The 51,885-nt window shown below is 59.9% G+C and carries 43 protein-coding genes and 6 tRNA genes; 12 read left to right on the forward strand and 37 right to left on the reverse strand.

Going from position 1 to position 51,885, the window contains the following annotated elements:
• Positions 1–53: 53 nt before the first annotated feature.
• The 17 genes from M9827_RS23025 to leuC all read right to left on the reverse strand — a co-directional run bounded on the left by M9827_RS23025 (position 54) and on the right by leuC (position 18,893).
• A tRNA-Val gene (locus tag M9827_RS23025) sits at positions 54–129 on the reverse strand.
• A gap of 183 nt (positions 130–312) precedes the next feature.
• Positions 313–1,089 (reverse strand): SDR family oxidoreductase, encoded by a 777-nt coding sequence (locus M9827_RS23030; RefSeq protein WP_250607269.1) that lies wholly within the window; start codon positions 1,087–1,089, stop codon positions 313–315.
• A complete protein-coding gene (locus M9827_RS23035; RefSeq protein ID WP_250607272.1) occupies positions 1,086–2,297 on the reverse strand; it encodes an O-succinylhomoserine sulfhydrylase in 1,212 nt (403 codons plus the stop codon). Before M9827_RS23035 ends, M9827_RS23030 begins: the two co-directional genes overlap by 4 nt.
• A gap of 73 nt (positions 2,298–2,370) precedes the next feature.
• Entirely contained in the window at positions 2,371–3,876 is a 1,506-nt protein-coding gene (gene purF, locus M9827_RS23040; protein WP_123448659.1) for an amidophosphoribosyltransferase, read from the reverse strand.
• 41 nt (positions 3,877–3,917) lie between these two features.
• Positions 3,918–4,478 carry a CvpA family protein gene (locus M9827_RS23045; RefSeq protein ID WP_007913461.1) on the reverse strand — a complete coding sequence of 187 codons (561 nt, stop codon included), beginning with the start codon at positions 4,476–4,478 and terminating at the stop codon, positions 3,918–3,920.
• Between the two features lie 98 nt (positions 4,479–4,576).
• Positions 4,577–5,233, reverse strand: coding sequence for an SPOR domain-containing protein (locus M9827_RS23050; RefSeq protein WP_250607275.1), 657 nt, complete (start codon positions 5,231–5,233; stop codon positions 4,577–4,579).
• On the reverse strand, positions 5,217–6,524 hold the full coding sequence (folC, locus tag M9827_RS23055; RefSeq protein ID WP_250607277.1) for a bifunctional tetrahydrofolate synthase/dihydrofolate synthase: 1,308 nt from the start codon (positions 6,522–6,524) through the stop codon (positions 5,217–5,219). The genes M9827_RS23050 and folC overlap by 17 nt, the downstream gene beginning before the upstream one ends.
• The gene (accD, locus tag M9827_RS23060) at positions 6,521–7,441 is read right to left on the reverse strand and encodes an acetyl-CoA carboxylase, carboxyltransferase subunit beta (RefSeq protein ID WP_123448656.1); all 921 of its coding nucleotides are present in this window, start codon (positions 7,439–7,441) and stop codon (positions 6,521–6,523) included. Before accD ends, folC begins: the two co-directional genes overlap by 4 nt.
• A 204-nt stretch (positions 7,442–7,645) precedes the next feature.
• A complete protein-coding gene (locus tag M9827_RS23065; RefSeq protein WP_250607279.1) occupies positions 7,646–8,272 on the reverse strand; it encodes a phosphoribosylanthranilate isomerase in 627 nt (208 codons plus the stop codon).
• A gap of 65 nt (positions 8,273–8,337) precedes the next feature.
• Entirely contained in the window at positions 8,338–9,162 is an 825-nt protein-coding gene (gene truA, locus M9827_RS23070; protein WP_166220008.1) for a tRNA pseudouridine(38-40) synthase TruA, read from the reverse strand.
• 270 nt (positions 9,163–9,432) lie between these two features.
• Positions 9,433–12,078, reverse strand: a complete 2,646-nt coding sequence (locus M9827_RS23075; protein ID WP_250607281.1) for a motility hub landmark protein FimV — start codon at positions 12,076–12,078, stop codon at positions 9,433–9,435.
• A 208-nt stretch (positions 12,079–12,286) separates the two neighbouring features.
• Complete coding sequence (locus M9827_RS23080) at positions 12,287–13,297, reverse strand: aspartate-semialdehyde dehydrogenase (protein ID WP_250607284.1); 1,011 nt, start codon at positions 13,295–13,297, stop codon at positions 12,287–12,289.
• Positions 13,298–13,573: 276 nt separating this feature from the next.
• Positions 13,574–14,686, reverse strand: a complete 1,113-nt coding sequence (gene asd / locus M9827_RS23085) for an aspartate-semialdehyde dehydrogenase (protein ID WP_064116811.1) — start codon at positions 14,684–14,686, stop codon at positions 13,574–13,576.
• 66 nt (positions 14,687–14,752) lie between these two features.
• Entirely contained in the window at positions 14,753–15,835 is a 1,083-nt protein-coding gene (gene leuB / locus M9827_RS23090) for a 3-isopropylmalate dehydrogenase (RefSeq protein ID WP_250607287.1), read from the reverse strand.
• Between the two features lie 54 nt (positions 15,836–15,889).
• Positions 15,890–16,657 (reverse strand): class I SAM-dependent methyltransferase, encoded by a 768-nt coding sequence (locus M9827_RS23095; protein ID WP_250607289.1) that lies wholly within the window; start codon positions 16,655–16,657, stop codon positions 15,890–15,892.
• Between the two features lie 161 nt (positions 16,658–16,818).
• Positions 16,819–17,463: a 3-isopropylmalate dehydratase small subunit gene (gene leuD, locus M9827_RS23100; RefSeq protein ID WP_250607291.1), complete on the reverse strand. Its 645-nt coding sequence runs from the start codon at positions 17,461–17,463 to the stop codon at positions 16,819–16,821.
• An 11-nt stretch (positions 17,464–17,474) separates the two neighbouring features.
• Complete coding sequence (gene leuC, locus M9827_RS23105; protein WP_250607294.1) at positions 17,475–18,893, reverse strand: 3-isopropylmalate dehydratase large subunit; 1,419 nt, start codon at positions 18,891–18,893, stop codon at positions 17,475–17,477.
• A 140-nt stretch (positions 18,894–19,033) separates the two neighbouring features.
• Here leuC and M9827_RS23110 point away from each other — a divergent pair, with 140 nt between their 5' ends.
• The 3 genes from M9827_RS23110 to M9827_RS23120 all read left to right on the forward strand — a co-directional run bounded on the left by M9827_RS23110 (position 19,034) and on the right by M9827_RS23120 (position 25,049).
• Positions 19,034–19,918, forward strand: a complete 885-nt coding sequence (locus tag M9827_RS23110; protein WP_250607296.1) for a LysR family transcriptional regulator — start codon at positions 19,034–19,036, stop codon at positions 19,916–19,918.
• Between the two features lie 74 nt (positions 19,919–19,992).
• Positions 19,993–23,271 (forward strand): sensor domain-containing protein, encoded by a 3,279-nt coding sequence (locus M9827_RS23115; protein WP_250607298.1) that lies wholly within the window; start codon positions 19,993–19,995, stop codon positions 23,269–23,271.
• An 86-nt stretch (positions 23,272–23,357) separates the two neighbouring features.
• A complete protein-coding gene (locus tag M9827_RS23120; protein ID WP_250607300.1) occupies positions 23,358–25,049 on the forward strand; it encodes a molecular chaperone HscC in 1,692 nt (563 codons plus the stop codon).
• On the opposite strand, the gene M9827_RS23125 is transcribed toward M9827_RS23120, so the two are convergent.
• The 12 genes from M9827_RS23125 to gltX form a co-directional block, all read right to left on the reverse strand.
• Positions 25,046–27,742 carry a DUF805 domain-containing protein gene (locus M9827_RS23125; RefSeq protein ID WP_250607303.1) on the reverse strand — a complete coding sequence of 899 codons (2,697 nt, stop codon included), beginning with the start codon at positions 27,740–27,742 and terminating at the stop codon, positions 25,046–25,048. The two genes, M9827_RS23120 and M9827_RS23125, sit on opposite strands and share 4 nt — an antisense overlap.
• Positions 27,739–28,434 (reverse strand): DUF1266 domain-containing protein, encoded by a 696-nt coding sequence (locus tag M9827_RS23130; RefSeq protein ID WP_250607304.1) that lies wholly within the window; start codon positions 28,432–28,434, stop codon positions 27,739–27,741. Before M9827_RS23130 ends, M9827_RS23125 begins: the two co-directional genes overlap by 4 nt.
• Before the next feature lie 188 nt (positions 28,435–28,622).
• On the reverse strand, positions 28,623–29,069 hold the full coding sequence (locus M9827_RS23135; protein WP_007913433.1) for an Hsp20 family protein: 447 nt from the start codon (positions 29,067–29,069) through the stop codon (positions 28,623–28,625).
• 121 nt (positions 29,070–29,190) lie between these two features.
• On the reverse strand, positions 29,191–30,150 hold the full coding sequence (locus M9827_RS23140) for a tRNA dihydrouridine synthase (RefSeq protein ID WP_116031011.1): 960 nt from the start codon (positions 30,148–30,150) through the stop codon (positions 29,191–29,193).
• Positions 30,151–30,330: 180 nt separating this feature from the next.
• Positions 30,331–30,768 carry an acyl-CoA thioesterase gene (locus M9827_RS23145; protein ID WP_250607305.1) on the reverse strand — a complete coding sequence of 146 codons (438 nt, stop codon included), beginning with the start codon at positions 30,766–30,768 and terminating at the stop codon, positions 30,331–30,333.
• Between the two features lie 46 nt (positions 30,769–30,814).
• Positions 30,815–31,648 (reverse strand): alpha/beta fold hydrolase, encoded by an 834-nt coding sequence (locus tag M9827_RS23150; protein WP_250607306.1) that lies wholly within the window; start codon positions 31,646–31,648, stop codon positions 30,815–30,817.
• A 30-nt stretch (positions 31,649–31,678) separates the two neighbouring features.
• Positions 31,679–32,218, reverse strand: coding sequence for a TetR/AcrR family transcriptional regulator (locus tag M9827_RS23155; RefSeq protein WP_123463439.1), 540 nt, complete (start codon positions 32,216–32,218; stop codon positions 31,679–31,681).
• A gap of 182 nt (positions 32,219–32,400) precedes the next feature.
• Positions 32,401–32,476, reverse strand: a tRNA-Glu gene (locus M9827_RS23160).
• A gap of 78 nt (positions 32,477–32,554) precedes the next feature.
• A tRNA-Ala gene (locus M9827_RS23165) sits at positions 32,555–32,630 on the reverse strand.
• Between the two features lie 53 nt (positions 32,631–32,683).
• Positions 32,684–32,759: transfer RNA gene (locus M9827_RS23170), tRNA-Glu, on the reverse strand.
• A gap of 79 nt (positions 32,760–32,838) precedes the next feature.
• A tRNA-Ala gene (locus tag M9827_RS23175) sits at positions 32,839–32,914 on the reverse strand.
• Positions 32,915–33,116: 202 nt separating this feature from the next.
• Positions 33,117–34,598: a glutamate--tRNA ligase gene (gltX, locus tag M9827_RS23180; RefSeq protein WP_007913414.1), complete on the reverse strand. Its 1,482-nt coding sequence runs from the start codon at positions 34,596–34,598 to the stop codon at positions 33,117–33,119.
• A 228-nt stretch (positions 34,599–34,826) separates the two neighbouring features.
• On the opposite strand from gltX, the gene M9827_RS23185 reads away from it, so the two are divergent.
• Positions 34,827–35,876 carry an HlyD family secretion protein gene (locus tag M9827_RS23185; RefSeq protein ID WP_250607308.1) on the forward strand — a complete coding sequence of 350 codons (1,050 nt, stop codon included), beginning with the start codon at positions 34,827–34,829 and terminating at the stop codon, positions 35,874–35,876.
• On the forward strand, positions 35,866–37,416 hold the full coding sequence (locus tag M9827_RS23190) for an MDR family MFS transporter (protein WP_284676973.1): 1,551 nt from the start codon (positions 35,866–35,868) through the stop codon (positions 37,414–37,416). Before M9827_RS23185 ends, M9827_RS23190 begins: the two co-directional genes overlap by 11 nt.
• 139 nt (positions 37,417–37,555) lie before the next feature.
• On the opposite strand, the gene uvrB is transcribed toward M9827_RS23190, so the two are convergent.
• The gene (uvrB, locus tag M9827_RS23195; protein WP_250607309.1) at positions 37,556–39,571 is read right to left on the reverse strand and encodes an excinuclease ABC subunit UvrB; all 2,016 of its coding nucleotides are present in this window, start codon (positions 39,569–39,571) and stop codon (positions 37,556–37,558) included.
• A 336-nt stretch (positions 39,572–39,907) separates the two neighbouring features.
• On the opposite strand from uvrB, the gene M9827_RS23200 reads away from it, so the two are divergent.
• Together M9827_RS23200 and M9827_RS23205 are read left to right on the forward strand one after the other, a co-directional pair.
• The gene (locus M9827_RS23200; protein WP_250607312.1) at positions 39,908–41,104 is read left to right on the forward strand and encodes an amino acid aminotransferase; all 1,197 of its coding nucleotides are present in this window, start codon (positions 39,908–39,910) and stop codon (positions 41,102–41,104) included.
• Positions 41,105–41,330: 226 nt separating this feature from the next.
• Positions 41,331–41,531: a hypothetical protein gene (locus M9827_RS23205; protein ID WP_250607314.1), complete on the forward strand. Its 201-nt coding sequence runs from the start codon at positions 41,331–41,333 to the stop codon at positions 41,529–41,531.
• On the opposite strand, the gene M9827_RS23210 is transcribed toward M9827_RS23205, so the two are convergent.
• Positions 41,528–41,758, reverse strand: coding sequence for a hypothetical protein (locus M9827_RS23210; RefSeq protein WP_123463450.1), 231 nt, complete (start codon positions 41,756–41,758; stop codon positions 41,528–41,530). The two genes, M9827_RS23205 and M9827_RS23210, sit on opposite strands and share 4 nt — an antisense overlap.
• A 220-nt stretch (positions 41,759–41,978) precedes the next feature.
• On the opposite strand from M9827_RS23210, the gene M9827_RS23215 reads away from it, so the two are divergent.
• A tRNA-Asn gene (locus M9827_RS23215) sits at positions 41,979–42,054 on the forward strand.
• Between the two features lie 225 nt (positions 42,055–42,279).
• On the opposite strand, the gene M9827_RS23220 is transcribed toward M9827_RS23215, so the two are convergent.
• Positions 42,280–43,803 carry a nucleobase:cation symporter-2 family protein gene (locus M9827_RS23220; protein WP_250607317.1) on the reverse strand — a complete coding sequence of 508 codons (1,524 nt, stop codon included), beginning with the start codon at positions 43,801–43,803 and terminating at the stop codon, positions 42,280–42,282.
• Positions 43,804–44,012: 209 nt separating this feature from the next.
• Between M9827_RS23220 and M9827_RS23225 the strand changes: the two genes are divergently transcribed.
• Genes M9827_RS23225 through M9827_RS23235 form a run of 3 tightly spaced genes read left to right on the forward strand, consistent with a single transcriptional unit; the run spans position 44,013 to position 45,731 of the window.
• A complete protein-coding gene (locus tag M9827_RS23225) occupies positions 44,013–44,507 on the forward strand; it encodes a PAAR domain-containing protein (RefSeq protein ID WP_095047666.1) in 495 nt (164 codons plus the stop codon).
• A gap of 48 nt (positions 44,508–44,555) precedes the next feature.
• Entirely contained in the window at positions 44,556–45,305 is a 750-nt protein-coding gene (locus M9827_RS23230) for a hypothetical protein (protein WP_250607319.1), read from the forward strand.
• On the forward strand, positions 45,306–45,731 hold the full coding sequence (locus M9827_RS23235) for a DUF4952 domain-containing protein (protein ID WP_250607320.1): 426 nt from the start codon (positions 45,306–45,308) through the stop codon (positions 45,729–45,731).
• On the opposite strand, the gene M9827_RS23240 is transcribed toward M9827_RS23235, so the two are convergent.
• The 5 genes from M9827_RS23240 to M9827_RS23260 form a co-directional block, all read right to left on the reverse strand.
• Positions 45,713–46,555: an arylamine N-acetyltransferase family protein gene (locus M9827_RS23240; RefSeq protein WP_250607321.1), complete on the reverse strand. Its 843-nt coding sequence runs from the start codon at positions 46,553–46,555 to the stop codon at positions 45,713–45,715. The genes M9827_RS23235 and M9827_RS23240 overlap by 19 nt on opposite strands.
• A 101-nt stretch (positions 46,556–46,656) precedes the next feature.
• Positions 46,657–47,451: an exodeoxyribonuclease III gene (gene xth / locus M9827_RS23245; protein WP_095047670.1), complete on the reverse strand. Its 795-nt coding sequence runs from the start codon at positions 47,449–47,451 to the stop codon at positions 46,657–46,659.
• Positions 47,452–47,557: 106 nt separating this feature from the next.
• Positions 47,558–49,000 carry a mechanosensitive ion channel family protein gene (locus M9827_RS23250; RefSeq protein ID WP_250607322.1) on the reverse strand — a complete coding sequence of 481 codons (1,443 nt, stop codon included), beginning with the start codon at positions 48,998–49,000 and terminating at the stop codon, positions 47,558–47,560.
• A 209-nt stretch (positions 49,001–49,209) separates the two neighbouring features.
• On the reverse strand, positions 49,210–49,836 hold the full coding sequence (ycaC, locus tag M9827_RS23255; RefSeq protein ID WP_250607323.1) for an isochorismate family cysteine hydrolase YcaC: 627 nt from the start codon (positions 49,834–49,836) through the stop codon (positions 49,210–49,212).
• Positions 49,837–49,922: 86 nt separating this feature from the next.
• Positions 49,923–50,789: a pirin family protein gene (locus M9827_RS23260; RefSeq protein WP_250607324.1), complete on the reverse strand. Its 867-nt coding sequence runs from the start codon at positions 50,787–50,789 to the stop codon at positions 49,923–49,925.
• A 106-nt stretch (positions 50,790–50,895) separates the two neighbouring features.
• Between M9827_RS23260 and M9827_RS23265 the strand changes: the two genes are divergently transcribed.
• Positions 50,896–51,804 carry a LysR substrate-binding domain-containing protein gene (locus M9827_RS23265; protein WP_250607326.1) on the forward strand — a complete coding sequence of 303 codons (909 nt, stop codon included), beginning with the start codon at positions 50,896–50,898 and terminating at the stop codon, positions 51,802–51,804.
• Positions 51,805–51,885: the final 81 nt, after the last annotated feature.

Genomic DNA, 51,885 nt, shown 5'->3' on the forward strand with positions numbered 1-51,885 from the left:
TCGGTGCAGGCACTTTCAGCCTACGCTCTTGCTTACGCAAGTCTCTCGGGGAGTGGTGGGTGATGACGGGATCGAACCGCCGACATTCTGCTTGTAAGGCAGACGCTCTCCCAGCTGAGCTAATCACCCGTTTGCATCTCCGAGGCCGCGAAATTTACGCAGGTAGCGAACCTAAGTCAATAGCAGGATTGAAGTTTTTTTCAAAAACAGTTTTTAGCGGCAAGTCTCAAGCTGTAAGCAAAAGCATAAACATCTAAAGCAGATACACCGTGATCTCGCCTCAACTTGCAGCTCGACGCTTGCAGCTGCCTCTCACTGCTCGTAAATCATCTTTTTCGTCATGCCACCGTCGACGACAAATTCCTGCCCGGTAACAAACCCGGCATTCCTCGACAGCAGCCAGGCAACCATCGCCGCGACGTCCTCGACCGTCCCTACCCTGCCTGCTGGATGCTGAGCATGATCGGCTTCGGCCAATGGCTCGGCGCGACGTGCAGAAGGATCGCGGGCATCGATCCAGCCCGGGCTGACCGCGTTGACGCGAATCTCCGGCCCCAGACTGATCGCCAATGCATGCGTAAGCGCCAGCAAGCCGCCCTTGCTCGCCGCATAAGCCTCGGTATCAGGTTCTGATTGTCCGGCACGGGTCGACGCCAGATTGACGATCGAACCGTTGTGCGCACGCAGATACGGCGCACAATGCTTGGCCAGCAGCATTGGACCACTGAGGTTCACCGCCAACACACGATTCCAGTAAGCCAGGTCGAGGCTTTCCAGGGTGATGTTGTGCGGATCCGCGACCGCCGCGTTGCACACCAGCGCATCAAGACGCCCAAACTGACCCAGCACTTCAGCCACGCCGAGCGCCACCTGGCTTTCCTCGGCAACGTCCATGGCAATGAACCAGGCGTTTTCACCCAGCACCTTCGCCACTTTCGAACCGCGCGCCCGATCCAGATCGGTCAGCACGACTTGCCAGCCCTCGCTGATCAGCCAGGCAGCAATGCCCAGACCGATACCGCGCGCGGCACCCGTGACCAACGCAACGCGGCCATGGGTACCTCCTGTCGGCGTAGACAACTCGATCACAACGCAGCCAGACCGCGCGCCAGGTCGGCTTGCAGGTCAGCGACGTCTTCCAGACCCACCGCAATGCGGATCAGGCTGTCACGAATGCCCGCCGCTTCACGCTCTTGCGGCGCCAGACGGCCGTGAGAGGTGGTGCTTGGGTGTGTAATCGTGGTCTTGCTGTCGCCGAGGTTGGCGGTAATCGAAATCAGTCGGGTCGCATCGATGAAGCGCCACGCGCCCTCTTTGCCACCTCTGACCTCAAAACTCACCACCGCACCGAAGCCCTTCTGCTGACGCTGGGCCAACTCGTGCTGCGGATGGCTCTTCAAACCGGCGTAATGGACTTTTTCGATACCGTCCTGCTGCTCCAGCCACTCGGCCAGCGCCTGAGCATTCGCGCAGTGCGCTTTCATCCGCAGGTTCAGGGTTTCCAGACCTTTGAGGAAGATCCAAGCGTTGAACGGGCTCAGGGTCGGCCCGGCGGTGCGCAGGAAGCCGACGACTTCTTTCATCTGCTCGCTGCGGCCAGCCACCACGCCGCCCATGCATCGGCCCTGGCCATCGATGAACTTGGTCGCCGAGTGCACGACGATGTCCGCGCCCATTTTCAGTGGCTGCTGCAATGCCGGGGTGCAGAAGCAGTTGTCGACCACCAGCATCGCGCCTTTGGCGTGTGCGATTTCAGCCAGTGCGGTGATGTCGACCAGCTCGGCCAACGGATTGGACGGCGACTCGACAAAGAGCAGTTTGGTGTTGGATTTGATTGCCGCATCCCAACCCGACAGGTCAGCCAAAGGCACGTAATCGACTTCCACACCGAAACGCTTGAAGTACTTCTCGAACAGACTGATGGTCGACCCGAAGACACTGCGCGAAACCAGCACATGATCGCCAGCGCTGCACAAGCTCATCACCACCGCCATGATGGCGGCCATGCCGGTTGCGGTCGCAACGGCTTGCTCGGCGCCCTCCAGCGCAGCGATGCGCTCTTCAAACGCGCGCACGGTCGGGTTGGTGTAACGCGAGTAAACGTTGCCCGGCACTTCCCCGGCAAACCGCGCGGCTGCGTCGGCAGCGGTGCGGAACACGTAGCTGGAGGTGAAGAACATTGGATCACCGTGCTCGCCTTCCGGCGTCCGATGCTGACCGGCACGTACGGCCAGGGTATCGAACGCTACGCCTTCGAGGTCGCTGTCCAGCCGACCGGCATCCCATTCCTGACTCATGCTGTCACTCCTTGCCCTGTTCCCGAAAATTGAAAGTCAGATACAAAACCGGCCCCTCAGGGCCGGTGATAACTCAGTTGTTGTACAGATCGATGATCGCACTGACCGCCTGGGTCTTGACCTTCGAGGCATCGTTGCGTGCCTGCTCGATCTTGTCCAGGTAAGCCTCGTCGACGTCACCGGTAACATACTTGCCGTCGAACACCGCGCAATCGAAATGCTCGATCTTGATCTTGCCGCCGCCGACCGCTTCGATCAAGTCAGGCAAGTCCTGATAGATCAGCCAGTCAGCGCCGATCAGATCCGCCACGTCCTGAGTCGAACGGTTGTGTGCGATCAGTTCGTGCGCGCTCGGCATGTCGATACCATAAACGTTCGGGAAGCGTACCGCTGGCGCCGCCGAGCAGAAGTAGACGTTTTTCGCGCCGGCTTCGCGGGCCATCTGGATGATCTGCTTGCAAGTGGTGCCGCGCACGATCGAGTCGTCGACCAGCATCACGTTCTTGCCGCGGAATTCCAGCTCGATGGCGTTAAGCTTCTGGCGAACCGACTTCTTGCGCGCCGCCTGGCCCGGCATGATGAAGGTACGACCGATGTAACGGTTCTTGACGAACCCTTCGCGGAATTTCACGCCCAGGTGGTTCGCCAGTTCCAGTGCCGCGGTACGGCTGGTGTCCGGAATCGGGATGACCACGTCGATGTCGTGCTCTGGACGCTCGCGCAGAATCTTCTCGGCAAGCTTCTCACCCATGCGCAGACGGGCCTTGTAGACCGACACACCGTCGATGATCGAGTCCGGACGCGCCAGGTAGACGTGTTCGAAGATGCACGGGGTCAGGGACGGGTTGGTCGCGCACTGACGGGTGTGCAGCTTGCCGTCTTCAGTGATATAGACCGCTTCGCCCGGGGCCAGGTCGCGAATCAGGGTGAAACCGAGCACGTCCAGCGAGACGCTTTCCGAGGCGATCATGTACTCGACGCCTTCGTCGGTGTGACGCTGGCCGAACACGATCGGACGAATGCCGTGCGGGTCGCGGAAACCGACGATGCCGTAACCGGTGATCATGGCCACTACCGCGTAACCACCGACGCAACGGTTGTGCACGTCGGTCACGGCGGCAAACACGTCTTCTTCGGTCGGTTGCAGCTTGCCGCGCTGGGCCAGCTCGTGGGCGAACACGTTCAGCAGCACTTCCGAGTCGGAACTGGTGTTGACGTGACGCAAATCGGATTCGTAGATCTCTTTGGCCAACTGCTCAACGTTGGTCAGGTTACCGTTGTGCGCCAGAGTGATGCCGTAAGGCGAGTTGACGTAAAACGGCTGGGCTTCGGCCGAAGTCGAGCTGCCCGCGGTCGGGTAACGGACGTGGCCGATACCCATATGGCCGACCAGGCGCTGCATGTGACGCTGCTGAAACACGTCACGCACCAGGCCATTGTCCTTGCGCAGGAACAACCGGCCATCATGGCTGGTCACGATACCGGCAGCGTCCTGGCCGCGGTGCTGGAGCACGGTTAGCGCGTCATACAGCGCCTGATTGACGTTCGACTTACCGACGATACCGACGATGCCACACATGCGACGCAACCCCTACTTAATGGATCTGAACTGAACAACACTCACTGAGGCGTTTTCGCCGACGGCAAGAGTTGCTCCTTGAACGGAATATCAGCGGGTACGCTGATTCCGCTGGCAAGCCACTGACTGCTCCACCCGAGAATCAGGTTTTTGGACCAATCAGCGACCAATAGAAACTTTGGCACGAGCTGTGATTCTTTCCACCACCCGTCCTGCTGTACCGGCCCCAGGCTCAACAGCCCGACCGCCACGACCACCAGCAACACGCCACGCGCAGCGCCGAAGGCCATGCCGAGGAATCGATCGGTCCCGGACAACCCGGTGACGCGAACCAACTCGCCGATAAGATAATTGATCATTGCGCCCACGATCAGTGTGGCGACAAACATGATGGCACAGCCCGCGATCACGCGAGCCGATGGGGTTTCGATGTATCCGGCGAGGTACTCGGACAATGAGCCACCGAACATCCAGGCGACGACTCCTGCGATGATCCAGGTCACCAGCGATAATGCTTCCTTGACGAAGCCGCGGCTCAAACTGATCAAAGCGGAGATGGCGATGATTGCAACGATCGCCCAGTCAACCCAGGTAAATGGCACAGTGCAGCCTACAGACGGATAAGGCGGCGCATTTTAGCAGAGCGCATGCCTCTCGGTAAGCTGCGATTGTCAGTGCATTTCAATCGAGGCGATAGTTTTTAACCGCGCTCTGGCTGGAAGCGCACCACAAAGCCCTTGAGGTTCTGCTGACGACTCAACAGATCACGCAGACGATCGGCTTCGGCGCGCTCGATCAGCGGCCCGACGAACACCCGGTTCTTGCCATCAGCCGAGCGGATGTAGGCGTTATAGCCTTGGCTGCGCAGGGTTTTCTGCAGGCTTTCGGCGCTGGCACGACTCGACAGACTGGCCAGCTGCACCGACCAGCTCACCGACAGACCGTTGGCATCGACGCGGCTTTGCGTGGTGTCAGGCTTGGTCGATGCCGAGGTAATAGGCTGCGCAGGTGCAGGAATCGGCTTGGCCACCGCTGGCGGCGCGGCGGGCTTGGCAATCAAGATCGGAGCTGCCGGTGCCGGCGCTGGCGCAACCGGTGCAGCAGGCGCCGTGTCTTCTGCGACCTCTTCATCGGTTGGCACCGGCTCTTGCGGCAAAGCTTGCGGCTCGGGAACGGCCACGGTTTCCATCTGCACCTGCGGCACGACAGGCGCTTGCGGCGCGGCGGGCGCTTCGACCGTCACCTGACGCTGCTCGTCCTGACGGGAAAACAGCATCGGTAGAAAAATCACCGCCAGCGCGACCAGCACCAAAGCGCCAACCATGCGCTGCTTGTACGCTTTATCCAGCAAAGCCATTTGCCGCTTCCTCCGTGGAGCGCCGGGCCAACCATTCAAGGGCCTCGGCGACACAATAAAATGATCCGAACAACAGAATCTCGTCGTCGCTTGTAGCCACTGCGCACTGCCCTTCCAAGGCCGCGGCGACACTGTCGTAAGACGCGACCGCAGCACCAAGGTTCTGCAATGCAGCGTTTAATTCAGCCACCGGACGGGCACGCGGCGAATCCAGTGGGGCAACAGCCCAATGCTCGACACTAGCATTCAATTCGCTGACAACACCATCCAGATCTTTGTCGGCCAACAGGCCGAACACCGCCAGACGCTTGCCGACCGGTGGCCGCGCAGCCAAGCGACGGGCCAGATACTCGGCGGCATGCGGATTGTGGCCAACATCCAGCAACAGATTCAGGCGCTTGCCGTTCCACTCGAACGAACGGCGATCCAGTCGACCGACCACGCGAGTCGACTGCAAGGCGGCGACAATCTGCGATGCATTCCACGGCAAACCGAGCAACAGATAAGCCTGCAACGCCAGAGCGGCGTTCTCCATCGGCAGATCGAGCAACGGCAAGTCGTGCAATTCGACAGCCTGACCCTGCGCATCGGTGCCGCGCCATTGCCAGTGCTGATCGGTAATGCCGAGGTCAAAATCACGTCCGCGCAGGAAAAACGGACAGGCCAGTTCACGCGCCTTGTCGAGCAACGGTTGCGGCGGATTCAGGTCGCCGCACAGGGCAGGCTTGCCCTGGCGGAAGATCCCGGCCTTCTCGAAGGCCACGGATTCGCGGGTATCCCCCAGATAATCAGCGTGATCGACGCCGATGCTGGTAACCAGGGCGATATCGGCATCAACCACATTGACCGTGTCCAGACGCCCGCCCAGACCGACCTCCAGCACCACCGCATCAAGCCCGGCCTGCTGAAACAGCCAGAACGCCGCGAGGGTGCCCATTTCGAAGTAAGTCAGGGAAGTGTCGCCGCGCCCGGCCTCGACTGCAGCAAAGGCTTCGCACAGCTGCGCGTCAGTGGCTTCGACGCCATTGAGCTGCACCCGCTCGTTGTAACGCAGCAGGTGCGGAGAATTGTAGACACCGACGCTCAGGCCCTGCGCCCGCAGCAATGAAGCCACGAATGCGCAGGTCGAACCCTTGCCGTTGGTGCCGGTGACCGTGATCACCCGAGGCGCCGGCTGGCCCAGCCCCATGCGGGACGCTACCTGTTGTGAACGCTCCAGCCCCATGTCGATGGCCGAAGGATGCAACTGCTCAAGGTAGGCGAGCCATTCGCCAAGGGTGCGCTCGGTCATAGGCCAGCAGGGACCGGTGGTACCACGATCGGCTCGATTGGCGCGGCGACGAATTTCGGCGTCGGTTTGCCAGTCATTTGTGCCAGCAGGTTACCCAGACGCGGGCGCAGTTCCTGACGGTGGATGATCATGTCGATTGCACCGTGTTCCAGCAGGAATTCGCTGCGCTGGAAGCCTTCCGGCAGTTTTTCACGCACGGTTTGTTCGATAACACGCGGACCGGCGAAGCCGATCAGGGCTTTCGGCTCACCGACGATGACGTCGCCGAGCATTGCCAGACTTGCGGAAACACCGCCGTAAACCGGGTCGGTCAGTACGGAGATGAACGGAATACCTTCTTCACGCAGACGCGCCAGCACGGCCGAGGTCTTGGCCATCTGCATCAGCGAGATCAGCGCTTCCTGCATGCGTGCACCACCGGAGGCAGCGAAGCAGATCATCGGGCAGCGGTTTTCCAGCGCATAGTTGGCGGCGCGGACGAAGCGCTCACCGACGATGGCGCCCATGGAACCGCCCATGAAGTTGAATTCGAACGCGGAAACCACCACCGGCATGCCCAGCAAGGTGCCACTGACGGAGATCAGCGCGTCTTTTTCGCCGGTCTGCTTCTGTGCAGCGGTCAGGCGATCCTTGTATTTCTTGCCGTCGCGGAATTTCAGACGGTCAACCGGCTCCAGATCGGCGCCCAGTTCGTTGCGACCTTCGGCATCGAGGAAGATGTCGATGCGCGCACGTGCGCCGATGCGCATGTGGTGGTTGCATTTAGGGCAAACGTCCAGGGTCTTTTCCAGCTCCGGACGATACAGCACCGCCTCGCAAGACGGGCATTTGTGCCACAGACCTTCAGGGACCGAGCTCTTCTTGACCTCGGAACGCATGATCGAAGGGATCAGTTTGTCTACTAACCAGTTGCTCATGCTTTCTTTCTCCAGTACCGGCGGCCCGAACGCTCTGGTTCGCAGCCCCGCGTATGCCCTTCAGCTAAATTCATGTGTGTGGCGATGATTGGTGGACAGCCACGGTCAGCGCGAAACATGACCTGCGTGCGATCCAGAAACCCTCAGCCGCGCCTGCTTTGTGCAAGTGCATTGATGGACGGCGGCAGACTGCCAGCCGTCACATCAATATGGCGCTTTGCGTACCGCGTTGATGAACGCTCGAATCTTTGCGTGATCCTTGATGCCCTTGCTTGCCTCTACCCCGCCGCTGACATCAACCGCGTACGGTTTCACCCGAGCCACGGCCTCTGCGACGTTTTCGGGCGTCAAGCCACCGGCCAGGATCAACGGCTTGCGCAAACCCTGAGGAATCAAAGACCAGTCGAACGCCTCGCCGGTTCCGCCAGGCACGCCCTCAACATACGTGTCGAGCAGCACGCCACTGGCACTCGGATAGGCATCCACCGCTGCTGCGATGTCATCACCCGCCTTGACCCGCAGTGCCTTGATATACGGGCGATGCCAGCTTTCACAGTCTTCAGCGACTTCATCGCCGTGGAACTGCAGCAGATCCAGCGGCACCGCGTCGAGGATTTCCCCCAACTCGCAGCGGCTGGCGTTAACGAACAAACCCACAGTGGTGACAAATGGCGGCAACGCTTTAATGATTGCCCGCGCCTGCTGCACGGTGACCGCACGCGGACTCTTGGCATAGAACACGAACCCGATCGCATCCGCCCCGGCCTCAACGGCGGCCAGCGCATCTTCTATGCGGGTAATCCCGCAGATCTTGCTGCGAACGGCTGACATATCGAGAAAAACTCCGAGGTAAAAACCGGGAAAGTCCCGGATGGTAACAAAAGCGTTCGAGGGCGTCAGCCGTCAAGTTCGGAGAAACCCGTAAGGAAATGTGGCCCGATAAAACGTTCGGGCAACGGGAATTCGTCGTGGTACTCGACCTGCACCAGATACAGTCCGTACGGATGCGCCGTCACGCCACCGGAACGGCGCTCGCGACTCTCCAGCACTTCCTTCATCCACTCCACGGGCCGCTCGCCCGCGCCGATGGTCATCAGCACGCCAGCGATATTGCGCACCATGTGATGCAGAAACGCGTTGGCGCGAATATCGAGCACGATCATCTTGCCGTGACGGGTCACGCGCAGGTGATGCATCTTCTTGATCGGCGACTTGGCCTGGCACTGGCCGGCGCGAAACGCACTGAAATCGTGAGTACCGATCAGATACTGCGCGGCCTCGGCCATGCGCTCGACATCCAGCGGGCGGTGGTTCCAGGTGATTTCTTCATTGAGGTGCGCGGGGCGGATCTGATCGTTGTAGATCACATAGCGATAGCGTCGGGCGATGGCTTTGAAGCGCGCATGGAAATGCGCTGGCATCACCCGCGCCCAACTGACGCTGATGTCATGGGGCAGATTGATGTTGGCACCCATGACCCAGGCTTTCAGCGAACGATCGACGGTCGTATCGAAATGCACCACTTGCCCGCAAGCATGTACGCCTGCGTCGGTGCGCCCGGCGCACTGCAAGGAGACCGGCGAGTTGGCGACTTTCGACAGGGCTTTTTCGAGCTCTTCCTGCACCGTCGCCACACCCGTCAACTGACGCTGCCAGCCGCTGTAGCGCGAGCCTTTGTACTCAACGCCCAGCGCGACGCGGTAAAAGCCCTCTGGGGCCATTTCGGCGGCCGGGTTATCTATGTTTGCCAAGGTGGGACAGCCTGCTGTTTGTGCAAAGGCGGGCATTATAAGGCTGTGGTTCAGGGATGCCAGAGTTCTCTATTGGCAGTTCTGGCCCTATCGCGAGCAGGCTCACTCCTACAGGGGAACGCATTCCAACATGCAGGAGTGAGCCTGCTCGCGATAGCAATCCTTCAAACACCACTGGATCCGGCCCAAACAAAAACGGCAGCCTCACTGGGCTGCCGTTTTCGTGTGCCGCTGGATTTACTAAAGGCTCGACAGCATTTCCTTGGCTTCGCCGCGCTGCTTCTCGTCACCCTCGGTCAACACTTCGTTGAGGATGTCACGCGCACCGTCGTTGTCACCCATATCGATGTAGGCCTGAGCCAGATCGAGTTTGGTAGCGGCTTCGTCAGTGCCAGCGAGGAAGTCGAAATCATCTTCGCCCAGATCATCACCCAGTGCCGCGTCGGCTTCGGTGAAGGTCGGCTCGGCGATGCTTTGCGACAGGCGATCCAGCTCGGCGTTGACGTCATCCAGCTCAGCAGCGAACGCATCCGGTTCGGCCGCTGGATTGCTGTCCATTTCGTCGGCCAGCGACAGATCGAAATCGGCCGGCAGCTCCAGATCATCTTGTGGCACGTCAGCCACCACTGGCGCCTCGACCGGCGGCAGATCCTTCACGCCTTCGTCCAGGTCCAGCAGGAAGTCATCGTCCGCCAGATCAGCCGCTGGAGCCACCGGCTCGGCACCAAGGTCCAGATCCAGGTCGAAGTCCGACAGGTCATCCAGATTTTCTTTGATTTCAGTCTGCTGTTGCAGCACCGATTCAAAGCTCAGGTCGTCGTCCGCCGGGAATTCGTCCAGCTCGACCGGCGCTTCAGGCTCGACCACAGGCGCAGACTCTACTGGCGTGATGTTGTCGAGATCATCCAGGCTCAAATCAAACGCGCTGTCGAGATCATCTTCCACTGGCGCCGGCGCCGGTGCTTCAGGCTCATCGAGCAGCAGATCCTTGACGTATTGCGCATCCAGTTCGGCAGCGACGGCGGCCGCAGCCAGACCACTGGCCGCGACAACCGCCATGGCCGGGAAGCGGCTTTTCAGTTCTTCGACCTTGGCGAAGTTCTCACCGTTGGCCACCAGCTGACGCTCTTGAGCGACGAACGCATCACGGTCGCCCTGCTGACCGTAGACTTCCATCAACTTCAGACGCAGATCACTGCGTTGCGGCTCCAGGCTGACGCCCTCTTCCAGCAACGCGGCAGCCTGATTCAGGCGACCAGCGTTGATGTGCGACTGCGCCTTGTCGAGTACGTCGTCGGAACGCTCGGCGGCCGGCGCCACCAGCGGTGCGGCAATCGGCTCAGCCATCACGATCGGCGCCACTACCGCTGCCGCAGCAGGTGCTGGCGCAGGTGCCGGGGTGTTGAGCTTGACGCTCGCCGCCGGGGTTTCCAGACCTTCGAAGCTGCTTTCCGGCAGATCCTGCTCGGCGGAGAACTCTTGCTCTTCCGATAGTGCACGGGCCATGCGCATGTGTTTCTCGGCCTCTTGCTGCGCTTTGCGGCGACGCGCCAGCAGCAACAACAGGAGCAGCAGAACCACAGCACCGCCGCCCACCAGACCCAGCAGAATCGGGTTGGTCAGCAGTTCGTTGAAGGTTTTCTCGTCTTCGACAACCGGCTTCGGCGCGACCACTGGCTCGACGACTGGCGTCTCAGCCGGTGGCGCAATGGCGGACTCTGGCGTCGGCGCTGCGTCTGCCGGGGTAGCTGGCGGTGTCGCGGCCAGCTCAGCCGTGATCGCAGGCACCGCCGGTGCGGCAGGATTGGCGGCTGGCGCAGCACCCGCGCCTTCGGCCTGCAGTTTTGCCAGTTGGTTGTTCTTCAGCTCGATCAGCTTTTGCAGTTTGTCCAGCTGACTCTGCAGATCGGACATGCGGCTTTTCAGTTCCTCATTGTCACGACGGGTCGTGTCGAGGCTTTCCTGAGTGACCGCGAGCTTGTTGCTCAGTGCCTTGGCATCACCGGCCGGGCCTTTGCCACGCGCCTTGGTGTTTTCGGCGGAGACCAGGCTCAGATTGTCCTGGGCGTTCTGCGCAGCACCGGTATTGCCGCGACCACGGTTGGTCGCATCGAGCTGCTGCTGACCGGTGCCCGGCTTTCCTACATAACGACGGCCCTGACGCCAGGCTTCATTCTGCGCCGCCACTTCGGCAATCGCTTTCGATTGCGGCAGCGCAGTGCTTTGCACCGAATCCGGCAGACGCAGCACCTGGCCGGTTTTCAGGCGGTTGATGTTGCCGCCGATGAAGGCATCCGGGTTCAGCGCTTGAATGGCCAGCATGGTCTGCTGCACCGAGCCACCGGTCCGCGCCTTCGCGGCGATCTCCCAAAGGGTATCGCGCGGCGTGGTGGTGTATTGCGTCGGGTGCGTAGCGCCCGTGGTCGGCGCAGCGATGGTCTGCGACGGCGCCGGTTGTGCGGCGGCGTCAGCGGTCTGTGGCGAGAATTTCGATGGATCCAGCAGCACGCTGTAATCGCGCAGCAGACGGCCATTCGGCCACATCACCTGCACGAGGAATTTGACCATCGGTTCCGACAGCGGCTTGCTCGAGGTTACGCGCAGCACGCTTTTGCCACTGGCGTTGAGCACCGGGGTGAAGGTCAGATCATTGAGGAAGGCCTGGCGATCGACGCCGGCCTTGGCAAAGTCTTCAGGTGAAGCCAGGCTCGGCACCACTTCGGCAGCGGTGAGATCCTTGACGTCGAGCAACTCGATTTCAGCCACCAGCGGCTGGTTCAGGGTCGACTTCAGGGTCAGCTCCCCGAGCCCGAGGGCATGCGCCATACCGGAGGACAGCGCCGAGGCGGCCGCTATTGCTAACACCAGTTTGCGAACTTGAACCATAGCCTCATCCTTTGTTTGAACGTTCCTCGGCCAGCGAGAAGATGTTGAATACCGCTGCCGTAAGGCATTGCGCGCGACGACGACAGATGTCGCGCGCGATCATTTCTTTGATGCCCCGGAAAGTCCCGGAGGGTGACACGTTATCAAGCGATCTGGGCAAGCATAGCGCTCACCTAGAATCAGTCGACAAATTGTTGCCAAGTATCTTTTACAGCAGGTCTTTTATCAACAATTCAGCCACCTGCACAGCGTTAAGGGCCGCGCCTTTGCGTACGTTATCTGACGTCAGCCACAGATTAAGTTCCGCCGGGTCGTCGACACCGCTGCGCACACGACCGACATAGACCACATCCTGCCCCACCGCGTCACCGACCGCAGTCGGGTAGTCACCGGCCTCGACCAGTTCGATACCCGGCGCATCTTCGAGTGCGGCGTTGACCTTTATCAGGTCGACAGGCTTAGTTGACTGCAAGGTCACGCTAAAGCTATCGCCAAAAAACACCGGGGCTTGAACGCAAGTTGCGGAAATCTTCAATAAAGGCAAAGCCAGCACCTGGCGCAACTCGCGCACCAGACGTTTTTCCAGCAGTGTGTGGCCCTGCGCGTCAGGCGTGCCGACCTGAGCCAACAGGTTGAAGGCCATCTGCCGATCAAAGAACGTCGGTTCCAACGGGCGCATGTTCAGCAGCTCGGCGGTCTGCCGTGCGAGCTCGGTGACGGCTTCACGACCTTGGGCGGAAACCGCCAGATTGGCGGTGACGTTGACATATTGCAGGTCGATCAGATCAAGCAGCGGCGCCAGCACCACCGCCAGCGAAGTGGCCGACGGGCTTGGGCTGCTGACCTGAAACGGCGCTTTCAATCCGTCGAGCACTTTGGCGTTGGCTTCCGGTACCACTTGCGGCGCTTGATCGGCCGGCAAGGCACCGGACAGGTCGATCAGCGAGCAACCGGCGGCCTGGGCACGGGCGGCATAGCTCAGGGTGATCGCCGGGCCGGCGGCGAAGAACACCAGTTTGACCTTGCTGAAATCGAACTCGTCGACTTCGCGTACGCGCACGTTCTTGTTGCGGAACAGCACCGAGCTGCCGGCGGATTCGCTGCTCGCCAGCAGGTGCAGGTTGCCGACCGGGAAATCACGCTCTTCGAGAATCTGTACGAGGGTTTCGCCGACAGTACCGGTGGCGCCGATTACGGCAATATCTAGGGTCTGGGTCATGGTGCGAGCCTCTGGCGAAACGGGGGGAGCGGCACTTTACCGGGTGACTGCCATGCAGGCAATTTCTGCCGAGGATTTGCGGCGCCTGCACCGACCTCATCGCTGGCAAGCCAGCTCCCACAATGGGCGTTGCGATTCACAGATTTTATGTACTCCACAAATCCCTGTGGGAGCTGGCTTGCCAGCGATGGGGCCAGTCCAAACACCCGAGAAACCACAGGCATAAAAAAACCCGCACCCCTTTCAAGGCACGGGTTCTTTCATTGCTTCAAACGATCAACGCTCAAGCAAAATCCGCAGCATGCGACGCAGCGGTTCGGCCGCTCCCCACAGCAGTTGGTCGCCGACGGTGAACGCACCAACGAACTGCGAACCCATGTTCAGCTTGCGCAGACGGCCAACAGGCACGTTCAGGGTGCCGGTGACCTTGGTCGGGCTCAGCTCCTGCATGCTGATTTCACGCTGGTTCGGCACCAGTTTGACCCAAGGGTTGTGCTGGCTGATCAGCCCTTCGATATCGGCGATCGGCACGTCTTTGTTCAGCTTGATGGTCAGCGCCTGGCTGTGGCAACGCATGGCGCCGATGCGTACGCAGATGCCGTCGACCGGGATCGGGCTCTTGAAGCGACCGAGGATCTTGTTGGTCTCGGCCTGGGCCTTCCACTCTTCGCGGCTCTGGCCGTTCGGCAGTTCCTTGTCGATCCACGGGATCAGGCTGCCGGCCAGCGGTACGCCGAAGTTTTCGGTCGGGTACGCGTCGCTGCGCATGGCGTCGGCCACGCGACGGTCGATGTCGAGGATCGCGCTGGCCGGATCGGCCAGTTGATCGGCGACAGCGGCGTGGGTCGCGCCCATTTGCTTGATCAGTTCACGCATGTTCTGCGCGCCGGCACCGGAGGCCGCCTGATAGGTCATGGCGCTCATCCACTCGACCAGACCTGCTTCGAACAGACCGCCCAGGCCCATCAGCATCAGGCTGACAGTGCAGTTGCCGCCGATGTAGTTCTTGGTGCCCGCGTCGAGCTGCTGGTCGATGACCTTGCGATTGACCGGATCGAGAATGATGACCGCGTCATCGTTCATGCGCAGGCTGGACGCCGCGTCGATCCAGTAACCCTGCCAGCCGGCTTCGCGCAGCTTCGGGAACACTTCGCTGGTGTAGTCGCCACCCTGGCAGGTCAGAATCACGTCGAGGGTCTTCAGCTCGTCAATGCTGTAAGCATCCTTGAGCGGAGCAATGTCCTTGCCCACGGACGGGCCTTGGCCACCGACGTTGGACGTGGTGAAAAACACCGGCTCGATTAGATCGAAATCCTGCTCTTCCAGCATCCGCTGCATGAGCACGGAACCGACCATCCCGCGCCAACCGATCAGACCTACACGTTTCATCGCAACTACACCTTCTTGAAAAGTGGGCCGCTGCTTTGTATTGAATTTCGCAGCGGGCCCGAGAGATTACAGATTCCGCAGCGCGGCGACTACTGCGTCGCCCATTTCCTGCGTACCGACTTTGGTGCAACCGGCCGAATAGATGTCGCCTGTGCGCAACCCTTGATCAAGGACAACGCTGACGGCTTTTTCAATGGCATCGGCCGCGTCATGCAGATTGAAGCTGTAACGCAGCATCATCGACACCGACAGAATGGTCGCCAACGGGTTGGCAATGCCTTTGCCAGCGATGTCCGGCGCGGAACCGTGGCAAGGCTCGTACATGCCCTTGTTGTTGGAATCCAGCGAGGCCGACGGCAGCATGCCGATGGAGCCGGTGAGCATCGACGCTTCGTCGGAGAGGATGTCGCCGAACATATTGTCGGTGACGATCACGTCGAACTGCTTCGGCGCGCGCACCAGTTGCATGGCGGCGTTGTCGACGTACATGTGGCTCAGTTCGACTTCTGGATAGTCCTTGGCCACTTGCTCGACCACTTCACGCCACAGTTGGCTGGACGCCAGGACGTTGGCCTTGTCCACCGAGCAGAGCTTCTTGCCACGGACCATGGCCATGTCGAAACCGACACGGGCGATGCGGCGGATTTCGCTCTCGCTGTACGGCAGCGTGTCGTAGGACTGACGCTCGCCGTTTTCCAGAGTACGGGTGCCGCGTGGCGCGCCGAAGTAGATGCCGCCGGTCAGCTCACGGACGATCAGGATGTCCAGGCCTGCAACGATTTCCGGCTTCAGGCTCGAAGCGTCGGCCAGTTGCGGGTACAGGATCGCCGGACGCAGATTGCCGAACAGGCCAAGTTGCGCACGGATTTTCAGCAGACCGCGCTCCGGGCGGATGTCACGCTCGATGGTGTCCCATTTCGGGCCGCCCACCGCGCCCAACAGCACAGCGTCGGCTGCGCGAGCACGATCGAGGGTTTCATCGGCCAATGGCACGCCGTGCTTGTCGATGGCGGCGCCACCGATCACGTCATGGCTCAGCTCGAAGCCCAGGCTGTACTTGTCGTTGGACAGCTCCAGCACCTTGACCGCTTCGGCCATGATTTCCGGACCAATACCATCACCTGGGAGAATCAGAATCTGCTTGCTCATGCTTTCCTCGTGTCTTCAATCGGTGCGCCTTTACCGGCACGCCCGGAAAAATTCTTATCGCTCGGCCATCAGCACGATCACATCGGTACTGAACGAGCCGTCAGCATCAATCTCAAAATATTCGCGCACTTCATTGCCCATCGACTGCTGCAACTGGCGGATCGCTGCGCGCATCACTTCAGGCGTGCGCATGCGTTCAACCCAACTGGTGTACTCCAGACGCAGGCGCTGACGCGTGGTACTGCGCACATGCAAACCGGCCTCGCTGACCTGCCGCAACCACTCGGCGGCGGAATAATCGCGCACATGGCTGGTGTCGCGCAGCACTTCGACGCTTTGCAGGTAAGTGTCGAACAACGGACTGCCCGGTGACAACACATCAACGAACGCCGCCACACCACCCGGTTTCAGTACCCGGCGCACTTCGCGCAGGGCCACACCCAGATCGCTCCAATGGTGCGCCGAATACCGGCTGAACACGAAGTCGAACTCGCCATCGGCAAACGGCAAGCGCTCGGCGGCGCCGTTGACCGTGGCAATGTTGCTCATCCCGCGATCAACGGCAGCGGCGGCGACCACGTCGAGCATCTGCTGCGACAGATCGTAGGCGACCACTTCCCCGACCAGCGGTGCGACGTGGAAACTGACGTGACCGGCGCCGCAACCCAAATCCAGCACTCGGGCGCTGCCCTGCCCTGCCAGTTCAGCCTGTAGCAGTGCGAACTCGGTGCCTTGAGCGTGAACGGCGCTGCTCAGGTAGGCGGCGGCCTGTTCGCCGAATTGCTTTTGTACGACCTGGGTGTGCTGGGCGGTACTGGTCATGGGATCTTTCCTTGAATCTTGTGGTGCTTGTTCCGGCCTCATCGCTGGCAAGTCGAATCGTCGCACCGCAGCTCCCACAGATTTTGTGAACACCGCAAATCCCTGTGGGAGCTGACTTGCCAGCGATGGGGCCGGCCCTGACTACATCAATCTCGAATCAATCACGCGTCGCGGAACAACCACGGCTGGCTCACACGATGTTTGGCCTCAAACGCCGCAATCGCGTCGCCGTCCTGCAAGGTCAAACCGATATCGTCCAGACCGTTCAACAGGCAATGCTTGCGAAACGCGTCGATCTCAAAGCTGTACACCTTGCCATCCGGACGGGTCACGGTCTGCGCCTGCAGATCGACCTGCAGTTGATAACCCGGCTCAGCCTCGACCTGCTTGAACAACTCATCGACTTCAGCGTCGCTCAAAATGATCGGCAGCAAGCCGTTCTTGAAGCTGTTGTTGAAGAAGATGTCGGCATAGCTCGGCGCGATGATGCTGCGGAAACCGTATTCTTCCAGCGCCCACGGCGCGTGTTCACGGCTGGAGCCGCAACCGAAGTTTTCGCGGGCGAGCAACACGCTGGCGCCTTGATAACGCTCGGCGTTGAGGACGAAGTCCTTGTTCAGCGGACGCTTGGAGTTGTCCTGATACGGCTGACCAACATCCAGATAACGCCATTCGTCGAACAGGTTCGGACCGAAACCGGTGCGCTTGATCGACTTCAAAAACTGCTTCGGAATGATCTGGTCAGTGTCGACGTTGGCACGATCCAGAGGCGCGACAAGACCAGTGTGCTGGGTAAAAGCTTTCATGCTGCGCTCCTTTAAATCAATTCACGGACGTCGACGAAGCGACCGTTCACCGCTGCCGCAGCCGCCATGGCCGGGCTGACGAGGTGGGTACGGCCACCGGCGCCCTGACGGCCTTCGAAGTTACGGTTGGAGGTCGAGGCGCAATGCTCGCCGGACTCCAAACGGTCCGGGTTCATCGCCAGGCACATCGAGCAGCCCGGCTCACGCCATTCAAAACCGGCTTCGAGGAAGATCTTGTCGAGACCTTCGGCCTCCGCCTGTGCTTTCACCAGACCCGAGCCCGGCACCACGATCGCTTGCTTGATGGTCGAAGCAACTTTGCGACCCTTGGCGATCACGGCAGCAGCGCGCAAATCTTCGATCCGCGAGTTGGTGCAGGAACCGATAAACACGCGATCCAGTTGAATGTCGGTGATCGCCTGATTGGCGGTCAAACCCATGTATTTCAAGGCACGGACGATCGAGTCGCGCTTGACCAGATCCATTTCTTTGGCCGGGTCCGGCACGTTTTGGTCAACGGCCAAAACCATTTCTGGAGAAGTGCCCCAGCTGACTTGCGGCTTGATCTGCGCAGCGTCCAGCTCAACCACGGTGTCGAACTTGGCATCGGCGTCGGAGACCAGGTCTTTCCAGGCCTCGACGGCCATGTCCCATTCGGCGCCTTTCGGTGCAAAAGGACGGCCCTTCACGTAATCGACGGTCTTCTGATCCGCTGCCACCAGACCTACGCGGGCGCCGGCTTCGATGGACATATTGCAGATGGTCATGCGGCCTTCGACGGACAAGTCGCGGATCGCGCTGCCGGCGAATTCGATGGCGTGGCCGTTACCGCCAGCGGTGCCGATCTTGCCGATCACCGCGAGGACGATGTCCTTGGCCGTCACGCCGAACGGCAATTGCCCTTCAACGCGCACCAGCATGTTCTTCATTTTCTTCGCGACCAGGCACTGGGTGGCGAGCACATGCTCGACCTCGGAGGTGCCGATACCGTGCGCCAAGGCGCCGAACGCGCCGTGGGTCGAGGTGTGCGAGTCGCCGCAGACCACGGTCATGCCCGGCAAGGTCGCGCCCTGCTCCGGGCTGATCACGTGGACGATGCCTTGGCGAACGTCGTTCATCTTGAACTCGACGATGCCGTATTCATCACAGTTGTCATCGAGGGTCTGAACCTGCAAACGCGAGACCTGATCGGCAATGGCTGCGATGCCGCCCTTGCGCTCTGGAGTCGTCGGTACGTTGTGGTCCGGGGTCGCGATGTTGGCATCGATGCGCCATGGCTTGCGCCCGGCCAGACGCAGGCCTTCGAAGGCTTGCGGCGAAGTCACTTCGTGGATGATGTGACGATCGATATAGATCAGCGCCGAGCCATCGTCGCGCTGTTTGACCAAATGCGAATCCCAGAGCTTGTCGTAGAGCGTTTTGCCGGCCATCAGACGGTTCCTCATCAGCTTGTTTCTATGCCCTGGGCTTATCAATAACCCTTTGGCTTGTGAGGCCGATCCTATGGGGTTAGATTAAATAACTCAAATTCATATTTTTTATGCTTTGGATAACCAACTGGAATACGAACATGGATCTGGCCAACCTCAACGCCTTTATCGCGATTGCCGAGACCGGCAGCTTCTCCGGCGCCGGCGAACGCTTGCACCTGACACAGCCGGCGATCAGCAAACGCATCGCCGGGCTGGAGCAGCAATTGAAGGTGCGTCTGTTCGACCGACTGGGCCGTGAAGTCGGCCTGACCGAGGCCGGCCGGGCCCTGCTGCCGCGTGCTTACCAGATTCTCAACGTGCTGGACGACACCCGCCGCGCCCTGACCAACCTGACGGGTGAAGTCAGCGGGCGCCTGACCCTGGCCACCAGTCACCACATCGGGTTGCACCGTTTGCCGCCGCTGTTAAGGGAATTCACCCGCCGCTACCCACAGGTTGCGCTGGATATTCAGTTCCTCGATTCGGAAGTGGCCTACGAAGAAATTCTCCATGGCCGCGCCGAACTGGCGGTCATCACCCTGGCGCCGGAGCCTCACGCACTGGTCAAAGCCACGCCGGTCTGGGACGACCCGCTGGATTTCGTGGTCGCCCCGGAGCATTCGCTGATCGGCAATGGCCCCGTCAATCTGGCGGACATTGCCGGTCATCCGGCAGTGTTCCCCGGGGGCAACACCTTCACGCATCACATTGTCCAACGTCTATTCGAAGCCCAGGGCCTGACGCCGAACATCGCCATGAGCACCAACTACCTGGAAACCATCAAGATGATGGTCTCGATCGGCCTGGCCTGGAGCGTTTTGCCGCGCACCATGCTCGACGATCAAGTGGCGAGCATCGCTTTGCCGGGCATACAGCTCACTCGCCAGCTAGGCTATATCCTGCACACCGAACGGACACTCTCGAATGCGGCAAGAGCCTTCATGGCCCTGTTGGATGCACAAATCGATCTGCCAGGGACTTGAGGCCAACTTGTGCTACTCCTATAGAGCCGCCGCCCCTGTGCCTAACGCCACCATCAGCTCAAGGCCTGTCCACGATGCCGAAATCTGTTGACCGAATTCCGCCGATGCCGCGTATTCAGGCGATTGACCCGCGACATTCCGAGCAGAGCTGGGAGAGCGCGCCGCAATTGCTGGCCGCGCTCAACGGCGCGCGGCTCGGCGCCTGGTATTGGGACATCGAGCGCGGGCAGATCAGTTGGTCGCGTGGCACCCAGGCGTTGTTCGGTTTCGATCCACGGCAACCACTGCCGCAAGATCTGGAATATCTCGATCTGTTACCCCCGGAAGACCGGGCCAAGACCGTTCGCGCTTTTCACGCCGTAATTGCCGGCGCGCCGCTGGAACAAGCGATGCACCACCGCATCCGCTGGCCCGACGGCAGCCTGCATTGGCTGGAGATCAGCGGCAGTCTGCTGCCGGATAAAAACGGCCGCCCCCGAATGATCGGGGTGATTCGTGAAATCACCCACCAGCGCCAGCGCGAGCAGGCCCTGAGCAGTTCGGAGAAACGTTTCGCGACACTTTTTCATCTGTGCCCGAACATGGTCTTGCTGACCCGGCAGGAAGACGGCCTCATCAGCGAGGCCAATCAGTATTTTGAAAGCCTGTTTGGCTGGCCGGTACAGAGCGCTATCGGCCGCACCACGCTGGAGCTGGGCTTGTGGGTACACCCCGAGCAACGCACAGAGCTGGTGAAAAAGACCAAAGCCAAAGGCGAGCTGATCGCCATGGAAGTGCAGTTTCGCGCCAGCAACGGGCAGATCCACGACGGTATTCTAAGTGCGCAGAAAGTCGAACTCGAAGGCCAGCCGTATCTGCTCAGCACGTTCCTCGACACCACCGAACGCAAAGCCGCTGAACTCGCCTTGAAGGACAGCCAGGAACGCCTCGATCTGGCGCTGGATTCAGCGCAGCTCGGCACCTGGGACTGGCACATCCCCAGCGGCATGCTTTACGGCTCCGCCCGGGCGGCGCAATTGCACGGGCTGGAACCGAAACCGTTTCATGAATCGTTCGAAGAGTTTTTCGAGGGCGTGCCCGGTGAGGAACGCGACAGCATGCGCGATGCCTACCGCAGCCTGCGCGAAGGCCCGGCGGGCAACTATCAATTGACCTATCGCGTGCAATTGCCGGACGGCAGCTCACGCTATCTGGAAAGCCGCGCCCGCCTCTACCGTGACGACAACGGCGCCCCGCTGCGCATGGCCGGCACCTTGCTGGACATCACCGACCAGGTCGAGCGCGAGCAACGGTTGGTGGCTTCGGAAGAGAAGTTCGCCACGCTGTTCCAGGTCAGCCCGGACCCGATTTGCGTCACCCGCCAGGACAGCGGCGAGTTCATTGAAATCAATAACAGCTTTACCCAGACGTTCGGCTGGAGCGCCGCTGACGTCATCGGTCACACCGCCGAAGAAATCGGCCTGTGGGACGCATCGGCGAAAAGCCTGCAACGCATTGAACGGGTCATCCGCGAACAGGGCTTGAGCAATGTCGCGATCATCGTCCAGCACAAGGACGGGCAGTCGCTGACTTGCGTCATTTCCAGCCGGCAAATCAGCGTCGGCGATCAGCCCTGCATCGTCACCACCCTGCGCGATATCACCCAGCAGCAGCGCTCGGAAGCGGCGCTGAAAGCCAGTGAAGAGAAATTCGCCAAAGCGTTTCACTCCAGCCCCGACGCGATCACCATCACCGAGCGCGACACCGGGCGTTATCTGGAGGTCAACGACGGTTTCTGCCGCCTCACTGGTTATCGCGCCGAAGAAGTCGTAGGCAAAACCGTGTATCAGGTGGGCATCTGGGCCGAGGAAAAACAGCGCTCGGCGTTACTTGCCGAATTGCAGATCAAGGGCCGCGTGCACCATCAGGAAATGCTCGGACGCAACAAACGCGGTGAGTTGCTGACGGTGGAAGTGTCGGTCGAACCGATCACCCTCAATGAAACCGCGTGCCTGCTGCTGACCGCGCGGGACGTCAGCCTGCTGAAAAACGCCGAAGCACAGATTCGGCATCTGGCTTATCACGACCCGCTGACCAACCTGCCCAATCGCGCCTTGCTGATGGATCGCCTGAGCCAGCAGATCGCCCTGCTCAAGCGCCACAACCTGCGCGGCGCTTTGCTGTTTCTCGATCTCGATCACTTCAAGCACATCAACGATTCCCTTGGCCACCCGGTCGGCGACACGGTGCTGAAAATCATCACGGCGCGGCTCGAAGCCAGTGTGCGCATGGAAGACACGGTCGCGCGCCTCGGTGGTGACGAGTTCGTGGTGCTGCTCAGCGGCCTCGAAGGCTCGCGCAATGAGGTCAGCGCGCAAGTACGTTCGCTCGCCGACACCTTGCGCGAATTACTCTCGGAGCCGATGTTCCTCGACGGCCAGCGTCTGCAAGTGACCCCGAGCATCGGCGTGGCGTTGATCCCCGATCACGGCTCGACGCCGACCGACCTGCTCAAACGCGCCGACATTGCCCTGTACCGGGCCAAGGATTCCGGGCGCAACACCACGCAGATGTATCACAACACCATGCAGAAAGCCGCCAGCGAACGGCTGCGCATGGAGACCGACTTGCGCCTGGCGCTGTCGCGCGGTGAGTTCAACATGCACTTTCAGCCGCAGGTCGACGCCCGCGACAACAGAATCATCGGCGCCGAAGCCCTGGTGCGCTGGAATCACCCGGAGCTGGGCGCGCAGTCACCCACCGAGTTCATCAAGGTGCTGGAAGACAGCGGCCTGATTCTCGAAGTCGGCACCTGGATCCTCGACGAAGCCTGCAATGCGTTCAAACAACTGATCGCCCTGAAACTGGTCGACCCGCTGAAGTTCAGCCTGTGCGTGAACATCAGCCCGCGCCAGTTCCGCCAGAACGATTTCGTCGAGCGCATCGAACACAGCATGAGCAGCCATGGTCTGCCCTGCTCGCTGCTGAAACTGGAGATCACCGAAGGCATCGTCATCCAGAATCTGGAAGACACCATCAGCAAAATGCGCCGCCTGAAAAAGCTCGGCGTGAGCTTTGCCATGGATGATTTCGGCACCGGTTATTCGTCGCTGACTTACCTCAAGCGTCTGCCGGTGGACACGCTGAAAATCGATCAGTCGTTTATCCGTGATGCGACGACCGACCCGAACGATGCCGAGATCATCCGCGCGATCGTCGCCATGGCGCGCAGCCTTGAGCTGGAGGTGATTGCCGAGGGCGTGGAAACCCCGGAACAACTGGCGTTTCTGCAAGGGTTGGGCTGTCATTTGTATCAAGGCTATCTGCACAGTCGACCGGTTGCGCTGGAGGATCTGAAAAAGCTCCTGCCATAACCGGTGCACGTTGCAACAGAAGCGCAATTGCCACGCTTTGCGCCAACCTGTAGGGTCGCGGTTTTTGCGCCGTTTCGAGATCTGTCATGCAGGATGCAACCCTCCCCCGCCCGGCTCTGCTGGGCATCGACCTTGGCACCACCAACAGCCTGATCGCCGTCTGGCAGGACGGTCAGGCCCGACTGATTCCCAACGCCCTGGGCGATGTGCTGACGCCGTCGGTGGTCAGCCTCGATGAAGACGACACCATTCTGGTCGGCAAAGCCGCCCGCGCCCGCCTGACCACGCACCCGGATCGCACCGCCGCAGCATTCAAGCGCTTCATGGGCAGCGATAAACAAGTCCAGCTCGGTGCTCGTCAGTTCAGCCCGGAAGAGTTGTCGGCGCTGGTGCTCGGCGCACTCAAGCAGGACGCCGAAGCCTTTCTCGGCCATAGCGTTTCGGAAGCGGTAATTTCCGTGCCGGCGTATTTCAGCGACGAACAACGCAAACGCACGCTGTTTGCCGCCGAACTGGCCGGGCTCTCGGTGACACGTCTGATCAACGAGCCGACCGCTGCCGCCATGGCTTACGGGCTGCATGAACAGAAATTCGAACGCACGCTGATCTTCGATCTGGGCGGCGGCACCTTCGATGTCACGGTGCTGGAATACGCTTTGCCACTGATCGAAGTGCACGCCTCCACCGGCGACAACTTTCTCGGCGGCGAAGACTTCACCGCTGCGCTATTGCAGGCCTGCTTGAAACACTGGCAACTGACCCCGGCCATGGTCGATGCGCAAAGCATGGCAACTCTCGGCGATGCGCTGGAGCAACTGAAATGCAAACTCGCTGAAGGTGTTCAGCCACTGAGCTGGCGCCATGGTGACAAGACGTTCGAATGGTCGCTGGACGAAGCCGCCGCAGTAAGAATCTGGGAGCCGCTGCTGGCCCGTTTGCGCGCACCGATCGAACAAGCCCTGCGCGATGCCCGCCTCAAGCCGCGCGACCTCGACAGCCTGGTACTGGTCGGCGGCGCCACGCGCATGCCGGCGGTGCAGCAAATGGTCGCCACGCTGTTCGGGCGCCTGCCTTACCGGCATCTTGATCCGGATACCATTGTGGCGTTGGGCGCGGCGACGCAAGCGGCGTGCAAAGCGCGTGACGGGGCGGTTGAAGAGTTGATTCTGACGGATGTCTGCCCGTACACGCTGGGGATTGCGACCATGCGTGGCGAAGACATCAAAGGTGCTTTCTCGCCGATCATCGAACGCAACACCATCATCCCGACCTCAAGGGTGGAGCGCTATTACACCACCCAACCCAAGCAAACAGTGCTGCGCATCGCCGTCTATCAGGGTGAACGGCCGTGGGTGTGCGACAACATTCTGATTGATGCTTTCGATGTCACGTTGACGCCCACTGAGCACATCCAGGAGCTGGACGTACGCTTCAGCTATGACATCAACGGTTTGCTCGAAGTCGACGTCACCCTGCTCGAAACCGGTGAACGCCACAGTCACAGCATCGATCGCAGCCCCACCGGTCTGGACGAGCAAGCGCGTCGCGACAGCCATAACCGCCTGTCCACTCTGAAAGTCCATCCACGCGATGCGCTGCCCAACCGCACACTGCTCGCCCGTTTGGAGCGGGCATGGATGCAAAGCCTCGGCACGCAACGCGAGCACATTGCCGAATGGCTGCACAACTTCACTACCGTGCTCGCCGGCCAGCAACCCTCGGCGATTGCCAGCCATCGCGCAGAGCTGAACAAGGCGCTGGATCAACTGCGCCTCTAACCGTTGAGCCGCCGCAAGGCAGCTTGCAGGCCGCCGGACAGCATCTCGCTATCGCCGCTGTCCGGCGGCACACCATAGCGGTTGGGCAACTTGTCACCGGGCAATCCGAACAGCACCAATGGCAAAAATGGCAAAACCGGCGTCAGCGCCATGAAAATCAGCAGCGTGGGAATGCCCCGGCCCATGTCGTGCAATCGACGAAGAATGGCGCCGAACACCAACAGCACGTCCAGCAACAAGACCAGCATGCCAGCGCCCGTGGTGCCCGTGAGCAGCCCTGCCACCGGTGTAATCACCAAACACCCCAGCACCTGGCCGATAAAAGCCTTGCGCCCCAACCGCGAGCCGAGACGCCAGATCGCTCTCGCCGGTACCGGCTGAACATCGCTTCTCGCCAGCAGCAAACGCTCCGACCAGGACAGCAAGGCGCACAGCGCCAATCGCAGGCCGATGCCGTTCTGCGCGTCGTCCTTGCCCTGCTGCAACTGCCGCAAGACTCGGGTTTTCGGCACGCCAGCAGCCCCATAACGAACCAAGCCCTTGAGCGTATCCAGCGCCTCGTACGCCAGCAATTTGTCGACACCAAAATCCGTCAGCACTTTGCGCGGCGGCCACACCGGTTCGCCCTTGATCAAGCCGTCGCGAAAGCCTTCGAACCAATCGTCTTCACAACTGATCGCCGCGATTGACTGCAGCAATGCGCGATGCTGCTCAGCACTCAGGCTCGGGTCGTGATAGAGCACGCCCCAGAACATCATCAACCCCAGCAAATCGTCGCCGCATGCAGCACGATCGCTTTCGAGGCAGGTGTAAAGCAGGGTATTGGCAGGCAATCGCGCGCTGTCGAGTGCCTGTTGAACGCTGAACAATTGCTGCACCAACAAACCGTGCACCGGATCATGGCCTTGCAGCCATCCCAGCAAACCGTCGCAATGGCCTTGTTCACGCTGCAAGCGCCGCAACAGAGGCTGCAGACGACTCAAAGGATGGGCCGGATTGAATGCCAGACGCTCCAGGGACTGCGCATCAATCATGTGTAACCAGCGTTCGGGTTGTTCCAGCAACGCCAGCAAAAACAACGTCTGGGCATGCCACTCCCACGTCGCCTCCCCCAGCCCGACCGGCGGCAACTGTATACCGCGACGGCTCAACTGGAGCATCAAGTCGAGTTCGGACAAGTCACAGTCGTCTTTGACCGCACCCAGCTTGAAGGCTTCTGCGATTCGCTCCAGCGCAGCATCGTTGTAGGGCCGCAAGCGGCGCAACCATAACCGACAGACCTTGTGCGGCTCACCTTGCGTCAGCACCTGCGGCAATGGCCGCGAGCTTGAATTCGCGTCACTGAAAGCGCGCATGGCCAGTGCAATCGGAGCCCTGCTCAACCAGCGCAAGTGTTGCTCGGCCTGGTATTTGAATCCGCTCATCACCAGGTTTTCGAGAGCATCGACCGGCAACGGTGCATCCAGAATCTGCTGCAGCAAAGCCGAATCACCCCGGTGCAGTGCCCAGGCGTGCCGGTACAGATGCAACAGTCGGCTGTCGGCGTTCTCGCCCAGCAGCTGCGCGAGCAATGGCAGTTCATCACCCGTCATACGCCAATCGACAAAGCTTTGCGCGAGGCTATCAAGCGCTAATCTTGCGACACCCAGCCAACGGTTCAGCGTCTCGGGATGTTGTGACGGGCTGCCATACACCTGGCCGTCATCGCCGAGATCCTCCGACCAGTCAGAGCAGTCCTCGAGGCGATCAAATGCCTGAATCAGCAGAGGTAGAAAAGTCGACTGCCGCTTGGCACACAACTCCAGCAGGCGACTTTCCGCCATTGGATGACGATGTTCGTTCCACAGCCGGATCCAGCAAGGCAATGCCTGATCGTCGCGCCCGAGCAGACTGCTCTGACACGCCAGCAGATAAAGCCAGTCGACGTCATCCGGCGCTGCAAGTTGCTGTTCGACGCAGCACTGCAAAAATATCGGCACGCCGATTCCCGCCTGAGTGAACTGCACCAGCACCCGTTTGAGAAACGCGGCATCATCCGGCAACGGCAGGCAGGTGTGTCGAGTGGCGAACTCGGCGAACTCATGGAGTGGACGCTGGGTGAAGATGAAGTCGAGACTACGGGCGTACCACAGCGATTCGGTCTGTGCTGCCTCTGACCATGTGCTCATCAGATCCGTATCGAACGGGTCAGGCGTTTCGATTCGCTGGAGAAAGAATCCCACCTGACGGGCGTCGTCGTACTCCAGATCCAGCAACTGTTGATCCCAGGCCATGCGTTTGGCTAACAGATTCGCGCAGCGGTACGACAACGGACCGGCGTCAGCCAGTCGGTGGTACAGCCCCCAACTGAGGTCATCGAGCACCTCCAGCGGCAGTTCATCCAGACTCCGGACAAATGCCTGCCACGCGGCAAAATTGAAGCGGCGAGCGGGATCATCCAGCAGTTCACAGAAATCCAAGAACGCCTGAGGGACTTCAACGTCCTTGTGCTCTGAGGCTTCGAGCGTTGGTTCGGGCTCTTCTTCCTCTTCCTCACGCGCCAGACGCAGAGCATTTTCGTAGGCCATGCGCAGCGCCTGAAACCCTTGCGGATCAGTCTCCGGGTGGTGCGCCGGCAAGCGTGCGCGGTAGGCATCGCGAATCAGGCTTTCGTCAGTGGTAGGCTCGATGCCCAGGCGAATCCAGCAACTCATGACCAGTCGAACTCCTTGAGCGATGCCGGACGTGGCGGCGGATCAATTTCCAGGTGCCATGGCAAATCAGCCAGAAACCGAGGGATGTTCTCGGCAAGGCCACGGGCAATCCGCACGTTAAGGGCGTTGGCCCCTTGGCGATCCAGTTCGCGCGCCAGCTCATCGTCACTGGCGCTCAGGCACGACCAAAAGGTTCGGCCCACGACAAAGCCATCGAAGTAAGCCATCCAGCTACCGTAGTGAAATTGCGCTCTGAGGGCCAAACGACTGTGCAGCCAGTTGCTCTCATCCAGGTCAATCCACTGATTGCGCACGGCGCAACGCAAGAGAAAGCCCATGCGGCCATAGTCCCAGGACAATATCCCGCCCGGCCCGCAACTGCCGAAGGTGCGACTGGCAAATTCATGCAGGATGCGTTCACGAGCCGGGAGATCGTCAAGCAAAGCCTGCCATTCACTCGGCAGGCAACGCTGCCACGCCAGATAGGCCGCGCTGAGGTGTTTGGCATGGCCGTCGTCAGTCATCCGTTCGAGCATGTCGAACAACTGCCCACGGTCATCGATACCCCAGCTGTCTTGCAGATCGATGTAGCGATCGTCGCAGAACGCGGGGTCGTCGTAGCTGGCACCGGTATTGATTGCCGCCATTGGCGCAGACAAAGCGCACAGCCAGCGCTGTTGAATATCGTCCATGAAAAAAGGCTCCAGGCCGACCGGTGAGGAATGGGGGTCGGCAAAACTGCCGCGGATTGTAGAGAAACCACCGCCAGCGGCAAAGTCGAACAGCGGTTTTCTTGCGCGCACAAAAAAGGCCCCGACGTATCGGGGCCTTCATTCAGCGGCTCATCGTCTGTTCAGACGATTGTGTTGCGGCACATGACTCAGTGCTGCAACGCCGGCTTCTGCGTCCCGTTGATCGGGATGCGTTTGGCTTTCGCCTCTTCCGGGATCACCCGCAGCAGGTCGATGCTCAGCAGACCGTTGCTCAGATCCGCAGCCTTGATCTCGATGTGATCGGCCAGGCGGAAGGACAGCTTGAAAGCACGTTGGGCGATGCCCTGGTGCAGGAAGGTCACGCCTTCGTTGGCATCACGCTTGCCGCCACTGATGGTCAGCACACCTTTCTCGACTTGCAGTTCCAGGTCTTCTTCCTGGAAACCGGCTGCCGCTACGACAATGCGGTATTGGTCATCACCGTGCTTTTCGACGTTGTAAGGTGGGTAGCTGCTGCCTGGCTCGTTGCGCAGGGCGGTTTCGAACAGGTCGTTGAAACGGTCGAAACCTACCGAGGAACGGAACAGTGGCGCGAGGGAAAATGCAGTACTCATGGTTCAAATCTCCTGAAAACAATCAGCAAGGTTTTTTGACTCCGCGACCCGAATTCGGCATCGCGTACCCCTTAGATAGGGACCGCTGAAATGATTTCAAGAGATTATTTGCAGATTTTTTTCAGGCCGCTTCAGCCACTGGCAGACCGAGCAGACGCGAGACATGATCCGGCTCCGTCTCGCGCCGCAGTACGGTAAACAGCTCGGTCGCCTCGGGATAATTGCGCGTCAGCATGGCCAACCATTGCTTCAAACGGCCCGGCGACTGACGTGCAGTCATCTGCGCTTTGGCTTGCAGCCAGAAGTCCTGAATCAGCGGCATCAGCTCGGCCCAGGTCATCTCGACCACCTCTTCACCGGCGCGGGCGGCAGCGATTTGTTTGGCCAGATCCGGGCGCGAGACCAGGCCGCGACCGAGCATGATGTCTTCTACGCCACTGATTTCGCGGCAACGCCGCCAGTCTTCGACGCTCCAGATATCGCCGTTGGCGAACACCGGGACTTTGACCACGTCTTGTACACGCGGAATCCACTCCCAATGCGCCGGCGGTTTGTAGCCGTCCATTTTGGTTCGCGCATGAACCACGATGTGCTCGGCGCCGCCTTCGGCCAACGCCGTGGCGCAGACCAGCGAGCCGTCCGGGCTGTCGAAGCCCAGGCGCATTTTTGCGGTCACGGGAATATGTGCCGGCACAGCGCGACGGACATGCTCAACGATCTGGTTGAGCAGCTCCGGCTCCTTGAGCAGCACCGCGCCGCCACGGGATTTGTTGACGGTCTTGGCCGGGCAGCCGAAGTTGAGGTCGATCACCTCAGAACCGAGTTCGCAGGCCAGTGCAGCGTTCTCCGCCAGGCACACAGGATCAGAACCGAGCAATTGCACGCGCAATGGCACACCGGAGGCCGTGCGGGCACCGTTGAGCAGCTCCGGGCCGAACTTGTGGAAATAGGCCGGCGTGAGTAACTGGTCATTCACCCGAATGAATTCGGTCACGCACCAGTCGATGCCACCAACGCGGGTCAGCACGTCGCGGAGAATGTCGTCAACCAACCCCTCCATGGGCGCCAGAGCAATTTGCATGGGAAAACACTACTTGAAGAAAAACGTGCGGCAGTTTACTGGATATCGCACAAATCCGCAGATCCCTTGTAGGAGCTGCCGAAGGCTGCGATCTTTTGATCTTGATCTTGATCTTGATCTTGATCTGCAAACAGCAAAATCAAAAGATCGCAGCCTTCGGCAGCTCCTACAGGGATCGGGTCAGGCTAGTGCCAGGATCGCCGGTCCGTAGCCCTCGACGAACTCGACCGGCATGCGCTTTGGCTTGCCCGTGGACAGCTCGATACAGACAAAAGTTGTCTGCGCGCGCAACAGCGTGGCGTTGTCGCTCGGGCGCTTGAGCTGGAAATGCCGGGTCATTTTCAGGCGCTGATCCCAATCGACGATCCAGGTCGCCAATTGCAGTTCGTCGCCTTCATAAGCCGCAGCCAGATAATCGATCTCATGACGGACCACCGCCATCGCCCGATCCAGTCGCCGATACTCGACCAGATCCAGCCCCAGACGCTGCGAATGGCGCCAGGCGCAGCGCTCGAGCCAGGTCACGTACACTGCGTTGTTCGCGTGGCCCAGCCCGTCGATGTCCTCGGCGCCTACTTGCAGATCAATGGTAAACGGCGTTGCCCGATCCCAGCCCATGCCCCACTCCTGGTCAATGTATTCCACCGGGGCAGTGTAACGGAGCTCAAGCCGATTGGCGCGCCTGAAGGCTACGACCGGCCAGCAGTGATAACACGCCATCAATCACCCGAGGGTCGGCCAGCACACGCTGATGACCACCGCCTTCGAGGCGCAACAGACGACTGTCGAACCAGGCTTCGTGGATCAGTTGCGACTCTTTGACCGAGACGAAATTGTCGTCCTCGGCGTGCACGATCAGGCCGGGCATATCCAGTTGATAGTGGGCAACATCGAGCGTGGCAGCACGCATACCGACGTCTTGTTCGACCTGGCGGATGAAGGCTGAACGGGCCCGGGGCGGCATGCCAACGTAGCGGGCAAAACCGCGCAGTACACCGAGGATTCGAGCAGGTGCGGCAATGCTCACGAGGGTTTCGGTACGCAAGCCCAGTTGCACGGCGAGCATGGCGCTGGCGCCGCCCATGGAGTGACCGATCACCGCTTGCAATGGCGGCAACTCGGCAGCGGCTTCGAGCATTGCCCGAGCGAACAACACGACATTGGCTTCACGCCCCGGCGAACGACCGTGAGCCGGACCATCCAACGCGACGACGGTATACCCGGCATCGACCAGCGCAGTGATCAGCGCGGCGAACTGGGTTGGCCGCCCTTCCCAGCCGTGCATCAGCAGCACTGTCGGGCCTTGGCCCCAGCGCAGCGCCGAGAGGCCAAAGCGCAAAGTGATGCGTTCGGAACTGGCCAGCAGCGGCAGCTCCCAATCACGAAGTGGCAGCGAACGTGGCGTCATGAATGCCAGACGCATTTTGCTCGCCACGCGTTTCGGTGCAATCCAGCCCAAGGTGCCATTAACGCCACGAATCCACTTCAACGTGTTCATCGCTCTCTCCTCAGGCGTATTGCCTTCAGGTCAACGCACTGCCGACTTGGCCGCGCGCAGCAATCGATCGGATAAATCTCCCGGGCCCAGAGCCCTTGCGAGCGCCAGACCACCCACCATCAAGGCCACATCGGCCAAGGCTTTGTCGGTGTCCTCGGGGCTGGACGCCAACTGCGCAATCATCAATTCCAGGTGTTCGTTCAGCGCGACGCGGAACGACTCCGGCAAACGCCCTAACTCGCCGATGGACGCTGGAATCGGGCACGCCGCATCGCTGGAATCACGATGTTTGCGCGACAGGTAGAACGCAGCGACCAAGGCGCGACGCTCTTCACCGGTCAGATCGGCATCCATGTCGGCAATCAGGTCGCGGCGGCGGCCGAGCAGTTGCTTGAACGCTTCGAGCATCATCGCGTCCTTGCTTTCGAAGTGCGCATAGAAACCGCCGACGGTCAGGCCGGCTGCGCCCATCACTTCGCCCACGCTGGGGTCGGCCGGGCCACGCTGAATCAGTGCGGCGCTGGCAGCCTTGAGGATGCGTTCGCGGGTTTGGGCTTTTTTATCGTTCATCGTTGCCTCCGAATATTACGACTGGAATATTATTCGCATAATAATATTCTGCAAGTCAAGGATATGACCGCTGGTCTGAAGCACAGTGTAAGGAAAAAGGGGATTTGGCCAAACGCCAGACAAACAAAAGGGCCATTCAATAATTGAATGACCCTTATAAAATCCCGCAGAGCGGGTAATCGTGGCGTCCCCTAGGGGACTCGAACCCCTGTTACCGCCGTGAAAGGGCGGTGTCCTAGGCCACTAGACGAAGGGGACACAAACCTTCTATACAACTGATCAGCGCTGAGAACTGATCGATTCAAGGCCGGTGTGGCCAGACCTTGAACTGTAAATTGGTGGAGCTAAGCGGGATCGAACCGCTGACCTCCTGCATGCCATGCAGGCGCTCTCCCAGCTGAGCTATAGCCCCGGATTTTTCGCCTCTCGGCGGAGTGACATCTTGCAACATCACTTCTGTAAAACTGGCGTCCCCTAGGGGACTCGAACCCCTGTTACCGCCGTGAAAGGGCGGTGTCCTAGGCCACTAGACGAAGGGGACGCAAACCCTTCTATACAACTGATCAACGCTGAGTGTTGATCGCTTCGGAGCCGGTGTGGCCAGGCTTCGAAGTGTAAATTGGTGGAGCTAGACGGGATCGAACCGTCGACCTCTTGCATGCCATGCAAGCGCTCTCCCAGCTGAGCTATAGCCCCTCATCGTTGATGTCATCGCTGAGGACGGGGCGAATCTTAAGGGCGTATCGAAAGCCTGTCAAACTTATTTTTGAAAAATTTCAAAATTTTTCGTCGGCATAACAATCACTTACCGCCCTCCCCCCGTAAATTCGGGAGAAGCGCCGAAGGCACGATCAAAAGATCGCAGCCTTCGGCAGCTCCTGCACAAAGCCGCAAGCGCTTAGGCGATAGCGCCCAGCAGCTTTTCCCACTCTTTGTTTTCTTTCTTCGACACGCCACCCAGCAGGTCAATCGCCTGCCGCAGACGATAACGGGTCAGATCCGGGCCAAGGATTTCCATGGCATCGAGCACCGAGACGGAACTCGCCTGACCGGTGATCGCAGCAAACATCAGCGGCATCGCATCGCGCAGTTTCAACTCCAGCGATTCGACCACGGCCTGAATCGTCGCGGTGATGTTGTCCTTCTCCCACTGACGCAGGCTTTCCAGCTTCCACAGGATCAACTGCATCAACTGGCGAACCTGATCGCCCGAAAGCTTTTTCGATTCAAACAGCTTGGCATCCGGATTGACGCCGCCGGCGAAGAAGAACCCGCCCAGCGGGGCAACCTGGCTGAAGGTTTCCACGCGGCCCTGAACGTGCGGCGCGATCTTCATCATGTATTCCGAGTTGAATGCCCACTTCTGCACGCGCGCGGCGAATTCTTCCACCGGCAGATCACGTAGCCACTGGCCGTTGAGCCACGACAGCTTCTCGATGTCGAAGATCGGCCCGCCGAGGGACACACGCTTGAGGTCGAAGTTGTCGACCATTTCCTGCAACGAGAACTTCTCGCGCTCGTCCGGCATCGACCAGCCCATGCGCCCGAGATAGTTGAGCATCGCTTCCGGCATGAAACCCATGCGCTCGTAGAACGTCACCGAGGTCGGGTTCTTGCGCTTGGACAGCTTGCTCTTGTCCGGGTTACGCAGCAGCGGCATGTAGCACAGCTCGGGTTGTTCCCAGCCGAAGTACTCGTAAAGCAGGATCAGTTTCGGTGCCGATGGCAGCCACTCTTCGCCACGCAGCACGTGGGTGATGCCCATCAGGTGATCGTCGACCACGTTGGCGAGGAAGTACGTCGGCAGGCCATCGGTCTTCATCAGCACTTGCATGTCCATGCGATCCCACGGGATCTCGACATCGCCACGGAGCATGTCCGGCACCACACAAACGCCTTCGCTAGGCACTTTCATGCGGATCACGTGGGGTTCGCCGGCAGCCAGACGGGCCGCGACTTCTTCCTTCGACAGCAGCAGTGCGCGGCCATCGTAACGCGGGGTTTCGCCGCGAGCCATTTGCTCGGCGCGCATCTGATCCAGTTCTTCAGCGGTGCAGAAGCATGGGAACGCGTGGCCCATGTCGACCAGTTGCTGGCAGTACTTCTGATAGATGTCACCACGCTCGCTCTGGCGATACGGGCCGTGCGGGCCGCCGACGTCCGGGCCTTCGCTCCAGTCGATCCCCAGCCAGCGCAGGGCGTCGAAGATCTGCTGTTCGGACTCGCGGGTCGAACGCAACTGGTCAGTGTCTTCGATGCGCAGGATGAACTCACCGCCATGCTGCTTGGCAAAGCAGTAGTTGAACAATGCGATGTAAGCGGTACCTACGTGGGGATCCCCGGTAGGCGATGGCGCGATGCGAGTGCGGACGGTGGTCATGGCATGTCTCGAAAAGAATGAAAAGCAAAACAATCAAGCGGCGAATGGTAACAGGCGACACCCGCCCCGCTCCAGCGGGCAGGGCATTTAAGCCAAGTTTGCCTCTGGAACGCCCGTAAGCCGCGGTGAATGGGCAAATATCAGCAGATGGCATTTACCGTTTATCGGCTGTATGCCAGATTCGCCTGCTGATAACTTTACTTACAATTCCTCGACTACAGTTTGCCCATGCCTGCCCAACTCAAGCGTCGCCTGTTGATTTTCCTGCTGCTCGTCCTGCTGATCGCCGGGGGCTTTTTCGCCCATTGGTTTTTCAAGGGACGCTTTTATGAAAGCACCGACAACGCTTATGTCCAGGGCGAAATCACCCGTGTGTCGAGCCAATTGAGCGCGCGCATCGATGAAGTGCTGGTGCAAGACAATCAGCACGTGGAAAAAGGCCAGCTACTGGTGCGCCTCGAACCGAATGATTTCCGTCTGGCCATCGACCGCGCCAACGCCGCCCTCGCCACTCGCGAAGCAGAACGCCTGCAAGCGCAAAGCAAATTGACTCAACAAGCCAGCCTGATTGCTTCCAGCGACGCACAAGTGGCAACCACCCAAGCAACGCTCGGGCGCTCGCAGATGGATTTGTCGCGTGCCGAAACCCTGCGCAAGCCCGGTTACGTTTCCGAAGAACGCGTGACCACCCTCTCCGCTGACGCTCATATCGCCCGTTCGCAAGTGGCCAAGGCGCAGGCCGATGCGCAAGGTCAGCGTCAGCAGGTCAACGCCCTGAACGCAGAAATCAAACGCCTCGACGCACAGATCGCCAACGCCCGCGCCGATCTGGCGCAAGCCGAACTCAACCTGACCCGCAGCGAAATCCACGCGCCAATCAGTGGTCTGGTCGGCCAGCGCGCCGCCCGTAACGGCCAAGTGGTGCAGGCTGGCGCTTACCTGCTGTCGATCGTCCCGGACGAAGATATCTGGGTGCAGGCCAACTTCAAGGAAACCCAGATCGGCCGCATGCAACCCGGGCAGAAAGCCGAGCTGACCTTCGATGCCTATGGCGACACGCCGATCGAAGCGCGGGTCGACAGCCTGTTCGCCGCGTCCGGCGCGCAATTCAGCCTGCTGCCGCCGGACAATGCCACCGGCAACTTCACCAAAGTCGTGCAACGGATTCCGGTGAAACTGACCTTCAAGGCCGACAACCCGCTGCACGGCAAGATCCGCCCGGGCATGTCCGTCACTGCCAAAGTGAACATCAAAGACGCCCCGGACAATGGCCGGTGATTCGCTGATCCGCCCGGTCGGCGAACCGACCCGGCGCGATTGGATTGCGGTGATGAGCGTGATGCTCGGCGCCTTTATGGCCGTGCTCGACATTCAGATCACCAACTCGTCACTGAAAGATATTCAGGGTGCACTGTCGGCGACGCTGGAAGAAGGCTCGTGGATTTCCACCTCGTATCTGGTCGCGGAAATCATCATGATTCCGCTGACCGCGTGGCTGGTGCAACTGCTGTCGGCACGACGGCTGGCGGTGTGGGTGTCGCTGGGCTTTCTGGTTTCATCGCTGCTGTGCTCGATGGCCTGGAGCCTGGAGAGCATGATCGTCTTCCGCGCCATGCAGGGTTTTACCGGCGGCGCGCTGATCCCGCTGGCGTTCACCCTGACCTTGATCAAACTCCCCGAACACCACCGCGCCAAAGGCATGGCGATGTTTGCCATGACCGCGACCTTCGCCCCATCCATCGGCCCGACGCTGGGCGGCTGGCTCACGGAAAACTGGGGTTGGGAATACATCTTCTACATCAACATTCCGCCGGGCCTGATCATGATTGCCGGCCTGATGTACGGGCTGGAGAAGAAAGAAGCGCACTGGGAACTGCTGAAAAGCACCGATTACACCGGCATCCTCACGCTCGGGATCGGCCTCGGGTGCTTGCAGGTGTTTCTTGAAGAAGGCCATCGCAAGGACTGGCTGGAATCGAGCCTGATCGTGACCTTGGGCAGCATTGCGCTGGTAAGTTTGATCACCTTTGTAATCGTGCAGATTTCCAAACCGAATCCACTGATCAACCTCGGCATCCTGCGTAATCGCAACTTTGGCTTGTCGAGCATTTCCAGCCTCGGCATGGGTGTCGGGTTGTACGGTTCGATCTATCTATTGCCGCTGTACCTGGCGCAGATCCAGAACTACAACGCCCTGCAGATCGGCGAAGTGATCATGTGGATGGGCGTGCCGCAGTTGTTCCTGATTCCGCTGGTGCCGAAGCTGATGAAGTTTGTTTCGCCGAAATGGCTGTGCACGATCGGCTTTGGATTGTTCGGGCTGGCGAGTTTTTCTTCGGGGGTGCTCAACCCGGATTTCGCCGGGCCGCAGTTCAATCAGATCCAGATCATCCGCGCACTGGGGCAGCCGTTGATCATGGTGACCATTTCGTTGATCGCCACGGCGTACATCCTGCCGCAGGACGCGGGGTCGGCGTCGAGTCTGTTCAATATCCTGCGTAACCTCGGGGGTGCGATCGGGATTGCTTTGCTGGCAACGCTGCTGGATGCGCGCACCAAGACTTACTTCGATTATTTGCGTGAGGCGGTGGTGCCGACCAATCCGCAGGTGGCCGAGCGTTTGGCGTCGATGACCGATCGGTTTGGCAACGATACGGCGGCGCTGGGCAAGTTGAGCGAAATCGTCCACCAGCAGGCGGCGATCATGGCTTACAACGATGCGTTTCACTTTGTCGGGATTGCGCTGGGGATCAGTATGTTGGCCGTCTTGTTGACCAAGAAATTGCCACAAGGATTGAAGGCTGGGGAATCCCACTGATATTTGCTGTGCCTAGTCTGGCCCCATCGCTGGCAAGCCAGCTCCCACAGGTTTCTTTGGTGTTCACAAATTTCGTGTACGCCATCAATCCTTGTGGGAGCTGGCTTGCCAGCGATGGGGCCCGACCAGGCAACATCAATCAAACTGCCAAAAGCCGCTCGCGCAGTTTGGCAATCTCATCACGCATCTGCGCTGCCGCTTCAAACTCCAGATCCCGCGCCAGCTGATACATCTTCTCTTCCAGTGCACGAATGCGTTTGGTGATCTCGCTCGGCGAGCGCAATTCGGCTTCGTACTTGGCGTTCTCTTCGGCAGCCTTGGCCATGCCTTTGCGCTTCTTGCTGCGCGAACCCGGCACGGTGGCGCCTTCCATGATATCGGCGACATCCTTGAACACGCCTTTGGGGGTGATGCCGTTTTCCAGGTTGAAGGCGATCTGCTTGTCGCGACGTCGCTCGGTTTCACCGATTGCGCGCTCCATCGAACCGGTCATGCGATCGGCGTAAAGAATCGCCCGACCATTGAGGTTACGCGCCGCCCGGCCAATGGTCTGGATCAGCGAGCGCTCGGAACGCAGGAAGCCTTCCTTGTCGGCATCAAGGATCGCCACCAGCGACACTTCCGGCATGTCCAGACCTTCACGCAGCAGGTTGATCCCCACCAGCACATCAAAGGTACCGAGGCGCAAGTCGCGAATGATTTCTACACGCTCAACGGTATCGATGTCCGAATGCAGATAACGCACGCGCACGCCGTGGTCGGCGAGGTAATCGGTGAGGTCTTCGGCCATGCGCTTGGTCAGCGTGGTCACCAGCACCCGCTCCTCGATGGCCACGCGTTTGGTGATTTCCGAGAGCAAATCGTCGACCTGAGTCAGCGCCGGACGCACCTCGATCTGCGGATCGACCAGACCGGTCGGACGCACCAATTGCTCGACCACACGTCCGGCGTGCTCGGCCTCGTAATTGCCCGGCGTTGCCGAAACAAAAATGGTCTGCGGGCTCACCCCTTCCCACTCGTCAAAACGCATTGGCCGGTTATCCAGCGCCGACGGCAGGCGGAAGCCGTATTCGACGAGAGTTTCCTTACGCGAACGGTCGCCCTTATACATCGCGCCGACCTGCGGCACGCTGACGTGGGATTCGTCGATCACCAGCAAGGCATCGGCCGGCAGGTAATCGTAGAGCGTTGGCGGCGCCGCGCCGGCCGGACGTCCGGACAGGTAGCGCGAGTAGTTTTCGATGCCGTTGCAGTAACCCAGCTCGAGAATCATCTCCAGGTCGAAACGGGTGCGCTGCTCCAGTCGCTGGGCTTCCACCAGTTTGTTGTTGCTGCGCAGGTATTCCAGACGTTCCTGCAATTCGACTTTGATGTGTTCGATGGCGTCGAGCAGGGTTTCCCGTGGCGTCACATAGTGGCTCTTCGGGTAAAACGTGAAGCGCGGCATCTTGCGGATGACTTCGCCGGTCAGCGGGTCGAACGCGGAAATGCTTTCGACTTCGTCATCGAACAGCTCGATGCGGATCGCTTCCAGATCGGATTCCGCCGGGTAGATGTCGATCACATCGCCACGAACGCGGAAGGTCGCACGGGCGAAATCCATATCGTTGCGGGTGTATTGCAGGTCCGCCAGACGCCGCAGCAGCGCACGCTGATCGAGTTTGTCGCCGCGATCGACGTGCAGCACCATCTTCAAATAGGTTTCCGGGCTACCGAGACCGTAGATGCACGACACCGTGGTGACGATGATCGCGTCCTTGCGTTCGAGCAGCGCTTTGGTTGCGGACAGGCGCATCTGCTCGATGTGGTCGTTGATCGATGCATCCTTCTCGATGAAGGTGTCGGACGACGGCACATAGGCTTCGGGCTGGTAGTAGTCGTAGTAGGAAACGAAGTATTCGACGGCGTTGTTCGGGAAAAACGCCTTGAACTCGCCGTACAGCTGCGCAGCGAGGGTCTTGTTCGGCGCCAGTACCAGGGTCGGGCGCTGCACCTGCGAGATGACGTTGGCGATGCTGAAGGTCTTGCCCGAGCCGGTCACACCAAGCAGCGTCTGGTGCGCCAGCCCGGCTTCGATGCCCTCCACCAGTTGGCGGATGGCTTCCGGCTGATCGCCGGCGGGCTCAAAGCGGGTGACGAGCTGGAATTCGGACATATACACCTCTGGGATCGCGGCATTCCGAGCAAGCGGAGCACCACGGGGACGACCGCAAACGACCGGTGTCGCGCAAGAAAAAACCTGGATTGTGCTCAATGTGGTGGCGATTGCCTCACCTTTCAAGGCAAACGTCCTACATCCGGTAAAGACTCTGACACGCGCAGTCGACTAACGGTCAAGAAATAATCGGAAAAACTTACCCTAAAAGCCGAATCGCCTGTCGCCATCGCTCGGTAATGGCCTCTATACTAGCTCCCCGTTTGTGCACCGCTCTAGTGCATCCGGCTGGAGCGCGACACGTCCCTCCATTCTCCATTCAGAGCCGCCGCAATAATGAGCCTGTTCTCCGCTGTCGAAATGGCACCCCGCGATCCAATCCTGGGCCTCAACGAAGCATTCAACGCCGATACCCGGACCACCAAGGTCAACCTGGGCGTGGGTGTTTACTGCAACGAAGAGGGGCGAATTCCACTTCTGCGCGCCGTGATCGAAGCCGAAACCGTTCGCGCAGCTCAACACGCTTCGCGCGGTTACCTGCCGATCGATGGCATCGCCGCCTACGACCAGGCCGTGCAAAAGCTGCTGTTCGGCAACGACTCGCCGCTGATCAGCGCCGGTCGCGTAATCACCACTCAGGCCGTCGGCGGGACCGGCGCACTGAAGATCGGTGCCGACTTCCTCAAGCAACTGCTGCCGAATGCCGTTGTGGCGATCAGCGACCCGAGCTGGGAAAACCACCGCGCCCTGTTCGAAACCGCCGGCTTCCCGGTGCAGAACTACCGTTACTACGACGCTGCCAGCCACGATGTAAATCGTGCCGGCATGCTCGACGATCTCAACGCCCTGCCGAACGGCTCGATCGTTGTTCTGCACGCGTGCTGCCACAACCCGACCGGCGTCGACCTGACCCCGGCGGACTGGAACAACGTGCTGGAAGTGGTCAAGGCCAAAGGTCACGTGCCGTTCCTCGACATGGCTTACCAGGGTTTCGGTGACGGCATCGATGAAGACGCCGCTGCCGTGCGTCTGTTCGCCGAGTCCGGTATGACTTTCTTCGTCTCGAGCTCGTTCTCCAAGTCGTTCTCGCTGTACGGCGAGCGCGTTGGTGCGCTGTCGATCATCAGCGAGTCGAAAGAAGAAAGCGCGCGCGTGCTGTCGCAAGTCAAGCGCGTGATCCGCACCAACTACTCCAACCCGCCGACCCACGGCGCGAGCATCGTTGCAGCTGTACTGAACAGCCCGGAATTGCGCGCACAGTGGGAAGCCGAACTGGCGGAAATGCGTCTGCGCATTCGCGGCATGCGCGAGCAGATGGTTGCCCTGTTGGCAGAAAAAGCCCCGGGTCGCGACTTCAGCTTCGTCGGTCGTCAGCGCGGCATGTTCTCCTACTCGGGCCTGACCACTGAACAAGTGCATCGCCTGCGTAACGAGTTCGGCATCTACGCCCTGGACACCGGCCGCATCTGCGTGGCCGCGCTGAACCAGAGCAACATCAAAGCTGTGACGGATGCGATTGTTCAGGTCATCTGATTTCAGCGCGTTATGAAAAACGGGAAGCCTTGGGGCTTCCCGTTTTTTATTTGTCCGAATGAACGCTGCTTAACCTCTAGACTGCACATAAATCCCATTGTAGGAGTGAGCCTGCTCGCGATGGCGGCGTGTCAGGTAATGAAGCTTCGGCTGACACGACGCTATCGCGAGCAGGCTCATTCCTACAGATTTTGTGTGAACCCAAGATTTCTGAAAGAGACCCTATATGAAAAACGACAACCTGCGCGCCGACCGTGACGATCTGGATGACTTCATCCCCCGCACAGCGGCAAAACGCGAAAAGAGCCTGGTGTTGCAAGTCGCCACCGGCGTCTTCCTGGGTGGCCTGGTCCTGTGGCTGGTGCAACTGGCGGCCACCGCGGCTTACGCCAAGCTGATGATGGGCACTATCACCTTCGGCAGTTAAGCCAGTTCGGTGGCACGCTGACTCGCGGCGTCGTCATAAACGACGTACAGCGATTCGGCGATCTGGCTTTTGATCGCCTTGGTGCTTTCAAGGCCCAGGACAAAACCTTCGGCCTTGCCACCGGCGCGGTTCAATTCCTCAGCGGTGCTGGCCTGGGTGATTGCATCGAAGAGTTTTTCGGCGTGGGGACCGACGCCCTTGGGCAGACTGATTTGCGCGATGCTCATGCGAACACCTCACTGTTGCGGGACAAACGGTTCATGGCGCGGACCTTTTTCGGCGAATGGCCGGCAGCGCGTGTGACCACTTCCGGGCAGCCATGGTAGACCTCTGCTGCGTTTCTGGTAACCGCCAATCGCTGACAAGTCACCGTCCGTCCCGAGGATTCAGTCATTTTTACAACCGATGCTTGACTTCTCTTTTTGAATCAGTAACATACGCACCAATTCCGCAATAGCTCAGTTGGTAGAGCAAATGACTGTTAATCATTGGGTCCCTGGTTCGAGTCCAGGTTGTGGAGCCAAATAGCAAAGCCCCTGAATCGAAAGATTCAGGGGCTTTTTTGTGGGCGCTCGAAAAGAACAAAAGATCGCAGCCTTCGGCATCTACAGATTCAGCGTTCATCCTCAAAGTGGGCGGAGTATGAGATCTGTGTAGGAGCTGCCGAAGGCTGCGATCTTTTGATCCTCAAATAAAAAGGGCCGATCTGTATAAAACAGATCGGCCCTTTTCTATTCACATACTGCCGTCAGACGTGTTCGCTGCTCTTCACCTGCGCCTTCGGCGCGCCGTGCCCATGATCGTGGTCATCTGGCTCGATGACCGGCACTTCCTTGCCATCGCAGTCATGCAGCTTGCCGTCGCTGAAGTAATCGCCTTCACGCAGCGCCGCCAGATCGCGATAGCGCAGGGTCCGCTCTTCTGCCGCGGCAAACACCGACTGTTGATCCGAGTTGCCGGCGGTGAAGTGGTTGAACGCCAGGTTGAGCAGGATCGCCATGATCGCCGACGAGCTGATACCCGAGTGGAAAATGGTCGCGAACCAGCTCGGGAAGTGATCGTAGAAGTTCGGTGCGGCAATCGGGATCATGCCGAAACCGATCGAGGTGGCGACGATGATCAGGTTGACGTTGTTGCGGTAATCCACCTTGGACAGCGTACGGATACCGCTCGCTGCCACAGTGCCAAACAGCACGATACCGGCGCCGCCGAGTACCGAAGTCGGCACCGCGGCGATGACCCGGCCCATGAACGGCAGCAGGCCAAGAATCACCAGAAAGATGCCGCCAGTGGCCACTACATAGCGGCTCTTGATCCCGGTGACCGCCACCAGACCGACGTTCTGGGCGAAGGCACTCTGAGTGAACGAACCGAAGATCGGCGCAAACATGCTCGACAGCATGTCCGCGCGCAGGCCATTGCCCAGGCGTTTGGAATCGACTTTGGTGCCGATGATTTCACCGACCGCGAGAATGTCTGCCGACGTTTCCACCAGGGTCACCATGACCACGATGCACATCGACAGGATCGCGGCAAAGTGGAAAGTCGGCATACCGAAGTGGAACGGCGTCGGGAAGCCGAACATCGGCCCGGTGGTGACGTTGGAGAAGTCCGCCATGCCGAGGAACACCGCCAGCACCGTGCCGATCACCATGGCCAACAGGATCGACAGACGCGAGATGGTCGAGCTGCCGACTTTGCTCAGCAGCAACACCAGAACCAGTGTGACTGCCGCAAGACCGATGTTCTGCATGCTGCCGAAGTCCGGCGCGTGGCTGTTACCGCCCATGGCCCAGCGTGCGGCCACCGGCATCAGCGTCAGGCCGATAGTGGTGATCACGATGCCGGTCACCAAGGGCGGGAAGAACTTGGTGATTCGCGAGAATACCGGCGTGATCAGCAAGCCGATCAACGACGCCGCAATCACCGCACCGAGCACGGATTGAAAGCCGCCCTCCCCGCCGCTGCTGACGATCGCGACCATGGTCGCCACGCCAGAGAACGACACGCCCTGCACCAGCGGCAACTGACAGCCAAAAAACGGCAGACCCAGGGTTTGCAGCAGCGTCGCCAGCCCCCCCGCAAACAATGAAGCAGCAATCAGCAAACCAATGTCCGCCGGCGACAGGCCGGCCGCCTGGCCGATGATCAGTGGCACCGCAACGATACCGCCGTACATGGTCAGAACATGTTGCAGGCCGTAAGCCATATTCGCGCCGACCCCGAGATTTTCGTCCTCGGGCCGTTGGTGTGAAACATGGGGCGTTTTCATGGTGGGGGGTTCCCTGGTTTTTGTTATGCGCACACTGTATTCAATACTCGCGACAAGTGTCTATGGTTTTGTATACAAAATATCAGGACGGGTTACTCGTCACTCAAACGGCCTGATGACTTGAGTACCCCCTCATCACGTGGCACGATCAGAAGCCATGCCGTACGGATCAACGGATGCCCCCTGCCGGGCAAGAAAAGGAAGTCACCATGAGTGGAAAACCCGCTGCTCGCGCCACAGACGCCACAACATGCCCTGCCCATGCGGCACAGAAAATAGTTGCCGGCTCCCCCGACGTATTCTTCGATGGTTTGCCAGCCGCGCGCCTCGGCGACCCCGCCTCTTGCGGCAGCGCCATCAGCGGTAACATTTCCGCAACCGTCTTCATCAACGGTAAAAACGCCGCCACGCAAGGCAGTCAGGGCAGCCACGGCGACGTTATCGTCGGCGGTTCCGGCACCGTCATCATTGGCCAGAGTGGTGGTGGCGCGCCGATCAGTCCCGTTCCGCCGATCAACTTGGGTTTCGACGAGCAGTTCACCCTGCTGGACGCCGATGGCGAGCCCGTGCCCGACTTCGCTTACAAAATCACCACCGCGTCGGGCAAGGTCATTCGCGGCGTCACCAATGAGCGCGGACTGACCCAGAGAGTGTCGACCCGAGCGAGTGAACTGCTGCATCTGGAGCCTGACGACCTGGCCTGAACAGGAACAACCAGTGGCTGAATTCACCTGAAAGGAGTTGTAACCAGCATGGCGCAGGCAATACTCAGCAATAACCGGGCTCCCTCGAATCGACAGGGTGGCAGTACGCATCCGGCGGTCGTTGTTACCAAATACACCAAACGGGCTGACGAAAACGGTTGGCTGAGTGTCAAACTTGAGCCAAAAGGCACGCTCGTCGCCCTCTGCGAATACACCAAAGTGACCTTCACCAAGGAGTCCGGTGGTCGAACCTACTTCAGGATTGCCGATGGCAATTCGGAGTTCGTCGGGCAGACGGCCAGCCTGAAAACCGAAAATGCCTTGAAATATCTGATGGATACCCCGCCAACGGCGCCGGCCACCGTCAAGGTCAAGTACACCGGTGCACCGGATCATGCGGTCTCGGAGTTCAAAGGCAAACTGCTGCAGCAATGGGCACAGGTCAGCTTCAATGGCAAAACGGCGAAGGTGACGCTTAACAGCCAGTGGGGCGGCGAATTTACCCCGATTCCTCCCGGACGCCACCGGATCATGGCACCCGACCGCTCCCACGGGAATATCTCCACAGGTGGCTACAAGGCACAAGGTAATCTGCATTGCACCGACGTCTGGTTTCCCATTGAACTGCAAGGCACAAAAGGAAACAGCAGTCGTTACATCCACGTCGGCCATTTGTCCGACGGCTGTGTCACCTTTTATGAGCTGATCAAATGGAACGACATCTACGACTACCTGATCTGCCGGCGAGTCAAAGGTGAAGGCGGGAAATATGTCGGTGAATTGCTGGTGGAGAAATAATTGAAACGGCTACTACTGATCCGATTGATACCCGCGCTGTTGCTGGTCATTGCCAACAGCGTCAGTGCCGACTTTGGCTGTGATGACTTTCTGTCGAAGCTCGCAGACAAGCCATCGTTTGTTGAATTCAAAGGCTGCAAACAGGCGCTCGACCGCATGGGCCAGCCATTTTCAGCCAGCTATGAAGTATCCGGGGCCAATGCTTCGAAAGCCGAACAGTACCTTGAACAGCACTTCGGGATTTCGCCGATCACGCGCGCCTGTTGTGTCTGGGACTCGACCCAAAATGGATTCAGAGACCCAGCAACAGGCATCAACTACCTGATCAGCATTGGCTCAGAGGAAACAGAGGTCAGGCAACGAGAGTCGTGGGCCAAAATCAATCTCTTCACGATCCAGGTCGATGCTTACGCTGAGGATCCCTGACCAGACTCGATAAGGCGTCCGAGCACCGGCCTCAACAACTGAGGGATCGCGCCCCGTATCCCAAACTCAACCTCAAGCAAATCGAGTAGATCCTCGACGTCCGCGACATCACGCCGCTCGCTCTCGGCACCCATGCGATGAACAGCGAAACTGCCATTGTTCAGGGTCTTGCGCCAGCCATCCCCGGTGCGCGCGACCATCAGACGCTGAGTAAACGGTGACTCAGGGTGAGTCGAGACATACCAGTTGCCAATGGTGTAATCGATGTCTTCCTGGCGTTGCAGATCGAACAGGTACATCGGTCGCCATTCACCCGCCACATTGGCACGCAGCATGTAGCCCTCGGCCTGCTGTTCTATGCGATAGGATTCGTGCGGGGTGGCCTGCTCGGCCTCAGTGTCGAGGAGCAGCGGCGCGGTGGGCACCATGCCACCAAAACCTACGTCCGTGATGTAGCGCACGCCGTCGATGGTCACCAGGCTCAAGCGATGCGTGCGCGCTGTCCAGCTGCCCTCGGGCTGATTCATCACCACGCGCCCGCTGATGGCCCGGGCATCGAAGCCCAATTCAAGCAACAGGGCGAAGAACAGGTTGTTGAGTTCGTAGCAGTAACCACCACGGCCACCGACGAGGATTTTTGCTTCGATGGACGGCAGATCGATCAACACCGGCGCCCCGGTGATTGTCGCCAGGTTCTCGAAGGGGAACACGCCGGTGTGACGCAATTGCAACAGGCGCAGCGTTGCCAGCGTCGGTGCCGGCGGCGCATCAAACCCCAGACGCTGCAAGTACAGCTTCAGATTCGTCAGGCGTGGCTCACTCATTGCTCAGTCCTTTTGCATGGGGCCGCAGGTCACTGCGTTGATGGTCGCCATGTATACGGGATCAGGCACTGTTTTCGACAATTGATTTCGCCAATCGACCGCTAGCGTTTCTTGCGCGAACCGATACGGATCCACGTCGGCGCATGGTCACTGGCGTGGGGTTCATTGCGCACCCAGGCGTCTACCCCAGCCTCGTGCAAATACGGACTCAGCGCCGGGTTGAGCAACAGATGATCGATGCGCAGACCGGAGTTGGTTTGCCAGTGCTGGCGGAAGTAATCCCAAAACGTATATAGCCGATCTTCGGGATACAGATGCCGCAGCGAATCGGTCCAGCCCTGATCCAGCAGGCGCTGATAACACTCGCGGCTTTCGGGTTGCAGCAGCGCATCCTTGAGCCAGGAACGGGTGTTGTAGATGTCCATGTCGGTGGGCACGACGTTGTAGTCGCCGGCCAACACCACCGGATGATCGCTGCTTTGCAAGTCTTTCGCGTAGCTGATCAACCGTTCGAACCAGGCCAGTTTGTAATCGAATTTCGGCCCCGGTTGCGGGTTGCCGTTGGGCAGATACAGGCAGCCGACCAGCACGCCGTGCACCGCCGCTTCCAGATAACGGCTGTGCTTGTCATCGGGATCGCCCGGCAAACCGCGCCGGCTCTCCAGCGGTTGCGCGTCGCGGGCGAGAATCGCCACGCCATTCCACGAGGCCTGGCCCTGCCAGATCGCGCCGTAACCGGCGGCTTCCAGTTCTGCCGCAGGAAACGCCGTGTCGACCGATTTCAGTTCTTGCAGGCAAGCGATGTCCGGTTGTTCGCGCTTGAGCCAGTCCAGCAGGTTCGGCAAACGCGCGCGTAAACCGTTGACGTTATAGGTGGCGATCCGCAGGTTTTTCATCGGCTGAGGCTCCTGCCCGTGGGCTGTGAAAAATCTGACCCCGTGACGCTCGCGGCGGTTGCATCGGATCGGTACACAGGGTCATGCCGTCGGCGACCGGTAATGCTCAGGTGCGATTGCGCAGCCACTGCAAAAAGCCTCTTTTGGGTACAACCGCCGGCGCTTCCTCGGTCAGCGATTGCGCCTTGTGCAGGCGGAAATCGAGCAGCGTCTGCATCGCGTCGTGGATGTCATGACGCGCATCGAGGCACGGTTTGAGGTAAGACTTCTCGATGCGATACAACGCGCAAAAGGTTTTCGCCGAAAAGTCCGCCGGCAACGCGGTATCGGACAAGATCCCTGCCTCGCCAATCACCTCGCCCGGCCCCATGCGCCCGGACTCGAACGGTGTGCCGTGGCGCTTCAACGTCACCGACACCACACCGGACTCAATAATGAACAAGTGATCGCTGACCTCCCCGCCCGCCAGAATGACTTCGCCGGCACGAAAGGTTTGCAGGTTCATGTTCTGGCTGAAGGTGTCTTTCTCTTCCTGACGCAGGGTCGAGAAGATCGGCGAGCTGTCGAGCAACGCCCGAGGCCGCGACAGGTTGGTCGGCGCAGCACTTTCATCGCTCGACAGCAAATTGACCCCGGACGCCTGCAAGTGCCGATACGCCAGGTCGAACAGCTGATTGCGCACCACGCGCTTCTCGCCCATCGATGCAACGAAGCCACTGATCTCGTATTCCGCACCACTGCTGCCGGAGCTTTTCAGTGCGACGCTCGGTGCAGGTGTGTCGAGCAACTGGCGACAGCCCTGCATCGCCCGCTCCAGCGCATCGATCACCGAACTGGGCCGCGCATGCGGGCTGACCTGCACGCTGACCGCGACGCCGAACATATTGCTCGGCCGACTGAAGTTGATTATCTTGGCCTTGGCCGCCAGCGAGTTGGGGATCACCGCCATGCTGCCCTGACTGGTTTGCAGGCGCGTGGCGCGCCAATCGATGTCGGTGACCCGGCCTTCGGTGCCGTCGATGGAAATCCAGTCATCCAGTTGATAAGGCTTGGTGGTGTTGAGGACGATCCCGGAGAACACGTCGCTGAGCGTGCTCTGCAAGGCCAGACCGACGATGATCGCCAACGCTCCGGAGGTTGCCAGCACGCCTTTGACCGGCAAATCCAGCACATAGGCCAGCGCCGCAATAATCGCGATGAGGAAAATCACCGCGCCAAGCAAATCCTGCAACAGCCGCCCGGTGTGGCCGACCCGCTGCATCATCACTGCGCCAATCAACACCGTCAGGGTGCGCGCGCCGAACAGCCACCAGGCAATCTGCAGGCCGGTCGCCGCCAGGTGCAGCGGCACGTTATCGGCCCACGGCGCCGGCTCCATCGGATTGAGGCCTTCGTTGAACAGCAGCACGCTGAACAGGCTGAAAATCAGCACCCGCACCAGCAGTTTCCATTCGCTGCCATGGGAACTGATCAGACGCCACAAGCCCAGATCGAGGAGGATCAGGATCAACGCGCAGAACAACGGATGTTCGGTGAGCAGAGACAGCATCAAACAACTCCGACGGGGGCCAATCGCGAGAAGATCGCACAGATTGAGCAAGTGTAGGAGCAATTGATTTCAGAGGATGAACACGCCCGCAAAAACACCACAAACCCCATGTAGGAGCTGCCGCAGGCTGCGATCTTTTGATCTTTAAAAAACAACATCAAAAGATCGCAGCCTGCGGCAGCTCCTACACAGGTTTACGGGGTGACAGATTACTTACCGTTAGTCAGGGTGCTGTAGCTGGTCATCAGGTTGCGGTAGTCCGGGATGTGGTTGGAGAACAGCGTGCCCAGCCCTTCGATGTCGTTGCGCCAGTCGCGGTGCAGCTCGCAGGCCAGGCCGAACCAGGTCATCAATTGCGCGCCAGCCGTGGACATGCGGTTCCACGCCGATTCGCGGGTCAGTTCATTGAACGTGCCGGAGGCGTCAGTCACCACGAACACATCGAAGCCCTCTTCCAGCGCCGACAGCGCCGGGAATGCCACGCAGACTTCCGTCACCACGCCAGCGATGATCAACTGTTTCTTGCCAGTGGCCTTGATTGCCTTGACGAAATCTTCGTTGTCCCAGGCGTTGATCTGCCCCGGACGGGCGATGTACGGCGCGTCCGGGAACAGCGCTTTCAGCTCCGGCACCAGTGGGCCGTTGGGGCCGGTTTCGAAACTGGTGGTGAGGATCGTCGGCAGCTTGAAGTACTTGGCCAGATCGGCCAGCGCCAGCACGTTGTTCTTGAACTTGTCCGGCTCAATGTCGCGCACCAGCGACAGCAGCCCGGCCTGATGGTCAACCAGCAGTACCGCAGCGTTGTTCTTGTCCAGACGTTTGTATTGGGTGTTCATGGGCGTTTCCTCTTTTCTATAGGCAACAGCCATCCCTGGCCTGCGAACCGGCCTACGCGTCCTGTGTAGAGCGCAGTGGTGGTGCGTTAAGCGTGCATCTGGCCGAAGCGGCCGGACTGGAAGTCGGCGAAAGCCTGGTGGATTTCCTGCTCGGTGTTCATCACGAACGGGCCGTGACCGACGATCGGTTCGTCGATCGGCTCGCCGCTGAGCAGCAGTACCACCGCGTCCTGGCTGGCTTCGATCGTCAATTGATGGCCGTCACGCTCGAACAGCGCCAACTGCCCTTCGCGCACCGACTCCACTGCGTTGACCTGCACCGAACCTTTCAACACCACCAGCGCCGTGTTGCGGCCTTCATGCAGATCGAGCGTCAGCAACTTGCCGGCGTTCAGGCGCAAGTCCCACACATCGATCGGGGTGAACGTATGCGACGGGCCTGTGTGGCCCTCGAACTCGCCGGCGATCAGCCGCAGGCGACCGGCGTTGTCCTTGAGCGCAATGCTCGGGATGTCGCTGTCGAGAATGGTCTGGTAACCCGGCGCGGCCATTTTGTCCTTGGCCGGCAGGTTGACCCACAGCTGGACCATTTCCAGTTTGCCGCCGCTCTTGGCGAAGTTTTCCGAGTGAAACTCCTCATGGAGGATCCCGGAAGCCGCGGTCATCCATTGCACATCGCCCGGGCCGATCACGCCACCGCTGCCGGTCGAGTCGCGGTGCTGCACTTCGCCTTCATAAACGATCGTCACGGTTTCGAAACCACGGTGCGGATGCTGACCCACGCCACGGCGTTCGGTGGTCGGGGTGAAATCGGCCGGGCCGGCGTGGTCGAGCAGCAGGAACGGGCTGATGTGTTTGCCCAGGTTGTCGTAGGAAAACAGCGTGCGAACCGGGAAACCATCGCCGACCCAATGGCCGCGCGGGCTGGTGTAGATACCGATGATGTTTTTCATGGTTGTCTCCAATGGGGGGTGAGTGATGCGATGGATCAAGCTTAAATCCATGACCATTAATGCACTAGACTGCAAAAATCAGCCTTAGCGTTCTATATGGAGAACGATGGTGGAAGACCTCAACACCCTCTACTACTTTACCCAAGTGGTCGAACATCACGGTTTCGCCGCCGCCGGGCGCGCACTGGACATGCCCAAATCAAAACTCAGCCGACGTATTTCCGAACTGGAAGAACGCCTCGGCGTGCGCCTGCTGCACCGCACCAGCCGCCATTGCTCGCTGACCGAAATCGGCCAGGCCTATTACCAGCGCTGTCTGGCCATGCGCGTCGAAGCCGAAAGCGCCGCCGAGCTGATCGAACGCAACCGCTCCGAACCGCAGGGACTGGTGCGCCTGAGTTGCCCGACAGCGCTGCTCAACTCGTGGGTCGGGCCGATGCTCACCCGTTACATGCTCAAGTATCCGTTAGTGGAGTTGTTTATCGAGAGCACCAACCGCCGCGTCGATCTGCTGCACGAAGGTTTCGACATCGCCCTGCGCGTGCGCTTTCCGCCGTTGGAGAACACCGACATGGTCATGAAGGTGCTGGGCAACAGCACGCAGTCGGTGGTCGGCAGCCCGCAGTTTGTCCAACATCTGTCGTCACCGCCCTCACCTGCCGATCTCAATGGTTTGCCGAGCCTGCACTGGGGCGCGGCGCAGCGTGAATATCAATGGGAGCTGCTCGGGCCGAATGACGACACGGCGCTGATTCGCCATACGCCGCGCATGGTCACGGATGATTTGATTGCCCTGCGCCAGGCAGTCATTGCTGGCGTTGGCGTAGCGCATCTACCGAGTGTGGTGGTGCGTGAGGACATCGCGGCAGGGCGAGTCGTCGAATTGATTCCGGGGTGGGCGCCGAAGTGCGGCGTGGTGCACGCAATCTTTCCGTCGCGGCGCGGGTTGTTACCGTCGGTGCGTACGTTGATTGATTTTCTCGGAGAGGAGTTTGCGCACAGCGATATTGCTTGAGTCGGTGGTGCGCCCTTCGCGAGCAGGCTCGCTCCCACAGAGGATTTGTTAACACCACAGATCTCCTGTGGGAGCGAGCCT

It is taken from the genome of Pseudomonas sp. AKS31 (assembly GCF_023634765.1).
Lineage (GTDB): Bacteria > Pseudomonadota > Gammaproteobacteria > Pseudomonadales > Pseudomonadaceae > Aquipseudomonas.

Bases quoted from the DNA above. Each gene is read 5' to 3' on its own strand.
- M9827_RS23035 (WP_250607272.1), bottom strand. From the start codon at position 2,297: ATGAGTCAGGAATGGGATGCCGGTCGGCTGGACAGCGACCTCGAAGGC.
- purF (WP_123448659.1), bottom strand. From the start codon at position 3,876: ATGTGTGGCATCGTCGGTATCGTCGGTAAGTCGAACGTCAATCAGGCG.
- M9827_RS23050 (WP_250607275.1), bottom strand. From the start codon at position 5,233: ATGGCTTTGCTGGATAAAGCGTACAAGCAGCGCATGGTTGGCGCTTTG.
- folC (WP_250607277.1), bottom strand. From the start codon at position 6,524: ATGACCGAGCGCACCCTTGGCGAATGGCTCGCCTACCTTGAGCAGTTG.
- accD (WP_123448656.1), bottom strand. From the start codon at position 7,441: ATGAGCAACTGGTTAGTAGACAAACTGATCCCTTCGATCATGCGTTCC.
- M9827_RS23065 (WP_250607279.1), bottom strand. From the start codon at position 8,272: ATGTCAGCCGTTCGCAGCAAGATCTGCGGGATTACCCGCATAGAAGAT.
- truA (WP_166220008.1), bottom strand. From the start codon at position 9,162: ATGGCCCCAGAGGGCTTTTACCGCGTCGCGCTGGGCGTTGAGTACAAA.
- M9827_RS23075 (WP_250607281.1), bottom strand. From the start codon at position 12,078: ATGGTTCAAGTTCGCAAACTGGTGTTAGCAATAGCGGCCGCCTCGGCG.
- M9827_RS23080 (WP_250607284.1), bottom strand. From the start codon at position 13,297: ATGACCCAGACCCTAGATATTGCCGTAATCGGCGCCACCGGTACTGTC.
- asd (WP_064116811.1), bottom strand. From the start codon at position 14,686: ATGAAACGTGTAGGTCTGATCGGTTGGCGCGGGATGGTCGGTTCCGTG.
- leuB (WP_250607287.1), bottom strand. From the start codon at position 15,835: ATGAGCAAGCAGATTCTGATTCTCCCAGGTGATGGTATTGGTCCGGAA.
- M9827_RS23095 (WP_250607289.1), bottom strand. From the start codon at position 16,657: ATGACCAGTACCGCCCAGCACACCCAGGTCGTACAAAAGCAATTCGGC.
- leuD (WP_250607291.1), bottom strand. From the start codon at position 17,463: ATGAAAGCTTTTACCCAGCACACTGGTCTTGTCGCGCCTCTGGATCGT.
- leuC (WP_250607294.1), bottom strand. From the start codon at position 18,893: ATGGCCGGCAAAACGCTCTACGACAAGCTCTGGGATTCGCATTTGGTC.
- M9827_RS23110 (WP_250607296.1), top strand. From the start codon at position 19,034: ATGGATCTGGCCAACCTCAACGCCTTTATCGCGATTGCCGAGACCGGC.
- M9827_RS23115 (WP_250607298.1), top strand. From the start codon at position 19,993: ATGCCGAAATCTGTTGACCGAATTCCGCCGATGCCGCGTATTCAGGCG.
- M9827_RS23120 (WP_250607300.1), top strand. From the start codon at position 23,358: ATGCAGGATGCAACCCTCCCCCGCCCGGCTCTGCTGGGCATCGACCTT.
- M9827_RS23125 (WP_250607303.1), bottom strand. From the start codon at position 27,742: ATGAGTTGCTGGATTCGCCTGGGCATCGAGCCTACCACTGACGAAAGC.
- M9827_RS23130 (WP_250607304.1), bottom strand. From the start codon at position 28,434: ATGGACGATATTCAACAGCGCTGGCTGTGCGCTTTGTCTGCGCCAATG.
- M9827_RS23135 (WP_007913433.1), bottom strand. From the start codon at position 29,069: ATGAGTACTGCATTTTCCCTCGCGCCACTGTTCCGTTCCTCGGTAGGT.
- M9827_RS23140 (WP_116031011.1), bottom strand. From the start codon at position 30,150: ATGCAAATTGCTCTGGCGCCCATGGAGGGGTTGGTTGACGACATTCTC.
- M9827_RS23145 (WP_250607305.1), bottom strand. From the start codon at position 30,768: ATGGGCTGGGATCGGGCAACGCCGTTTACCATTGATCTGCAAGTAGGC.
- M9827_RS23150 (WP_250607306.1), bottom strand. From the start codon at position 31,648: ATGAACACGTTGAAGTGGATTCGTGGCGTTAATGGCACCTTGGGCTGG.
- M9827_RS23155 (WP_123463439.1), bottom strand. From the start codon at position 32,218: ATGAACGATAAAAAAGCCCAAACCCGCGAACGCATCCTCAAGGCTGCC.
- gltX (WP_007913414.1), bottom strand. From the start codon at position 34,598: ATGACCACCGTCCGCACTCGCATCGCGCCATCGCCTACCGGGGATCCC.
- M9827_RS23185 (WP_250607308.1), top strand. From the start codon at position 34,827: ATGCCTGCCCAACTCAAGCGTCGCCTGTTGATTTTCCTGCTGCTCGTC.
- M9827_RS23190 (WP_284676973.1), top strand. From the start codon at position 35,866: ATGGCCGGTGATTCGCTGATCCGCCCGGTCGGCGAACCGACCCGGCGC.
- uvrB (WP_250607309.1), bottom strand. From the start codon at position 39,571: ATGTCCGAATTCCAGCTCGTCACCCGCTTTGAGCCCGCCGGCGATCAG.
- M9827_RS23200 (WP_250607312.1), top strand. From the start codon at position 39,908: ATGAGCCTGTTCTCCGCTGTCGAAATGGCACCCCGCGATCCAATCCTG.
- M9827_RS23205 (WP_250607314.1), top strand. From the start codon at position 41,331: ATGAAAAACGACAACCTGCGCGCCGACCGTGACGATCTGGATGACTTC.
- M9827_RS23210 (WP_123463450.1), bottom strand. From the start codon at position 41,758: ATGAGCATCGCGCAAATCAGTCTGCCCAAGGGCGTCGGTCCCCACGCC.
- M9827_RS23220 (WP_250607317.1), bottom strand. From the start codon at position 43,803: ATGAAAACGCCCCATGTTTCACACCAACGGCCCGAGGACGAAAATCTC.
- M9827_RS23225 (WP_095047666.1), top strand. From the start codon at position 44,013: ATGAGTGGAAAACCCGCTGCTCGCGCCACAGACGCCACAACATGCCCT.
- M9827_RS23230 (WP_250607319.1), top strand. From the start codon at position 44,556: ATGGCGCAGGCAATACTCAGCAATAACCGGGCTCCCTCGAATCGACAG.
- M9827_RS23240 (WP_250607321.1), bottom strand. From the start codon at position 46,555: ATGAGTGAGCCACGCCTGACGAATCTGAAGCTGTACTTGCAGCGTCTG.
- xth (WP_095047670.1), bottom strand. From the start codon at position 47,451: ATGAAAAACCTGCGGATCGCCACCTATAACGTCAACGGTTTACGCGCG.
- M9827_RS23250 (WP_250607322.1), bottom strand. From the start codon at position 49,000: ATGCTGTCTCTGCTCACCGAACATCCGTTGTTCTGCGCGTTGATCCTG.
- ycaC (WP_250607323.1), bottom strand. From the start codon at position 49,836: ATGAACACCCAATACAAACGTCTGGACAAGAACAACGCTGCGGTACTG.
- M9827_RS23260 (WP_250607324.1), bottom strand. From the start codon at position 50,789: ATGAAAAACATCATCGGTATCTACACCAGCCCGCGCGGCCATTGGGTC.
- M9827_RS23265 (WP_250607326.1), top strand. From the start codon at position 50,896: ATGGTGGAAGACCTCAACACCCTCTACTACTTTACCCAAGTGGTCGAA.